We start from the raw sequence: 57,671 nt of genomic DNA, 5'->3' as shown, positions 1-57,671 counted from the left end.
GAACCAGTCTCCCACTACAGCCTCCTTCAAGGCTACACCGGAAGGGTTTGCTGCCATGACCGAGCGCTCAGGCTTTGCCCCGGCACCCTACCTGGCGAGGAACCATTGGGTATTAGCAGAAAACATACACCACCTGACGAAGCAGGAATGGATACAGCATGCCCGGGAGGCATATAAGTTGGTAGCGGCTAAGCTACCTAAAAAGATGCAGCAGGCACTACAGCAGCTGTAAAGCTCAGCAGCATTGGCTGATAAAAAAAGCCGGAGCAGCTTTACAGGCTACTCCGGCTTTTGTCTTTCTTTCAGCTTTGCTTATTGCTGCTTAAGTTGATAATTGTATACCTCCATGGCCTGTGTCAGTTTGTCTTTCTGGAAGAGGTTGATGACGAACTGGGCACCCAGCACACCGGCTCCCGCATACATCAGCGGGGAAATGCTCACATTGCCACCGTTGGTAATATCCTGCGAGTTGCTGAAAGAGGATATAGCCCCGGCCGCCAGCAAACCTCCGCCAAGTATGCTAATTCCTGTGTTGATGAGCTTGTCCTTTTTGTGTTTGCGAAGCAGTGCCATACTGGACGCATTATCAGCAAGCACCTGCTCCAGATTCTCATAGTTTACCAGGTAAAGCGGCCCGTTGTCTTTTGAAAAGAAGTAGATACGCCTGCGGCTGCTGCGTGGTCCTCCCATGCCGTAAGGAGAATAGCCATAGCCGTAAGGAGAGTAGCCATAGTTATAGGTCGTGCGGCTGGTGTAAAACCGATCAATTCGAGGGCCATCCAGTATGCGCTTGGCAAAACTGTCTTGGCTGTTGCCAGCCTCAACACGGGCAAAAAAGCCTTCGTTGTTCTGAAAAGCATTTACCATGCTGGGGTTGTACTTCAGCGAATCATCTACCAGAAAATGGCTTGATTTGAAGATGGGGGATTTATACTGAATTTTGTTACCATATACAACGTCTCCACTTTGGAGCTGTATAAACTGTCTGCCCGGGCGGTCACTTTCCGTCTGTGCTACGCTGGCATAGCCGGTCAGAAGGCAGAGTATCAGGATTAAATAGCTATGTTTCATCATTTTAATAACACAAAAAAGTTAAAAATATTGTGCTCTTTTAGTAGTGGCTTTGCCTCAAAAGAGTACAAATAACATCACAACCATACCTAATAGTGCCAGGTACACCCAAAACATTAAATTCCTGCGGTGCTTGCTGGGCACCATGTTGCTTATCAGCATCACCATAAACAAAAGACAAAGCAGGTATAATAGTATAAACGTTACTGCCTTAACCCAGTTGGGTACAATTGTATTTTCGGCCTGGTACTGGTTGCTAAGCCCCATGCCGGACAAGAGCCACTGAAGCCCGAAGAAAACGACTGTCTCAAATATAAGGAAGTAAAATAACCAGAGTACCCAGCTGTATTTGCCAGTATTCATGTTTAAAGGCTTTTGAAAAAATGGAAACTCTTTACGTGAAAACCCTCCCGGAAGTAGAAACGGTGAGCGGCACTGTTTGTAACGTAAGCATCCAACATTAAGGTATCGCAATGGTGGCGCTGCGCCTCCTCCAGCATCCAGTCAGACAGCAGTTTGCCCACTCCTCCTGAGCGGTGTGCTGCATCCACCACAAAGTTATCCGCCTCCAGGTATTTGCCGCTATACAACTTGGCACTGATCCAGAACCCCGAAAGGCCTACGCAGTTGCCTGCTTCATCAAAAGCGCCCACCATGCGATAGCCATTTTGAAGCATCTGCCGCAGAAGTTGCTCGTAGCGGGGCAGGCCCATATGTGGGTTTAGCTGCAGGATGAGAGGATGCTGCGCCAGCATTTCAGGCAAACCCTTTACCTCGCGTACAATATAAGTTGCCATAGTACCTGTGGGCAAAATCGAAAAAATAAAAGAGTCACCTCGAGCTGTGCCTAGCCCAGTCTTTTTGCACTGTATCTACTTGTATACAAGGGAACAAATATAAGACTCAGAAACTAAAAAGCAGTCCTCATTCTTATAAGTACACTTATAGACATTGGTGGGATAGTACAGAATTACTGATTCTCCCGCTAAATTTTAAGCTTTTTTGTAACCAAAGCAGGGGCATATACCGTTAAAATACCAGGAGACTGCTGGGACATGAAGTTAATACGCAACATAAGATTAGATAATTATAAATTGTATAGCGAGGGGGAGGCCAGAAAGATATTTAGTGTAGGCTATGAAAACCTCACTGCTTTTATCTATTACCAGGATGGCAAGAACATTTATAAACTGGTAGTGGCCAAAGACGACAACCCTCCTGTTGTTATAGAAAAGGACATTACAAGAGCACAGGCTTTTCGTTTAATGAATACCCGCCCATAAAGAAATGGGTGGGTATTTGTGATCCATCTGCTTTCCTATTACCGCATTGTGTTTCTAAAAAGTCGTAATCACTTTTTCAGAACTCACATGGTTTACTCCCCGAGCACCTTTTCTGCCTTGCGCTATTTTAAAAACCGTCTGACATTTTACCTTAAGAAGCCAACATCCTGCCCTCCTACACGAGCAGGAGCTATTCGCACAGAGCTTTTAATTTCAGAAATGAAGTGTGGTAGCTTGAGGCAGGAGCTGCTGCGGGAGAAATACCTTCAGCTTTTTAGAGGCGGTGGCGTATACCTGAGCATGAAAATTGAAAATCGCTATTATAGAATCGCCGCAATTGGATTAGTCCTGAACCTATTGCTGCAGGTGATTTTGTTTTTTGCCGTAGACCCGTATTTTGCTTCTATTTTGTCTCCGCTGTATTCTATCTGGTTTATACTGTTTATAGTGGGGTGGCGGAACGAACACCCACGTCGCTAAAGTCACAGCTTCACCCCGACAGGCCGCAAACAATTATGGTCAGGTTCTGTTATACCGCCAAAGCTTTGCGTAATGCTCCACTTGCCTTCTGAAAGGCTGCAGGTATTGTGCCTATACTAGATTGAAACCTACTTTATTAAAGAGTTTACACCGGGAACTTAGTAACCTGATTGACCTGGCACTTTTTGTGTATAGAATTTGCTTGAGTGATAAAGCCCGCGCAACTATAATATAGTACCTATGTCTGAAGAAAGTATAATGGCCGATGAAAGCCAGGTGCAGCACATGTTCCTTCATGTAGAAAGTAGCGATGCGGTGTGTATGCTAAACATAGCTGGTCACCCGTACCGCCTTCGTGAGCTCATCTTTATGATGATAGAGAATGGCTGCCGTGTAGTAAAGTCATCTGCCGAAGCTTATAAAACCTTTGACTTTGATAAAGAAACAGTGGAGGTATATGATTTCCTGACTTCCATTATCAAAGCTAAATTTTTATCGTAGCTGTAGCTATCGGCTAAAACAAAGAAGGCTGCCTGTTACGGCAGCCTTCTTTGTTTTAATGTCTCTTATAGTTGTTTGATATCAATCTCTCTTGGTTGGCCTGTGCTTTCATGGTAAGGTAGCTTTACCATCAGTTGACCTTTCTGGTATACCGCTTCAACGCGTCTTAAATCTACCTGCGGAGGCAGCATAAACATGCGGTTAAACAAAGGGGCGGCCATTTCCGAGTTCTCCCTGCTTTGCAGCACAGAAAAAACAGTCAGGTTATTGTCATGAAGCACTACTTTGAATGCCTCTGGGTCTACACCGGCTGCCCAAACATTGATAACAGCTCCTTTTTTGTATTTCTTTATATCAATATACGTCTCGCTCACGCCGCCTCCCAAAGTGTTCAGCAAATCGATTTGCAGCGCTATGTTCTTGAGTAGTTCTTTATCTTTTATCAATTTCATCTCTTTCTCCTCTTTTCGTTTACAAAGAGAATATTGCAAATGCAATGCCAATTACCTTATGAAGTCAATCCAATTTATATTGTGCCAAAATGGCCTTGGAATTAAGAAAGGGCAACAAAACCAAGGTCAAATTGTCATACTATTTAAATAATATTAAAGGGTATAGTACAATATGCATGCAGCAGCGTATAAAAACTATAATCAAAGATTGTCTAATCATAGGGTTGCTTTAGGGAGCATTCTGCATGAGCGTAGTAGCTACAGCCAACAGATTTCTGGAGCTACCACCCTGGCCCTGGAAGGCTGCCAGCAGAATAGCTGTACAGAAATTGTGGCGGTAGACAAAAATTCGCATTAACAAAACATACCCCCTGTTTCTCCCCCACTTCAGTCAGTCCCTGAGCAGCATAAAACTATTAAAGAAAAAGCTCAGAATGAAGGTAGAAATCTGCTTCTGGCAGCTGCCTGCAGTGTAAGCACAGAACCAGAACACAGAACAACATCTTAAAACCACCCGTACATCCACCCAATACAATTAGGCAACTAAAACAAATAAAACTATGCGTACAAGAATAATGACACTGTTACTGGCAGCGGGCCTTCTGGCTAGCTGCAGTGAAACAAACCAGGAAGTAGAAGACACCGGAGATGTGCAAGAAATTGCCTCCGAAGACACCGCATTAATGTATGAAGACATGGCAGCACGGGAAAGACTTACTGCCGATGGCCTTGAGGTAAAGGATATGGGTGAACCCTTCTGGACTGGTATTGATGTGAATGCACCTGTTGTAACCAGCCCTCTCATTACGGACACTGACGTAGAGATACGCCGTGGCCAGGGTTATGACCTTTACACCATGGACGAGCGCGTGCTCTTTGACCTTGATAAGGCACAGTTACGCGCAGGTGCCGATGATAAGCTGCGCAGTGTAGCGGAGTCTATTAACGAGGTAAGCCCAAGCGGCCCGATCAGAATTTATGGGCACACTGACTCCCTTGCCAGTGCTGCTTACAATGAGCAACTTGCGGCGGAGCGCGCCAACACCGTGAAGGACTGGTTAGCGAACAACACCGACATAGACCCTGCCCGCATGACCATACATGCCGTAGGAGAGGAGCAACCAAGAGCCACAAACGAGACAGCCCGTGGCCGTCAGCTTAACCGGCGGGTGGCAATAGCTGTGGCTACAGGAGATGAAGCACAGGCCACTCCTGCGCAGCAGCCTTAACCGAATTCGGCTATGACCGCTACTACTTTTCTTACCTGATGCGTAAGAAGAGTAGTAGCAGCAAAACTTGAAGTAAATTTTGGCACATGAAGAATTGTCCAAACAAAAACTATTTATAAAAGCAAAGGGGAGGCGCGTGCGCCTCCCCTTTGCTTTTATATAGCATCTCATGACTCGTGTATTTGTATTTGTTAAAATGAATATTTTATTTGCTATACTCCTGTTTTTATATGGCCTATAAGCATAGTATTACCTATGGAACAAATCTACTTCAGGAACAACTTTGTAAACATCTACTACGACAAGGATCTTTGTCTGGGCAAAGCTGAATGGAAAGGTGATTTAATAGGAGCTGAATACAGGGAAGCAGTTCTGCTGTGCCTGGACCTGATAGACAGGCATGAGCTGATTGGCTGGCTTGGTGATAACCGCAGGATGAACTCTATACGCCCTGACGACCTGGAGTGGAGCGTAAGGGTGTTTTTGCCGAAACTGCTGGAGAGCTCCTTGCTGCGGCTGGCTAACCTTCCCTCTGAGAATGAGCAAAACCGGGAGGCAGTGGAAACCATCTACGACAAAACCAACATCCCAGACAAGGAGCTAACAGTACGCAGTTTTATAAGCGAAGAAGAGGCAGAGGCATGGCTGAGGGAGATGCCTGAAGCACAAAGAGCCAGGGACTCTGATTAGCGCCCCTGGCTCTTAACTTGTTTATACTTCTTTTCCCCTTCTTTGCATCATCTGGCTTTGCCAGGTTGTGGTAAGCAGGGCCTTCCAGCACCTCTACCGAGAAACGGCTACCGTGGCAGGGACAGTCTCAAATCTTCTCAGCATTATTAAATACACAACGCATTCTATGTGCGTGCAGATAGAAGACAATACGTGCAGTTGCCCGGTATCATCCATGTATGCCGGCAACTTTTCGTCATTTATCTCAACAGTTTTGCCTTCCCCGGCCTTTATCTCCTTTGACCTCACATCCTTCAGTGCCCTCGCTTCGCTTACAAAACACACTACACCTAAGGCCATAAAAGCTTTATTATGACGCATAAAAGTAGATTTATACGTACTTCACGTATAAACACTTAAGCCCATACTACCTTTACAGTAACGTGAAGACACTAGCCTTGATGACATGTTAAAAGTATACTTCGAGAACGAACACATATGCCTGCGCTATGATGAGGAACTGCAGCTGGGTATAGGCCAATGGAAGGGCTTTGTGAGCAGTAATGAACTCCGGGCTATGGCACTCCACACCCTGGAATTCGCCAATACGCATGGAATTACCCGCTGGCTCTCCGACCGCAGAAAAATGAGAGCCATCCGGCAGCAGGACCAGCAATGGACAGTGGAAGAGTTTATACCTAAAGTACTGGCGAGTCCGCTCCGCCGCGTGGCCACTATTGTTTCTGAAGACATCTTCAACAACATGGCAGTGGAGCAGATGCTGAAGCGCAGTGGCGGCCTCGGCGACATTTCCCTCCGCGACTTCAATAATGAAGCGGAGGCTATGGAGTGGTTAAAGCAACCCTTGGAACAGGAAAGTTCGATGGAGACGGGTGCCTCCTCTGCAGACTAGATTACACTGTCTTCTGGTGCAGGGGCACACAGGAGCTCCCCACAATACTTCAGGCCAGGGCAGCTTATGCAGCTCATGATTTTGTATATCCTGTTAATTATAGTTATACTAGAATAAATTTTAACTATGGTGGCACATATAGCAAATTAAAGCATGAAAAAATCAACAGGTATTAGTTTAGTTTTGGCGGTATTCTCTGCCATTGTATTTCTTTCAGGATTTCAAAGTTCAGAAAAAGAACCAATGCGACACATCGTTGTTTTTAAGTACAAGCCAAGTGCAACCCCTGCACAAATAGAGCAAGTGACACAGGCCTTTGGTGAGTTAAAAGACAAAATTCCAGGAATTACAGCCTATGAACATGGCGTTAACGACAGCCCGGAAAACAAAAACCTTGGCTTTACCCACGTATACCAGTTGACGTTTGAAGATGCAGCAGCGCGGGACAGGTACCTGCCGCACCCTGAGCATAAGAAGTTCGGTGCACTGCTGGGCCAGCTAAATGTGCTGGAAGATGCCTTTGTTGTAGATTATGCCCCGGCTAAAGCTGAGAAATAAAGCTCTTCTTTCTGGTTTAAAATACAAAGATTGAACTTTCTTTAATCTACGGCAGGAATGTCTGTGGCAGTAACTTTATGCCTTGCAAAACGCTCACAGGTCCGGGAGGCACTGTGAGCGTTTTTTATACCACCTGCTTCACTTTTGCCGCAAAGGAATCAATGAGTTGGATGAGGTCCGGGATGCACTCCAGATTTAAGGTGTGGCCTACGTGTGGCAATATCTCCAGTTCGGCATTTGGCAGCGCCTGGTACATGGCCTGCCCCATTTCCACTGTGCATAGAAGGTCTTCTTCGCCGTGCACTACCAACACCGGCACCTGCACCTTTTTCAGTTCCTCCAGGTAATTGCCGCTCTCTTTGGTGGCCTGCGTCAGCTTCAGAATGTTTTCGGAGGTAGGGCTTTGGCTGGCTTTGCTGTTTTTGAGGTTCTCAATGCTGATGATAGGATTCAGGAAATAACTGCGGCCCAGCACCGTTGGCAGCATTACGTCCAGCATCAGCGGGTATCCTCCCACTTTCAAAGCGGCTTCCCAACTATACCCGATGGCATCAAAATAGGCGTCTTTGTACGGGAATGCAGACAGTAGCATACATGCCTGCACCAGCTCCGGGTGGTTTACCAGGAAGCGTTGCGCCACCGCACCACCGTAGGAAATGCCTACAAGTATAGTTTCAGGCAGCTGTAGCGCCTGCAGCAGGTGGGCGAGGTCAGCTGCGTGCCCTTCAAAACTCCTGTGCGCCGGCGCTGCATCTGATTTCCCCTGGAACAACAAATCGACCAGCACCAGTTTATACTTTCTTCCCAGCGTATGCACCAGCCCCGCCCACGCCGCCGTTGACTGTGAAAGGCCGTTCAGAAAAACAATGGTCTGCGAGGCGTTGGTGTCGCCGTGTATTTCATAGTGTAGCTCCAATCCGTCGGGCAAGCGGTGTCTCATAGTTTTTTTTGTTAGGATGAGGTGTAAGACAAATCTAGAAGATAGAAAGAGAAAGCAATAGGTATAAACATACCATAAAAGCCGGGTTTAGCATATTTCTTCCTGCATCAGCCTATCTTCGTTTTGGGGTTGATTTTGTTGCGCCAGTGGTAAGATAAACCAGAAGCGGGTGCCTTTCCCCTCCTCGCTTTGCACGTTTATGGCACCGCCGCAGCGCTCCACAAACAAGCGGCACAGCAGCAGCCCTAAGCCTGTTCCCTTTTCATTATCGGTTCCTTTGGTTGTGATGGCGGGGTGCTCGGCATGAAAGAGAGAATCCAGTACTTCTGCTACCATACCTATCCCTTCATCTGTTACCGCTATCTCGGCCGTTCCCTCCGCATTTATCTGCGCCTGCAACTTCACAATATCACCATCCTTCGAAAACTTGATAGCGTTGTGCAGCAGGTTCCGGATGATGAAGTCGAGCATGTTGGCGTCGGCGAAAACCAACAGCTGAGGTGATACCGTCACCTGCCAGCTAACACCTTTGGCGTCGGCCGTGTCCTGCAACAGGTCGAGGTTGCGCTGCACCAGTTCCTGCACCTGCAGCAGCTGCGGTTCAAAGCGCATGCTGTGGTCAGAGCTGGTTTGGGAGGCAGCCCACTGCAGCAGGTTCTCCAGCAGTGCCTGCAGGTTGTGCACCGACAGCTGTGTGTGGTTCGCCAGCTTCTGCATCTGCTCCGGCTGCATTTTATGAGAGAAGTTAAGCAGGATGTTCAGAAACGAATCCAGCGTGGCCAGCGGCGTGCGCAGGTCGTGGGATATGATAGAGAAGAAGCGGTCTTTGAGCTGGTTAAGGCGTAGCAGCTTGTGCTCTGATTCCTTCAGTTGCTCCACCGTTTGGTTAAGCTCCTGTGTTTTGTGCTCAAGTGCGGCGGTACGTTTCGCAACCGTCACCTCCAGCTTTTTCTTCTGCTTTTCTGCCAGGCGCTTGCGCTCTGTTTCCTTCTCGCGTGCCAGCCGCTCTTTCTCCAGCACCTCGGCAGCCAGCTCATTAGTGACCGTATTCAACCTGTAAGCCAAACCTAGCGAAAACAGAACTACCTGCGCCACCATGCCTACCTGGGCAGAGTATACTGTGAGCGGCGTGTTAGGCAGCACGTGCGTTTCCTTCAAAATAAAAAGTAAAGCACCCACTACAAAAAAGACATTTGCAACAAGAAAGTACAGCGCCGGGCGGTACCCTTGCCGCAACGCCGCCACCCCTACCAGCAGCATCACCACCAGCACACCTCCTCCTATCAGCCCTATTAAATCCACGCAGGGTTGCAGTAAATCAAGTGGCGTAAAGTAGGAGAGCAGGGCCATGGCCACCGGAAGTGCATATAAAAGCGCCAGCAGCGTCAGGGCTTTGTCCCAGTGCGGCATGGTTTGGCGGGTGTTAAGGTAACTGCGGGTAAAGAGCAGCCGGAACAGGCCGTTAAAGGTAACAATGAAGGCGAAGCTATGGGCATTCCAATACGGTTTCTGTGGCCATAGCAGCTCCATCGCAAAGCCGTGGTAAAACATGAAGTATAAGCCAGTGCCTGTCAGCGCCAGAACATAGTACAGGTAGCTGCGGTCGCGCACGGATATGTACAGGGCGAGGTTGTAAAGCGCCATCACGATAATAATCCCGATAAAGATGCCCTGAATCAGGAGGCGGTTGCTATTTGCCTGCACCACCTCCTCCGGTGTTTTCAGCTGCAGGCTCAGGCGCTGCGGCTTGTACAGGTTGATGTCGCCCTGCAAGCGGAGGTATAAGAGGGTATTGCTGTGTGGCAGGACCTGCACCCGCACAAAAGGCTTGTTCAGCTTCACATCACGCTCCTGCATCTCTACCAGTTGCCCCGTCTGTCGTTCCTCAAAATGTCCGTCTGGCTGCTGCGCAAACAGTTGCATTCTGCTCCAGTCGCCAGCATAGAGATAGCGCGTCTGCTCGTGTTCTGTTTGGTTGTGGAGGACCACGCGCACCCAATGCACTGTTTTACCGGCCTGCATGGTGGCAGCAGTATCAAGGCGGGAAAAAACCTTTTGTTGCACCTCCGGTAGTTTCAGTTTACCCTCGCTGTCGTGGTATACCTGCAAAGGTAGCAGCACCTCCTGCCCCGTATCCTGTAGCCGAACCGTATCAGCCGCCTGTGTACTGCCCATGGCTGCTTTGCCTGCTGCTATCAACAGCAGCAGGCAAAGCAGCCATGGTTTTACGCGGCGCATCAAATAAGGAACAGAGGAAAGCATATATCAAGTTATAAAATCTTCTTCAGATAATCATAAAGTGAAGACTCTCTTCTTTCGCTTTTATCTTATTTTATCTATATTGAAAAGCTGTTAGGGACTATCGGCCTCACAGGATTAGACAAACTAAACAAAATCATAAACAGTGATATGGCCAAGGTGAAGCTACTGATTGCGGAAGATGATGTGGTGATTGCACACAACTTATCCTTTTCTTTGGAGGATATGGGATATGCCGTATGCCAGGTGGTAAGTTCGGGAGAGGAACTGCTGCTGGAGGTGCATAAGCACAACCCGGACCTGGTGATACTGGATATCACGCTGGAAGGAAAACTGGATGGGATCGACACGGCTGCCATACTTTCTAAATCAAGCAATATACCCTTCATCTTCATGACAGCCCTCTCTGACAAAGAGACAATTGACAGGGCCAAGCTCACCAAGCCGCATGCTTACCTCGTAAAACCCTTTGATGTGCGCACGCTACAAAGCAGCATTGAGGTGGCCATACATAATGCCAGTTCCCGGTTGCAACAGCCTGCCACAGCAGTACAACCGGCAGTAGGTGCTGCTAATCCAGACGGGGCAACCCCGGAGGAGACAGGCAATTACCTGCTGCACGACGCGCTGTTTGTGAAGGTGCGCAACCGCCTGGAAAAGGTGGCACTCGGGGATATTGTATGGGCTGAGGCGCAGGATATTTACAGTAACATCAAAACCTCGCAGCACGTTTACCTTGTCAGCCAAAGCCTGAAGAACCTGGAGCAGCGCCTCCCGTCCAAGGATTTCATGCGGGTGCACCGCTCTTATATCGTGCGGCTCACGGCTATTGAGGCCATTGAAGACAACAACATCTTGGTGGGCGGCAAGCACATTCCAATCGGTAACACGCACAAGGATGCGCTTCTGAAGCGGCTTCAGATTATATAACCCTTCAGCTTTCTTCTACAGAAGATATAAAATCAATACTTTTATTCAAGTGAATGATTACTCACTTCAAGCAAATAAGCTTCACCTAACCCTCTCCTGATTTCACCTCAAAAGATACTGCGTTCGCAAGTATAGGCTTAGAGCAATGTTAATTATTTCCTACTTTAATTGCACAATGCTTTAATTAACACTGCTGCCTATGAACAGCTTGGCCTCTTCTGAACTTGTAACGGCTGGTTGGATACTTGTTACCGCTTACGCTGCCCTCATTCTTTTTTTTGTGGTGCGGGGAGCTTTGCGCATCCGTTCCATTGCGGATTACGCCTTAGGTAGTGTGGCTTTCTCTCCGGTGGCTGTTGGCTTGGCACTGGCTGCTTCCATGACAAGTGCTGCTACCTTCATCATCAATCCGGGCTTTGTGGCGCTGTATGGCGTGAGCGGTTTTATTTCCATGGCCATTGCCTTGCCTGCCGCTGCGCTGCTGTCGCTGGTGGTGCTGACAAAAGGATTCAGGGCGATGGGCACCGCGGTAAAGGCGCAGACAATGGCGCAGTGGATGGGAGCGGTGTACAAAAGCCGCGGCTACGCCATCTTCTTCGCGTTTCTGTCGCTGCTGCTGATTACGTTCATTGTTTTGATTTGCGTAGGGCTGACGAAAGTGTTGGCTAGTGTACTGAATCTGAATGAGCTGCATGTATGTGTCGGCATCGTGGTGTTCGTGTTTGGTTACATGATGTTCGGGGGCGCCAATTCCATGGTATATACTAACATGGTCCAGGCTATCCTGATGGTGGTGGTGGCCTTCATATTACTAGGTTCTGGCTACGAAAATTTCAGCAACGGCATACAGGGCTTCCTAGACAAATTGGCTGCCATTGACCCGCTGCTGGTGCAACCGACAAATCCGGCCAGCTTCCTGTTCCGGGATTACTTTGAGATCATCGTCTGCCAAATCATCATCGGTGTGGCCATTGTTTGCCAGCCGCACATCATCACTAAATCGCTGCTGCTCAAAAACGAGAAAGACGTGAACCTGTACCTGCTGGTAGGGGTGTTGACGGAGGCGCTTTTCTTCCTGGTGGTTATAGCCGGCCTCTACGCCCGCCTCACTTTCCCTAACCTGCAGATAAATGGGCAGCCTATTCCGCTGGACGGCATTATGTCGGCTTATGTGGTGAGCGAATTTACGGTATACATAGGGCTGCTGGTGGTGCTGGGGCTGATATCGGCAGGACTCTCTACTTTGGAAGGGCTGATTCAGTCGCTGTCCATTACCATTACCTCTGATATTCTTGCTCCTGCTTTTGGACCACGGGTGGAGGCACATAGCGTTCTCATCAACAGACTGGTGATTGTGGCCCTGGCCATTGTTTCAGTGCTCCTGACATGGGACCAGCTCCTGAACCCGAACCTGAGTGTGGGCATCTTTGCGCAGAATGGGGTATACGCCTATTTCTCGGCAGCTTTTGTGCCGGTGCTTTTTGGTATGTTCCTGAAGCGTGTGCCGCTGGTAGCGCCGGTGGCGGCCTCTATCACCTCAGTGGTGGTGCATTTTGCAGTGTACTACGGTGGCCTTACCTCTTACATGGATGCCCCAGTGCGCAACCCCGGCATTGCCGCCGCCCTGGCCATTATTGCTTCGGTTATTGTGGGCCTGGCCTTATACTACACTTTCCGGGAACCTGCCCCGGTACAGCATCAAGCACCTGCTCCTGCTCCAGCTAAACCCTTGATCAAACCAGCTTATGAAAAAAAACTATAAACAGCTCCTGCTCCTGTTGTTGGTTTGCCTGCTTCCCCTCTTCGGACAGTCCCAGGCCCCTGTGGCTCAATCAACCAGTGCTGCTACGGCCACTGCAGACCCTGTTTTTGAGAGCCTCAGCTATAAGTATCCGGTGAAAAAAGCGATGCTGCTGAATGGTGAAACGGTGGCTTATGTGGACGAAGGAAAAGGCCCGGAAACTATCATTTTTATATTTTATACATGGACTAGGCAGTTACCTCCCTGCCTGGGAAAAGAACATCGCAGAACTGAGCAGGAACTATAGGACGATTGCCCTGGACCTGCCGGGATACGGGAAGTCAACCAAAGAAGGCGTGCAGGTAAGTATGGCGCATTACGCTAATACGGTGTTGGTCCTGATGGACAAGCTGAAAATAAAGCAGGCGGTGCTGGCGGGGCATTCCATGGGAGGACAGGTGGCCATTACGGCAGCGTTGCAGGCTCCTGAACGGGTGAAGAAACTAATATTAGCGGCCCCTGCCGGCCTGGAGACTTTTACTAACCAGCAGAAGCAGCAGTTCAAAGAAACCGTGACACCGGAAAGCATACAGAACACCAAACCAGAGCAGGTATTAGCTAGCTACAAAGTCAACTTCTATCAGATGCCCGCCGATGTGCAGCCGATGATAGATGACCGCCTGAAGATGGCAACATCCGCAGATTTCGGCAACTACAGCAAAGCGGTGGCGGGTAGCGTGGCTGCGATGGTAGACGAACCGGTGTATGACAAGTTGCCGCAACTACAGATGCCAACGCTGCTGGTTTTTGGAGAAAACGATGCCCTGATCCCAAACAAATATTTTAACCCCAACCTCACATCTAAAGCAGTGGCTGACATTGGGAAAGAGCGCATCAGAAATAGCCAGGTGGTGATGGTGCCCGATGCGGGACATTTTCTGCAGTTTGAGAAACCAGAGGCTTTTAATGAAGCAGTGCGGGACTTCCTAAAATGAATACGCTTTAAAATCGACTTAAACTAAAATAACATATACCTAACCTATTTCATCTAACCTTAATGCCATGAAAAAAATTTACCTAATCCTGCTGTCGCTGCTCTGTATAGTACAGGCAACGATGGCGCAAAGTGGTGGTATCATCACAGGTAGAGTGGTCGGGACCGATACAAAAGAGGCACTGATAGGTGCCACGGTTCTGGTAAAAGGCTCTACCAAAGGCTCCACCACCGACTCTAACGGGGAATTCCTGATTCGGGAGGTGCCTGCAGGAACCCATAGCCTGCGCATCTCCTACGTAGGATACTCCTATCCAGACATTCCGGTAACTGTAAGCGCCGGCGGCACGACTGATCTCGGAACGGTTGAGATGAATTCTTCTGCTATGCTAGGCCAGGAAGTGGTAGTGTCGGCTTCGCGCAGGCCAGAAAAGCTGACCGAGGCTCCTGCCACTATCAGTGTCATTACCTCACGCGAACTTGAAGAACTACCTTCCTTTAACGTAGGAGAGCTGCTTGCCAGGCAAAAAGGGGTGGAGTTTATTCGTACGGGGGTATTAGGTATCAACGTGAGGGGTATGAGCAGTGCTTTTAACCCTAAAAACCTGCAGATGAACGACGGCCGTCTATCTACACTTATTGCCACAGGTCTGCCTTTAGGAGCACTGTCTACGGTTGTGAAAGAAGATATTGAGCGGGTAGAGGTAGTGCTTGGCCCGGTTGCAGCGCTTTATGGCCCTAATGCACATAACGGCCTGGTGAACACCCTTACAAAAGATCCTCGTCGTTCAGAGGGCACCACCTTGGCACTCACGGCAGGTAACCAGCAGGTGTTTTCAGGCAGGTTCAGGCATGCCATGGTGCTAAGCCCGAAGTTTGCCTTTAAAGTAACCGGGGAGTATACCAAAGGTCTGGAATTTGCCTATGACGATACCGTGTATTTCGGTGCCACGCAACGGGCAACAGAAATTGACCTGGACAGGAAGTTTAATACATTGCGGGGTGAAGCCGCCGTGTACTACAGCTTAAACAACAAATCTGATATCATCGTGTCGTATGGTGGCAACAACTCTAACTTCCTGGCGCAGACAAATGCCGGGCGAAACCAGATCAAAGACTGGCAGGTGCATTACCTCCAGACACGTTATGTTTCTCCAAGGGTATTCGCGCAGTTATACCATACATGGAGTAACACAGATGATACCTATGCCATTAACCAGCGTACGCAGAACTACCTGAGTTTTAAAAATGCAGGCTTTAGTGAGGAAGAAGCACGGAGTAGATCCTATACCGAGCAGTGGTTTGGCGCTACGCCAGCTGCGGGAGTAGCACTAGCCCGCGGATCTGTATTTAAAGACGCCTCCCGCCGTTTAAATGGAGAGGTGCAGTATAATAACCGCTTGGTGGGGGTCGACTATATTGTGGGTGCGCAGTACCAGCGTGACATAGCAAACAGCCGTAACACGTATCTTTTTGATCTGGGTGGACCGATAGTGATAGATCAGGTTGGTTTCTACGGACAGCTGGAGAGGCAACTTGGCGGGGGCTTTAAGGTAGTGGCAGCAGGCCGTGCCGACAACCATGAGCTTTACGGCTTCAACTTTATACCAAAGGCTGCCTTAGTGTGGTCGCAGAACGACCATTCTGTACGCTTAACGTATGGCAGGGGCATCGCAGCGCCTACCATACTTAACCTGGAAGGCTACCTGTTTGGTGGTTTGCTGATTGGTAACGGCGAAGGCTATACCTTAAGTGATGGCACCAAAATAGAAAAGCTGCAGGTAGAGTCCATCAACACAATAGAAACAGGTTATAAAGGCAAGCTTTCAGAACACTTTTACCTTGATGCCAATGCTTACTATAGCATGTCCAAGAACTTTCTGAGCCCGGCCATTAACATTGCCACACAAGGCCGTACTGTTACCCACAGAGGCAGCACACCTATGTCTGAGGTAATACCTGGAACTCCTGAAGCGGGCGCAGGCTTTCTACTTACCTATGTTAACTTCGGAGAGGTAGACACTTATGGCGCAGATTTAGGATTAACATTTGCTCCTACCCAGGCGCTGAACTTCGTGGCGAACTACTCCTACTTCGGCTATAAAATTGATAAAGACGACCTGACGAACGATGGTAATAAAGACGGAAAAGTAAACCAGCTGGATTTATCTATAAACGCTCCTGCCAATCGCTTTAGCCTTGCGGCCAATTATAGCCAGGGCAGATTTTTCGGTTCGGTATTTACTCGTTGGGTGCAGGAGTTCGATTTCTTCTCAGGCATTAACGTAGCTGCGGAGGCAGACGAGGAACTGGGGCTGAAAGAAAATGCCCGCTTTGGCAGAACCTGGAATTATGGTCCTTTAGGTGGTTTTACTAATGTGGATGTGAGCGCAGGCTTTAGAATAAGCAACTATTTCACTGCCGCAGCACAGGTAACGAACGTATTCGATGCGCAGGTAAGAGAATTTGTGGCGTCACCTTTTATCGGCCGGCTGTACTCGGTTGAGATGAAGGTTAATATACCAAGCTTCACAAAAAAGAGAACAGAATAATTTAGATTGAAAATAGGTTGATTGCCAGAGCGCCCCAAAAGGGGCGCTTTAGGTTTTGTAATGAAATCAGGCGATATAAAAAACTTAACATGAAGAACGTACTCATCACAGGTGGCACCAGCGGCATCGGTTTGGGCCTTGCCCGCTCATTTGCCGCTCAGGGATACAATTTGCTTATAAACGGACTGGAGAAAGACGGTGAACGGATAGCGCAGAAACTGGCGCAGGAGCACGGGGTGAAGGTGGTTTTCTCCGGAGCCAACCTGATGCACCCGGCACAGATACGGGAGATGGTGCAGCAGGCAGAACAGGAGCTTGGGCAGGTGGATGTGTTAATTAATAATGCAGGTATTCAGTTTGTAGCACCTATAGACGAATTCCCAAAGGAGAAATGGGATGCTATTCTGTCCGTGAACCTCTCTTCTTCTTTTCACGCTTCCAAAGCTGTGTGGCAAGGGATGAAGGAACGTAGGTTCGGTCGCATTATCAACATCGCATCGGCCCACGCGCTGCGGGCGTCGGAGTATAAAGCTGCTTATGTAGCTGCCAAGCACGGCATTGTTGGTCTTACAAAGGTGCTGGCGCTGGAGGGAGCGTCCTATAATGTTACCTGCAACGCTATCTGCCCCGGGTATGTGAGAACGCCACTCGTAGAGGCGCAGATTGCTGACCAGGCCAGGGCACACGGCATGTCAGAGGAAGAGGTAGTAGAGAACGTAATGCTGAAGAAGCAGGCAGTAAAGCAGTTTGTGGATATAGATGGCATCGCAAAGCTGGCGCTCTTTCTTGCCTCCGACGCCGCCGCCCAGATGACGGGCGCTTCCCTACCCATTGACGGCGGCTGGTCTGCACAGTAATGGTTCTTAAAAGACCTCGCAGCGTGCGCACAGCTCCTGCGAGTGTTTGGCTTGCATCGATTGAAAAAAGGAGGGGCTGCAGGTATATTTCCTGCAGCCCCTCCTTTTTTAATGGTAAAATCAAGTTACTTCAGAATCTTGAATTCTGTACGCCGGTTCTCCTGGTGCTGTACCTCAGAGCAAACCACGCCGTCAGTACACCTGTTAATCAGTTTTGTTTCGCCGTAGCCTTTTGCCTTGAGCCGATCCCTGTTGATGCCCCTGGAGATGATATAATCTACGGCGGCCTGTGCCCTTAGCTGTGACAGCATATCGTTGTAGCGGTTGGTCTGGCGGCTGTCGGTATGTGAACTCAGTTCTATGCGGATGTCCGGGTTGTCGTTCAGTGTCTGCACCAGCTTATCCAGTTCCTTGGCGGCATCCGGCCGAATCTCGTGCCTGTCCAGGTCGTAGAAGATGTTGTCCAGCACAATAGGCTTATCTGGTATGCTGCGGTTAAATATCATCTCCACCTTCACTGAATCGGTATTGTAGCGGCAGTCCGGGGTAATGCTCAGCGTCTGCGTCAGGTATCCGGGCTTGGTGCCTTTGATGGTATAGTTTATCCCTGCCTTTACCGGGAACACAAAGCCGCCCTTATTATCGGAGTATACCTCCAGTGGCGTGGTGCTTCCTTCTTCTGTCAGTTGCAACAGCACCTCTTCCACTGGTTCCTCTGCCTTTCTGGAGGTGCCGGCAATGGCAAAATGCTCGATGGTTCTGCCAATCAGGGTGCATGGCATCTTAAAGGATTCAAAGGTAAAAATGTCGTCGGAGCCGTTCTGCGCCAGGCGGCCGGAGGAAAGCATGCCTTTGCTGCCGGTGCTGTCCGTCAGTATCCCGAAATCATCATGCGCTGTGTTGAGCGGGTACTTCAGGTTCCTTATTATCGTCCAAGCCTTGTGTGTTCCAATGGCTTTAAACATATCCAAACCACCCATACCGAGATGTCCATCTGAAGAAAAATACAGACTACCATCTTCCCCTAAACTAACAAAGCTCTCGCGGCCGATGGTGTTAATGGTGCTGCCTGCGTTTACAGGTTTTCCCCAGGAGCCGTCGGCCTGGCGCTCGCTGTAATAGATGTCCGTCTCGCCCAAACCTCCCGGCATATCCGATACAAAGTACAGCACCTGCCCGTCAGGCGTTATGGCCGGGTGCCCGATGGAGAACTCATTTGTGTTGTTGTATTTAAAAGGCTTTACGTTTTCCCATTTTTCCCCTTTGCGCTCTGCCGTGTAAATGCCGTGGCGGTTGGTGTGGGTGCGGTTGTCGGTGCCCTTAAACCAACTGGTAGGATCAGGGTTGGTGTGACCGGCGCTGCGCTTAACCACATGCGTGCGGGTAAAGTACAGGGTGTTCTCTTTGGCCAGGTAAACAGCCGGGCCGTTGTGGTAAGCAGTGTTTACAGAGGCGGGCAGTGGCACAGGGGCGGCATAGGTGCTGTCGGAGGTGGCTTTAGCAAGGTACAGCTGTATGTAGCCGTTGCCTGTCCAGTTATTGCGCTCCGTCTGCTGCTTTTTGTCTACTACTAACCTATCGGAGGCGAACAGCAGGCCATCATTCGTTTTAGCAGGACTGAAATCTGCTCCTTCACTGTTTACTCCTCCGTGCTTCTGCACATCAAAGGATTCCGGCCGCTGCATCCATTGCAGGGCCGTGTCGCAGGAGGCCGCCATTCTCAAGGCTAAGGCAGCCTGTCCGGGTACTTTGCGGCCGTAGTCCAGGAAAAGCATTTTCGCTTTGGCATAATTGGCGTTGCGTTTCGCAGACTCGGCGTAAAGGTAGATGTTCGACGGATCAGACTCGGGAAAGGCAATGGCTTGTGCATACCAGAACTCCGCCTCCCGGCTGTTGTTCAGGATGCGGTAGCTGTCGGCAATGCGCTGCACCACCGTCAGGTTAGGTTCTCCTTTGTCCAGTATGCCTTTGTAAGCTTCAAGCGCAAGACTAAACTCGTAGTTATGGAAGAACTTGTCTGCTTGCTTCATATCCTGTGCCGTTAGCGCCACAGGCCCTCCAATTATCAGCCACAGCAAGAGCAGCAGGGTAAACTTTGTTCTCATAAGGATACGCTAAATATTATAAGTTTCGTGGCGTCAGGATGCGGCCATACTTCTTTTGCAGGAAGGTGTAGCCAAGCGATACCTCATGGCTACCGTAATTCCTTAATGCCGTCAGGCTCATGTCGTAAGAGTAACCCACCCGGAATTTTGGTGTGACATATACCTGCGCTATAACCGCGAGGGCATTTCGCTTGTCCAGCTGTTTCATCTCCTGTTTCGTGAACATAGGCAGGGCTGTACGGTAAGAAGCACCAAACCAAAGACGGTTGTACAGTAGCAGGAACGTGTTCAGATCAACACCTGTAGGACTTCGAAAATCTTCTTTTACCAGGATGCTTGGCTTCAGGCGCATGTTCCGGCTTAAGTCAAACATATAACCTGTCGACAGGAAGTAATGGCGGCGTGGGGTGGCTATCTCTGTTTCGCTATCCTTAAAAGGAATGAGGCTGGCCGCCGACAAACCCGCATAGTAGCGCTCGGTGTTAAAGAACAGTCCCACCTTCAGGTCCGGCAGTATCTGCGACACACGCCCCTGAGGTATGGCAACGTCTGGTATTTCACTTGTCATACCCGGGTCCAGTCTTGTGCCATCAAACGCGTACTGCGAGGCGCCTACCGCCACACCCAACGACAGCGTAGAGAAATGGTCCAGGTCGATGCGGGTGGAAGCGTTGGCATACACTGCTGTCTGGCGCTGAACCCCTATCTCATCGTTCAGTAGGTGCAGCCCCCAACCGAGGCTTTTGGTACCGGTGGGTCCGTCAATGCTCAAGGTTTGGGTAGTTGGTGCGCCTTCAAAGCCTGTCCACTGGTTGCGGTAGGTGGTGTTGATGTTCAGGATTTGCTTGCTGCCGGCGTAGGCCGGGTTAATCACCAGCTCGTTAAAGATGTACTGGGTATACTGCGGCGCCTGCTGCGCCATGGCAGCCGGAGCAGCCGCTATGGCCGTTAATACCAGTAGTAGCCTGAGTAATTTCATGTGCTTTGCCATCTCCTTATCTTACTATCGTCACAAATCCCTTAAAAGCTTTGTCGCTGCCATCGCACATTCTCAGGCGCGCCACATAAAAGTAGGTGCCCTCACTCAGGTTGTCGCCGTTCCAGTTATTTTTGTATGATTTGGACTTATATACTTCATTGCCCCAGCGGTTCAGAATAACCAGCTCATGCTGCGGGTAGTTCTGCAGGTTCTGGATAATCCAGGTGTCGTTGTTGCCATCGTTGTTCGGTGAGAACACGTTTGGAAAAGACACATCCGGTTTTGCCAAGTCGTTGTTGGGCACAATGCTGATTGGGTCACTGCTGCAGCTTCCGTTGCTGGCTGTCACGGAGATAACCCCTGTGCTTTCGCCGGGTGTAACGGTGATTCTGGGAGTGCCCTGACCTGACATGATTGTCCAGCCCGTCGGCACTCCCCAGGTATAGGTGGTGGCACCGGCAACGGCTTCTACCTCTACTTCATACACCAGTCCTTCGCAAGGGGTGCTGCGGTCAAAGATAGTGGACGGAGCCGCTATAGGCACGCTATTCACCTGCAGCGAAGTTTCCTGGCTGCTGCCGCACCCGCTGATGGCCACGACTGCTACCGCGCCTGCGCCCTCTCCTGTAACGACTGTGATCTCCTCTGTTCCCTGACCAGTGGTAATGGTCCAGCCTGCTGGCACACTCCATTTATAAGCAGCTCCCCCACTCCCTGAAGCTACCCTGTAAACGATCGAACGGCCTATACAAACATTCGCGGGACCTTCAACAGCTGCTGGTGCGGCAGGCACCCCCTCTGATGGCGTTATTTCCAGTTCTGCAGCACCGCTGCCGCCGCAGCTGTTTCTTGCTGTTACCTTCACTTTACCTGCAGCAGAGGTTGCCTCCACCTGAATAGTGGCAGTACCCTGCCCCGACACTATTACCCAGTCTGCCGGCACCTCCCACACGTATGAATCGATGCCTGCTGAGGCCGTTACACTATAAGTAGTTGTAACGCCTACACAAGGGCTTTGAGAGCCCGTAGTTATCTGTGGGGTAAGCGGCATTTCCTGTGGCGCTACTGCTATAGTTTTGGTACTACCGGTGCCGCAGGCATTAGCCGCGGTTACTGATAGCTGGCCTCCCTCTGTGCCTGCTGTTACTACAATGCTGCTAGTGCCTTGCCCCGAGGTAATTATCCAGCCTGCCGGCACCTCCCAGGTATAAGAAGATGCGTCTGGCAGAGCGTTAATACTGTAGGTGAGATTCGCTGTGCCCTGGCAAAAGCTGCCTTGTGGGGTATAGATGGCAGCTATGGCTGCCGGTACGGCTGCAGCTGGCACTACTGCCAGCGTAGCATTTTGATTGCTGTCCCCGCATCCGTTTACTGCTGTCACGGTAATGTCGCCTGCTGCAGTGCCGGCCTTTACCTCGATGGCAGTAGTGCCCTGTCCATTCAGGATAACCCAGCCAGCAGGCACAGTCCAGGCATAAGAAGTTGCGCCGCTCACAGCAGCTATACTATAGTTTTGAGTGCTGCTTCCACAAACAGCCTGCGTGCCAGTGATAGCACCTGGCACATCTGGAGGCAGCGTAGAGACAGTTACACTCTTCTCCACCCTCGATTCTCCGCAACCGTTGCCGGCAGTAAGGCTTATAATACCCTCAGTACTTCCTGCTTTCACCTTTACCTGCGGTGTGCCCTGGCCGGATACTATTTCCCATCCAGCAGGCACTTCCCACACAAATGTGCCAATGTTTACAGCATTCAGCACCTCAAAACCCACGGTAGCTCCCGCGCAAACATCGTTGTTTCCCTCTGATAACTGAACATTTATAGGAGCAGTAGCGACAGGGGCTACAGACAAGGCACTTTCAGGACTTGTGCCACAGGCACTTACCGCTTTAACTGTAATCCTGCCGCGGCCTGTGCCCACAGTAACCTGAATGCTCGTGCCGCCCTGGCCTGCAGTGATGCTCCACCCGCCGGGCACTGTCCATACATAAGAAGTGGCACTGCTCACAGCGGCAATGCTGTAGGTATTATTTGTGCTGCTCATACAGCCGTGCGATGTTCCGGTAATTGGACCTGGAGTAGCGGGTGCACCCTGTGTGGACGCTACTGTGATAGCACTTCTGGCACCGGTGCCGCAATCATTCACAGCCGCTACTGAAATCTCTCCGCCATTACTGCTGGCATTTACCGTAATCTGACGTGTGCCCTGACCTGCTGTAATCACCCAGCCTTCCGGCAACTTCCAGTCGTAGTTTAAAGCCGTGGCAACTGCATCAACTGAATAAATAAGCCCTACTTCAACGGCACAGGTATGTAGTGCGCCCATAATAGGCCCCAGAGCGATTGGAGCAGCTGTTACAGGCGCCACGGGTAAAGCGGTAGCAGGACTGGTGTCGCAGGCATTCTCTACCTGCACCGAAACGTTTCCTGCACTGCTCCCCACTCTTACGCTGATCCTGTTCGTGCCCTGCCCTGAGAGTATGGCCCATCCCTCCGGCACCTCCCAGCTATAGCTTTCTGCACCTGCCACAGGGCTTACTTCATAAGCGGCTGTACCGCCCACACAACCTTGTGTGGTACCGCGTATGGCGGCTGGCGCTGCGGGTGCTTCGTCGTATATCAGCACATCCAGCGCCTGCACCTCACCAGTACCGCAAGGGTTTACAGGCTGCACACGCACCTGGCCCCCGCTCCCGGTGGGGGTCACGGTAATCGCTGTCGTGCCCTGCCCGGTTACAATCGTCCAGCCACCAGGTACTGCCCAGCTGTAGCTGGTGGCACTTGCTACCGGTGCAATGCTGTAGGAAAGTGTTTCTGCGTTGCGGCATAAACTGCCGGGCCCCTCTATAAGACCAGGTTTTGCAGGCGGGCCACTTAGAGGAATTACTTCAAAGAGCCTGGCCGGGCCTTCTCCGCAGGTGTTACTGGCTGTAACTTTTATAAAGCCAGTATTTGTGCCTGCTTTTACCTGAATGCTGGTAGGGCTGAGTAAGGTATAGCTCCAACCTGAGGGCACACTCCAGGTATAGCGCGTAGCACCCGCTACCGGTGCAATGCTGTAGACATAGCTTTCATCCACGCATACCTCGCTTGGGCCTGTTACCTCCCCTGTTTCTGACAGCAGCACGCAGAAACTGAGGTTGGCGTTGTTGTTGCTCCGTATCTCATCAATCCCGTAGCCAGACACATCTGCCATCAGGAAACCGGAGCCTGCCATGTTTAGTCTAACGGTGATAGTGAGCGTGGCTTCCTCTTTGTAGTTCAGGTTTCCTGCCGTCCAGGTGTTGCCGTCAAAAGAAGTGCCCGCCTTAGAGGAGGTGTAGCTCAACAGGTTGCCACTATACTGTACCGGCACCATAACACCGTTTTCGTTTACAGGGCCATTGTTCTTAATCCGGATGGTGTAAGTCACGGTTTCACCGAATTCATACGTGTTCACACCTTTAGAGCCAGGTGTCTTGCTTACCGTTACTCCTAAATCCGCAGGAAAATGAAGCACGTTGTTCGTCAGCCTGATTTCTCCTTGTGTGGCTATCAGGCGCCCCTGCAGTTGTGCCCCTTCATTTAGGGTAATATTACTTTTGGAGAAAATGTTTCCGATGGCAGAAGCACCTCTTCTCACTGTCACCTCTTCTTCTACTACCCAGTAAATATTGATGCTGCCCGCACCGTTCAGCATTTCATATTCTGCCCTTTGAATTTGAAGCTTATTCGCAACCTGAATGATGAACACAGCATTTTCCTGACCCTGTCCGTTAAAGGTCAGCTTTCCGTTGAGACTGGCATCTCCGTTAACGCGGTACACGCCTGGAGTTAACGTCCTGCCTCCGAGGTTTCCATCGTTCAGTGTAGCAGTCGGGAGCTGGCTGGCCAGGAAAGCTTGTGCCAGGAGCGCCTCTGCCAAGGCCAGTTCTGCATACAGATTCTGCTCATGTTTTTCTCTTTTAATTTCTCCCGGCGGAAAACCCTCTATAGGCCCGTCAGAAGTACCAACACTTGCATTCACGACAGTACCACCCTCATTCACTATTTTTTGCGATGCAAGTGCATTAAATTCATAAACGGCGCCAAGCGAAGGAGCAGTTTGAGCAAAGGCAGCAAGTGAGAACATGCAAAAGCCAAGCAGCAGGAATATGACTTTTCTTAAAAAGCTTCTCATTAAGTCCTATCGTAAATATTATTCAATCTAATATCCTCTTCACAAATGTTTAACGATTTTATTTCTTTGGCATATTGTATAATATCAATCACTTACACCTATTTATTTTTATAAGCACACGTAAGCAACACAATCAGCAAATGAAATATTTATACAAAAAAGTGGTTTAAATACTTTATTGGATGTTATATCTTTTAGTCTTGCTAAATATCTAAAAACAAGAGTACAATACAAACAGGATCCTAAAATTTTACTTTTCTAGGCATCAAATCACTATGCAATTATAGCGATAAATAAATATACTTGCTTGATATTATTTTATATAACCAGAAATTAAATTGCAAACGGGAGTTTAAAAATAGAACTTAGCCAATACAGTGCTGCGTATAAGCAGGAAAGAAAGCTTTTGATTACCAGACATTGTTTAACCACAGACAGAATAAACATAAAAAAACGGCAGCGGCACCTCCTAGAGAAGTGCCGCTGCCGTTTTTTTATGTTTACTTGCTATGCCTTGTTTACCACACCCACTGTGGGCAGATAATACGGCGGTCGTTCAGTAGTTTAAATCCAATAACAACTTCGTGCGTGCCGGCGCTTACTCTGTTCAGGCTGGAGGTGGTGGCATCGTAAGAGTAGGAGACATCAAGCAAGGGACTTATATAAACACCCAGCATGCCTACCAATGCATCATTATGGCGGTAAGAAGCTCCCACCCAGAAACGCTCATCGTACAAAACGCGCACACTGGCGTCAACAGAAAGAGGGCTTGGGTCAGCCAGTTTTACCATCACCGAAGGAATCACATCGATACGCTCCAGTGGCTCAAAACGATAGCTACCCGTTAAAAAGTAATGCCGCTGCAATTCCAGGGCAGGATTTTGGCTTCCCTCCGGCTGAAAGCTGCCCGAGTTTTCCAATAACTGAGCCCCTGACACGCCTACAGAAAAGTTTCTGGAATATACCCAAAGGCCCAGGTTTAAATCAAATACATTGTTGTTGATATCTCCCCCGCCAATCAAAGGATCATTTGGGTTCGTAAACTGCAGTTCCGCGGAGTTTATGGAATTCCGGATTAAGCCTGCCGCTGCTCCCGCTGAAACGTTAATAGACGTCGTGATCGGCAAATGGTAGGCATAGGAGAAATTGACACCCGTCCTGCGGAGTGGCCCTGTCTTATCGGTATGCATCGAAACTCCTACACCATGGTGTGCCAGGGCCCGGTGGTACCTATTGCCGGATGCTCCTTTGTTCAGTGGCGTATGCGCTGTAACATAGTAGGTGGTAGGCGCGCCGTCTATGCCAACCCACTGCCGCCTGTTGCTGACCCTGATGTCTGCATAATCCTCGATGCCTGTAATAGCAGGGTTAAGCAGGAAATTGTTAAGCATATATTGGCTGTACTGCGGGCGCTGCTGTGCCATGCCCTGCATGGCCAGTGCCATAAAAACAAGTATAAATAGAAGCTGCTTCTTCATGTTTAGCGGATAATGGTCACATTTCCGGAAATAGGCTTTTCGGAAATGTTGAGGTAAATGATGTAGTAGTAGGTAGCCACTGGTAAGGCCTCGCCGTTATGGGTGCCATCCCACGGCTCGTTGTAGCCGCCGGAAGTGCTGAATATGATATTGCCCCAACGGTTGAAAACCTCCACCCGCATGTCCGGATAGGCCTCGTGGTTCTCGATCTCCCAGATTTCGTTTACGTTGTCGTTATTCGGCGTGAAGGCGTTTGGTATAGTAATGGCCGGTATAACCGTCACAGTCACTTCGTCGGTAGCGGTGCAGCCTTCGGCCGTTGTGATGGTCAGAATATAGGTGGTGGTTTCGTTTGGCGTGGCAATCGGACGAGCTATATCCGGGTTGTTTAGGCTCTCGGCTGGCTCCCATCTATATAACACGCCTCCACTACCCCGCAACTCAGCTGTTCTGCCTTGTATAATGGTTACATCCGGGCCAGCATCGGCCACAGGCGGCACAATGGTTACCGTCACCTCCGTGCGGGCGGCGCTGGTACAGTTGGTCGCATTAACGGCCTGCACATAATAAGTCGTGTTCTGCTGCAGGTTTGGTGTTTCAAATATTAGCCCTACAAATACCGGCGACCCTCCTGTAGGAGCAGTATACCACTCAATGGTGTTGCCGTTTGCGTTGGCTACCTCTAACGTAGCAGAACCGTTCGGGCAGGCAGTGGCGTTCTGCACCGTCAGCACCGGGTTTGCTGGTAGCGGCGTAACGCTGATCTCGATTGGCTCTGAGGATCGTGTACAGCCTTCAGAACTGACGGTGCGCCTGAACCAGGTGGTCTGGCTAAGTGTAGGCGAAGTGTAGTTAATTGCAGCATTGTCGCCTGGGGCTGGATTGAAGCCAACATCCGGGCCGCTTGTGCTGCTTTCCCACAGGTAAGTGTAGGTGCCTGTGCCGCCTGTTGGCGTGCTGCCTCTAAACTCAACCGTAGTCTGCTCTGCGCATACTGTAGACTCCGTAGCGGTAATGGTATTGTTCAGGATACCTTCATTTACCTCAATGGTGACCACATCACTTGTATTGGGAGTACAGTCTCCCGCTGATACCACTCGTCTATAGTAAGTGGTTGTAGAAATGTTGCCCGGTGTATAGCTCTGGCCCGTGTTGGTGCCGGCTGCAGGTGTAAATCCGCTGTTTGACCCAGTGGTGCTGCTTTCCCACAGGTAAGTATAGTTGCCGTTACCACCTGTCGGAGCAGAGCCTGTCAGTACTTGTGGTGGAGTGCCTGTACATACCTCCTGGTCTTCGCTGATGGTATTGTTCGCGAGGGCAGGGAAAACGGTGATACTAATTGGCTCTGAGTAAGCGGTACAGCCACCTGAGGTAACAGCACGCCTGATCCACGTCTCCTGCTGATTTAAAGCACCAGCCGGAATAGTATAGTTTTCCCCGTTATTTGTGCCCGGAGCGCTTACGAACCCTTCAGCAGGTCCGTCGGTGCTGATTTCCCACATGTAAGTATAAGGAGCACCTCCTCCGCCTGTAGGACGCGACCCGATAAGTGGTGCCGGTGTATCGCCTTCGCAAATCTCCTGGGCAGGACCTATGGTATTGGCACTGGCTGGCACTGGGTCAACGGCAATAACGACTACCACATTACTGGTGTCGGCTGTACAGTTTCCGGAGAATACAAGACGCCTGAACCAGGTATCGGTGGTTACCGGCACAGTTGGGGTATAGTTAATGTTGTTGTTTACACCAGGCGCCGCTGTGAAGCCTGAAGAAGGACCTGTGGTGCTTAGTTGCCAGGTATAGCTGTATGGCACACTGGTATCGCCGCCTGACGGCGTGCTGCCAGTGAGTTCAGCGGGTGTTTCCCCCACACACACATTCTGAATTTCTTCTTCGTCAACAGCAATGGTATTATTAGTTACAGCTGGCTCTACACTAATAGCGACAGGTGCTCTTGGGCCGACACACTGTATCCCATTCGCCGTGTCTAACGCAGCCACATAGTAAGTGATATCCGCAGTAAGCGGAGGGGTTGTGAAAGATGGCCCCACCTCAATAGGAATAGCTGCCGGTGCGTCAGAGTTAAACCATACATAAAAAGGTCCTCCGCCTGATGGTGTTAGCGTTACCGTATCGCCGACACAGGCAGTGCTCGGTGCCTGTATCGTTGGTCTTGCCGGCTGCTGTAGCACAACCACTTCCTGTGTTGGAGGCTCCTGTCCCTGGTAAATGTCATTTGAGCTACCACACTCGTTTACAGCCTCCACAGAGACAGTATAAGTACCGGGCGTGGTAAAGTCGTATTCAAAATCAAAGGTGTCTGAGTTGAACGTGCGCGTGGTGCTTGTAGGGCCGGAAATGGTAATGGTGACCGTAACTTCCTCGCCCAGGTTCTTGTCTATCATCAGACCTCCGCCACCTGAGCCGCCTGCTCCCGGAATAGCGCCTCCGCCTCCGCCAGGACCACTGCTACTGTAATCGATGGTGGTAGGGCCGCAAGTGGTAACACTGGAAGGAATTTGCACCTGTGGCCAGCCCACTACAATACTTTGCGAGGTGGTGTCCGTGCCGCAGCCGTTCTCCACTATCAGCTCAATCTGGTAAACGCCTGATACGTCGAATATAAATACAGGATCTGGAGAGGTGAGTGTGCCTGACTCTAAGGTATAGCCCTGGTCCGGCTGCACCGCCCAGGTATAGGACAGGTTGCCGCCCGAAGAACTATCGGTTGGCGTTACGCGCACAGGTACGCAGGGGGGTATCTGATCTTCCTCCACCCGCTCCTTGTTATCCAGCGTGAAGTCTGCTTTAGGCTCCTGACTTAGATTAAACTCCTGCGTGAATACAGTTTCACAGCCGTTGCTGTTTACAGCCCGAATGCTGATGGGGTAACTTCCTATGGTGTCGTACGGTTCCGGAGTTTCGATTGGAAATTGGTTGGGCAGGTATTCTACCTCGCCCTCTCCTTTTCCCCAATCTACATAGTAGCGGGAAATGTCGTCTAGAAAAGGGGCTTGTGTGGTGTTTGTGATAGTAGCAACAATAGAGGTGTCTCCGGGTTCAACGGAATCAGGCAAACACACTTGGAAATCATTGGCTTCTGTGAAGGAGATCTCAGGCGCCTGCCTTATACTGATGGACTGGGAGAGCGTATCAGAGGAGCACCCTTGCGGATTTACACCATACACCTGCACATCAACGGATTCTGTACCTGTTCCTATAGACTCAAACGTTCTTGTGACAGGCGTAGATCCTCTTGTAGATTCTGTATCGCCATCCCCAAAGCTCCAGACATAGATAACGTCTTCAGTTGGGTTTGTTATATTGAATTCAAGTTCAGTACCGGAGCAGATAGTGCCTGTTGGGGAGATATTAAAAGTAGGACGTGCGGGCTGTGGATCAACAGTTACAGCAAAATTTCCGGAAGAGATAACCCCTGTACAACTTGCCCCCGTTGCCTCTACTCTATATGTACCACCTTCGTTCGTTTCGTACGAAGATCCTGTGGCTCCATCTATGGCCTCTCCATCCAGGTACCATTGATAGCCATTAGCATCAGGCGTGAAGTTATTTCCTGGTCTTGCTCTTAGTTCAATGTTCTCGCCCTGGCATATATTTGAAGATTGGTCTGTTACGATGGATACAGTACATGCAACAGTGGTTTGGGCCTTAGATTGCCCCACAAACAGAAAGCACAGCAGCAGCCAGCAGATGTAAAAGTGCTTTTGTATAAGAAAATGCATTAGATCGAAGTTAAGGGTGAACTATGGGCTTAGTTTGTTTCAGAGTATGCATCACAATTATAATATACTATCAAGTTAGTAATTAGTAGCCTGGCTCCAGCTATGAACCAAGTGAAAAGGGCCAGGTTAAAGGGATCAGCATCCCGGCTTACAGAAAGAGAACCGACGGTTGAGGGCAAATGTACCCAATACCTCTATTGTCAAAAGCTACAAAAGGTTACATAGCGGCTTATATTTTATCAGAACAAATATCTAACGTTCTAAATGCTTGCAAATTGCATTAAAACCTTACATAAAAAAGGCGTGCTGTACCGCCAGAATTGCAGCACGCGCCTTCAGGTCTAAGGTTTGCTTTCTCCGCTACAAACAGCTTTTGCACTGTCTGAAATTCAGCCGCACCAAAATATCGCCAAAGCTGATTCTGTAAGCTTTTCGCAGCACTGCTAAAGTAGTCAGTTCCTGTGAAGAAGATTTTTCCTGAATTGCCCTCTAAAGTTAATGATTTTAATTGAGAGGCTTTTGATCTGTATTCGGTACTCTGTGGGAGAGCATGGAGAATGGGCTATGTGGCCCTTCCTGCAAAGTAATTCAGGGGCTTGAAGTCAATGCTGGTTGCCCTTCCACCATATTTAGCTTATCAAGGGGGGAGAAGAATACTTCATACAGAAGTATAAAGCCGTAGCGGGGAAACTACAAAGGAGATTAATTAAGCAGCTGTACAGGCTCGCTTCTTGTCTGAAGCAAGACTTAAAAGGTAGCTCACATGGTCCTGGGTTAGAGGCTTTGTCAGGAAGCCCTTTACTATGGGGCAGTGCAGCGCTTTGTCGCTGTCTAGGTAGCTTTCCGACGTCGTCAGCAGCACGACAATAGGAGCATTGAATTCAGGCGTTTTCTGAAGCTGCTGCAAGGCCTCCAGAAATACAAAACCGTCCATCACGGGCATGTTCACATCCAGCAGGATGAAGTCCAGCGGTTCCTTTCTTATCAGTTCCAGCGCCTCATTCCCGTTCCGGGCCTCAAACAACTGCACGGCCGCATTAGCCTGGCGAAGCGTGCGTGCGCTTAAGAAATTGCTCGTCGAATCATCATCCACAAGCAACACTTTCCCTAACTCTTGCATGGATCCACTCTGTTTAAACTAGTTGACACCTGAGCATTATACTACAATTTTTGGAATTTAGTTCTAAATTATGAAAGTATAATACTAATACGCAGAATTTGTAGAATATATTGTGTATGTGCAGAAAATAGAGAAGTTATTTTCAGAAGGAGATTGGCAGCTAATTACATTTAGGCGGTTAGCTACAACAGATTAAAGCTCTCAAATATCTAATAATTTCGTCGGGGATTTAACTGCCATTGCTGATTTTTACCGTATCGGCAGCTTCTAGTTTATTCTAAAGTCAACTTTATTGGAAACAGAGAGGCAATGTTCATACAATGCAGGCTGACAGTTACTTTCCTCCTCTAAAAGAAAACCGCTACCTTTTCTCCTGTGCAAGTGCTGGCCAGTCGGACGGAGAGTATTACGCCCCACAGGGTCTCAACTTAGTAGGCATCGAGCGGAAGGGTGCGCAGGACCACCTCTTCCAGTAAGCACAACAGTAAGGAGAAGCAAAGTGAACTCGGGTCAGGATGTTGACGCGCTGGCAGGCATTAAGTTTATACCTTGCACCTTACCCTGCTATTCATTTAACAGTGTTGAGCTAGAGAAGTGGAGGCCTTAACGCTACTTTACCTTGATTGGATTTGTGTCAGCTTGTTACAGGACGAGGAACTTATGCGAGTCTAAGCATAGAGCTATGACTCAACATTTCCCATCACAGTAAGCTGCTCCAGTGTGGGCACTTCGCTTCCGCCCGCCGGCTCAAGAGTCACGGCGAAAGCCTGAGCGGAACTGACGCTCTTCATCTGCTGCAGGCTCATCCTGCCTCCCGGAGCCTGAATCAGACCAGCATCGACAGGTTCGCCATCTTTTAGCGCCCACAACTGGTACTGCTTGCCCGCAGGCGGTGCCGGCAGGGTAACCGCATCCACATACACCTGTTGCCGGCTTGGGTTCCAATATACCAGCATGCTGGCCTCCGGGTGCGCCTCCACTCCCTGCAGCCTCACAGGCTTGAATTCAGGGTTCCGCAGAATCGAGAGCGTCTCCGCCTGTTTCTGCAACTGAAGCGATGTGTTCCTGATATTTTGGGCAAGTAACTGCTCAGAGGCAATGACACCCGCCAATCTTTCCTCTGCATGCTGCCATTTTGTATAGAAATGAAAGCTAAGCGCGCCGGAAAGCAACAGTAAAACGATGCTTGCAGCAAACATCCACCTGTAAGCAGAGGATGCTTCGCTATCTACAGGATACAGTGGCTGTACAATCGGTTCCTCGGCTGGCAGGGCACGCTCTTCAAACCCATGGTTTTCAATTTCCTGCATAACCCTCCCTTTTAGCTCAGGCCTCGGTTGAGCAGCGTAGAGCGCTGCATAAGCTTCCATGGCCGCACAGGCCTCGTCCAGGGCAAGCCTTATGTCGGGAGAAGCGGCGGCACGGCGTTCCACCTCCTCCCGTTCTGCCTGGGTCAGCCCCCCGGCAGCATACAGTTCCAGGACCCCGGACGCTATATAGTCTTGGTTATGCACGGCCTTTAAAGAATTTTGCTAAAAACTTCACTGCGCTGCGGGCTCTGGTCTTCACTGTTCCCAATGGGATGTTGTATTCCTCCGCAATCTCGCTTTGTGTCAGCCCCTCGAAGTACATCAGGTCAATGACTTGCCTCTGCTCAGGATTCAGGCGCTCCAGCATCTCACGAACACCGACATGCTCCGGCTTAAATTCATCTGAGTAAAGCCCGGAGCGCACGCTTCCCGCTATATCCTCCGTCATGTTGTTCACGCGGTGCTGCTTCGAGCGGATTACATCAATGGCTTGGTTCCTGCAGATGTTTATCATCCAGGTAAACAGCCGCCCCTTTGAAGCATCGTAGCTGCCGAATGAGTTCCATATCTTCACGAACGCTTCCTGCAGCACATCCTCGGCTATCGCTTCTACCTTGACGATCTGCAAAACAACCCCATATAAAGTGGCACTGTACATGTCGTACAGCACCGACATGGCTGAAGTATCCCGGGCACGCAAGCGTGACACCAGGTCCTCCTCAGTTAGTTTAGGTATGGGTTGTTGATCAGCCAATGAGTCTACCTATATAAGTATGCCATGATGAGGGTACACGTAAGGTAACAAGTATATCGTAAAGTATACACAGTGTGTGTTCTTATTTTGGATAATCCCTAAACTGAATGGAGGTAAAAAAGTTTTAAAATGTATATGTGAGAGTATCGTACCATTTGAAGGATTAAAATTGGGTTGAACATTTGTGTAGCTATAAACTCATGGAAAAGGGCCACTCTAGGCAGCCCTCTTTTACATCGGTTGGTAAACAGCTAATTGATTAGTTGTTTCAGATTTTGATTATTCGAACAGTGAGACAATTTCAACAACCTGCTCTTTGGTCAGCGGCTCATCAAACGCTGCGGTGGCAATTTCTGCAGAATAGCCGCCGCCAAGTGTTGTAATGTCATTTACACTGCCTTGTGAAAGGTTGTCTTCGCCGGCATAAACTGGTTGGGCACCGGCAGGTACGTTGCTGCTCTCCCCGGCACTAATAATCCAGGCTGGGTTACTGCGCATGCGACGGATATGGGCCGCATGGCGTGCCTCTACCGAATGAATCTGTAGAGCAGCCGTGAGCACTGCGTCGTTGCTGATCAAGTTAGCTGCCTGGCCCTTGTAAGCACGCACACCCGTGTCCTCAAAAGCCTGTGCCAAAGTCAGGAAAGTCTGATAGTTAGTGTTCCAGTCCGGAAAGTTCTTGCCGAAATTAAAAGTAGGCTCGCTTATAGGAGTAGCATTCAGGCTCTGGATGGTCGCTATCAGCAGGTCTACATGCGCCGCCTCGTGCATCTGGATTGTTTGTATAGCGGTTCTCGCCGCGCCGTCCGCTATTAACCCATCAGCCGCTAAAGCCTGTGTATAGAAATTTCGCTCCAGGTACTCTAACTTGAGGGCGAAATTAAGCACCTCCAGGATCATGCCGTTGCTTTGACCATAAGCCTTCTGGAAAATAGAACCGAGCGCCAGAGGAATTGCAGCCAGTGTGGCCTTTTTACCAAAGGTGCCAAGGTTTTTAAAAGCATTCCGGCGTGAGTCAAGTCTGTTATATACCTCAGAGTCTACCTTTTCTATGTCTTCTATAATTCTGAAAATGTTCATGGCTGTTATTTTGGTAAGTTGTTAGCAGAAATTTTTGTGGTTATAAAGGCGGAAGCTGCTGCCAGTACATCGGCAGGCATCATTGCAGGGTCAAGGCCGTTGTCATCGGCCGAATCGGAGAAGGTGCCGTTTGAGATAAGATCGCGGATAACGGCAGCATGGCGTGCCTCCACCGACACGATTTTACCAGCCAGTGTAAGGAAGCCTGCATTTTCCAAAAACTTTCCCGCACCGTTGTAGGCGGCCACCCCCAAGTCTTCGAAAGTCCGGGCGGTAGTTAAGATGCTGTTTTTGTCATTGAAGTTGACGGAGCTGAAATCTACCTCCAGGTCTGGTATGGCGGAGGAGCCCAAGGCCGCCTGTAGGAAATCCCGGTGAATGGCCTCATGGCCTTTCAGGTCCTGCATAATCTGCTGTTCCGATTGGTTGAACATGCTTAAAGATTTTGCAACAACCTCGTTATAAAAAGCCGCCTCCAGCTGCTCCAGGGCATAAGCGTAGTTTAGAATACCTGTATCGCCAGAACCAAGATCAACTGCCATTGGGTCGGTTGGCGGCATCACGTCATCATCTTCATCGCAGGACGTAGCAAAAAGAAGGGTGGTAGCTGCAGCGGTTGCGCCTGCATAACGGAAGAACATCCTGCGTTGCATGGGTACCACAAGGGAGTTTTTCAGGCTGCCGTCTTTTCCAGCAGGACTGTCGTGTAGTTCTTTCATAATTTTGTACTTATCAGTAAAACAAGAATTAAAGAGGCTACAGGTAAAGCGCTTATCCTGTAGCGTTGCAAGACCTACGAGGGAGAGTAAAGGACTGGATTTAGGTAAGTAGAGAAATATTTTGCCCTAAAAACCCTGTAGAGATGGCAAAGCCCGCTCGATAGTGTGGGCTTTGCTGCTGTTGAGCGCTATGCCACAATATAAGCTCTCATGTCTCGGGTTAGTCTTTAGGAATGGTATTATCGTACTTTTTAGGATTGCGTAAATTCACTTGACTAGTAGGTAAACTATTATAAAAGCAAAAGCCGTCCATTCAGACGGCTTTTGCTTTTATAAATACTGGAATATCTTGGTTGATTATTTCCCGGGGACAATATCAATTATAACTGTTCTGTTATAAAAACGCTCTTCCGGAAACTTGTTATTGAATGGTGACAGATTTTTATCTTCGCCAAATCCCTGCACTTCAAACTTCACATCTTTTCTACCTGCTTTCGCCAAGCTGTTTTCGATGATCCTTTTCACATCATTGGCTCTAGCTAAAGACAGGTTCCTGTTCTTCCCTTCATCTCCGATGACGTCTGTGTGGCCATGGATGATAACCTTGCCACCCTGGGGTATTTTAGGCGTCACAATCTCGGTCAGGTATTTTTCATAGGTGGTTATAGCCTTTGAATCGTTGAACTCATAAAGCACGCTGTAACGCTGGCCTTCTTCGTCTTTTGCCGGGGTCCATAGCACCATGTTTACAGTAGCCACTTTCTTTTCGATGGTGCCATCTTCTTTCGTGCCCAGCATGGTTACAAGGTAAGTTCCTTTCGGGCGGTTTCCTAAAATGGATTTGCCGGGTATGCTTACAGTTTCCTGCATGTAAGGTCCTAAATTCTGAACGACGCCTTTGTCATCTGTTATCTCCATAGACCATGAAGTATATGCTTTGGCTGAACCTGCTGTAGTAAAAGTAACATAGGAATCAAGTGGGGCTTCCTGTATAGCCATTATCTCCACTGGTTTCAGGGCAGCTTCCGGGCCACTCTGGAACTCCATCAATAAGGCGGGTGAGTTACTTTCAATAGACACACGACGGTCACCTTCACGGAGCAGTTCCAGTTCTTTTGTACCACCTGGTTGCTCAGAAGGCAGTTTAGGTTTGTTACGTCCTTCAATGCTGATGCGCGAAGCGTCGATACTGAATGTGTTCACAAGGTAGCTTTTCACCGTTTCAGCCATTACCTTGCCTTCCTGCGGGCCATTTTCAGACGAGCCGACCAACGTTATAGTGGATGCTGGGTTTTTGCCCATACGGTCACCTAAAATGTTGAGTACATTGTAGTATACCGCCATTTCGCGCTCTGAACGGCCAGACAGTGTTTTAGGAGTAAATACTTCCAGTTGATCTTCCTTAAAATCTTTTACCTGGTCTTTCTCTAATAGCACATACCGGTCTGGAATGGCAGTAGAACCTTGGTTAAAGAACACATAGTTACGAAGCGGGAATGTTTCTCTTACTCTTCGGTCTGCCGTGATGTTGGTAGGAGAATCAACAGAGAACTGTACATTGTTTACAACTGTAGGCGTGTTCGCTTTTCCACGTCCGAATTTAAGGGCGGCACCTACCCGTAAGGTATTTACCGTCATGGTCTCAATACTGCGTGGCGACTGGCCAAAGTATGGCTGGTACGTCACGAAAGGAGAAAGTATAAGCTGGTTACGATTATCCTGTGAGTTAAGCGGAATGTCGTATCCGGCCCCAACCTGCATCGAAAGAAGCGTTTGTTTTACATCACTCAGGTCACCATTAACAACAGGGTTCTTTTCCTGATCCGGGTAAGCTGGGTTAATGCCTAGTTCGTACCTAAACTCCTTTTTCACATTGAAGGCTAATCTTGGGCCGCCCATTAAATAGAAACCTGATGCTTTAAAAGGGGCGAAGCGAAGACTTGGCTCCACTGTGATATAGCTAAGCTTAGTGCTTAGATCCACAGGGCAATCACATGGGGTAATTTGCTGATCGAAGGTGCCTCTGCGGCTGTCGTAGCCTGTTTGCAGCATAAGCCCCCATCTTGATTCCGGACGACGGTACTCTATAAGTGGTGCCGCGAAAAGACCAACGCCATTGCCGTTATGGAATGCTACTGGCGGAGTCAACTGCGCGTTCAGCTTCTGGGTAGAACCGCGGTAGAAGTTAAAGTTTGCACCGGCTGCTGCGCCAAACCACCACGATGGTTTGGTGAACGGAGCATCCTGCGCCTGTGTTTGTACCTGTATTCCGGTGATGAGTAAGGTACTTAGCGCTATACTTGTAAGCGTAAGCTTAGAGGCAGACCACGCTTGGCGCGATCCGGTATTGTTATTTTTGATGGTCATTTTCGTGTTGATTAAGGCTTCTCAATGATGTTGGTATTGGTCATGACTACCGCGCCGTTCAGCGCCAGCATTCTACCTACTGCTCTGGCACCTGAGTTCATGGTGATAGAGGTAAGGGCAAGCACGTTTCCTTTAAAGGATGTGCCGTCGCCGATGGTGGCGGAGCTGCCTGTTTGCCAGAAGATGTTTTTAGCCTGTGCGCCGCCAGTAAGTATAATGTTACCGCCTGCACCACCAACAGTGGTAAAGTCTGAAGCTATTTGGAAGATCCATACTGCATTCGGGTCGCCTTGTGCATCCAGTGTTAAATCACCGGCCTGTACTAATAAAGTAGAAGTAGATTTGTAAATACCCGGGGCAAGTGTTTTGCCACCCTGGTCGCCAGCTACTGTGGCTGGTGCCGGAGAAGATGCGCCTTCAGCAAAGAGGTAAGCTTCCAGCAGATCCTGCTTCGCCTCTAACAGCATGGCGGCAGTGCCCGGAGGTGCAATGTCATCGGATGCGTAAATGGCGCCGTTCACAACAATTGCCGGCGGAAAACCAGTTACGGATGAGCGAACACCCGGTGTTATACCCACATCCAAGTTTCTGATTTCACTAAATCCTGCATTGTTACTGATGCCTACACCAGCAAAGATGCCGAAGCGGCCCGCAGTTTTCAAATCGACTCCCATTTGTGGTGTTGCCGGTGTACCTGGTTGAGAGGTATTATTGGCTACCGTCGTAAATGTCCACTCATAGTTGTCGGCTAAGGCTATATCATTTGTGCTCTTGGCTGCAGTAGTGATGGTAGCAGTATAGGTAGTGTTAGCAGCCAGGTTATTGGCAGGAGTGAAACTGGCCGTTGTGCCGGTGTAGATAATGTCGCCAGCCACTGTTGTTGTTCCTGTTTTCAAAGTAAAGGACGTTGCCGTGAGTGTTGAAGGATTCATACCTTCGCTGAAATTGGCAGTAATCACTTTGTTAAGAGTAACACCAGTAGCCTGGTTAGTAGGGTCGGTAGCGGTAACAGTGGGTACGGTGTTAGGTTTAGTGGTAAAAGTCCATACATAGTTACTTACCAGAGGGGTGCCTTCTGTGTTTTTGGCACCAGTTGTTATGGTTCCGGTATACACTGTATTTGCTTCCAGGTTACTGGCAGGCGTAAAGACAGCTGTTGTGTTGGAATAGGTAACTGTTCCTGCAACTGCGGTTGCACCTTGCTTTACGGTGAATGTAGTCGTGTTCAGCGTCGAAGGGTCCATGGGAACACTAAAGGAAGCGGCTATTGCTTTATTTAGCATAATGCCCGTTGCCGTATTCGCCGGGTCAGTAGAAACTACAACAGGCGATACAAGTGCACCGGTACTGAATGTCCATACATGATCTCTTTGCAGGGCATTGCCCATCAAATCTTTCACTGATGTTGTTACCCTACCTGTGTAGGTAGTAGCGGGTTCAAGGCGGTTGGTTGGGTCGAAAGAGAGCGTGTTGTTTTCAGTGTTGTAGGTGATGGTGCCGGGAACATTCTCTGAGCCTACTAACGAGAAGGATGTTTGGTTGATTGTTTCAGGATTGATTTTCTCGTTGAAAGTAACCGTTACTGTCTTTTCCCGGGATACCTCCGTGGCGCCATCTTCAGGGCTGGTGGATAAAACAACAGGGCAGACGCCAAAACTTTCAATGAATGTATCTTCCTTACATCCGGCAATTACAACAACCGATGCCATAGCAAGGGATGTCAATAGTCTTTTTAAATTCAATGTGGTAAATTATTAATGTTCCGTTACTGGCGGGTGTGTGCATCTTATACTACGCACAGCTTTATGATATTACAAAGATGGGGCTGATCAGATTGTGATGTGTTACATATTGATACGTATATATTACATAAATCACATGTTTTGAAAATAACTTAAATTGATAGTCGATTTGGCTTCAAGGTTTAGGTTGGAAACAGAAAATGCGTGGTGCAGCATAGGAAACGCTGCGTCTTAGATGAATATATAAGCAGGGGAATTCTGGAGAATAGAGTTGACCTCGCCTTTAGGTACAAGTTATTTGAGCATGCTGCTGCACCAGAACTTCACTATAAGGGTTGAGTGAAAGGAAAGTTTATTAGTGTGCAAGCCATTGTCTATTGGTACAAATAAATAGTCTGAAACTAGTTGGCAAGTATCGTTAGCAGGTGTTCCTCCGTCAATGGCTTTGAAAAGTAGACAACATGGGGACTTTCCACTGACCAGTCCAGCACTTTGTACTGAGAATTGCTGCTGTTGAGTACTACCCTTGTGACTGCATAGTCAATCAGCTTGAGCCTTGCTATTTCCTTGTAAAACGTGATGCCACTCATAAGCGGCATCTCAATGTCCGAGATAATGACCTGTGGCAGTTCACCACTTTCAAGGCCTCTTTTGATGATCTCTAACGCCTCTGAGCCATTACATGCGGTGACAATCTCCCCGACTATTCGATGCTTTCTCAGCTGGTACTTCAGGAGATAAATGTAGGTGGCATCATCATCTATCAGCAATATATTTTTTTTCATCTTTTTACTATTGCGTCAAAACAGTGACCTTTGCCAATGCAATGAAGGGTTACTAAAGATTGAATGTTCGGTGGCAGGCAATTCTGAAACGACTATAGGTTCAACGATTATTCATGTATCAACCGCACCACGCCTGCTTTACCTTAAAATTGAAACAAAATGTTTCTCAAACTGGAATCACTAATTAAATAAGAGTGTAAAAAATTCTCAAAACCCATTTTAAAACGACATTGCTGAAAATATAAGCTAAGAAGATGAAATCTTTGGTGATTGAGAAAAAATTGGAAAAGCTATATGTATACTTACAGGCAATGTTAAATTTTCAACTTGTAGTTACATTGCACATAAGCTTGAACTTTATTTGTGCATACTAGAAATCCCTAATCCGGCTAGTACGCGGCTTCTTACGTTAAGGGCTCCTATAATACGGTTAACTGGTGTTGGCATCATTCTAATCAGGGTAGGAATAGCTATAATACCTGCTTCTTCTGCCTTATCAGGGTCTTTCTGTATATCAATTATTTCAAGCTGATAATTACCATCTAAATTTTCCTTGCAGATTTTAAGAAGTGTGTCGACTGCCTCAATTGAACTGGGACTGTGTCCGTTAATAAAGAGCTGAAAAACATGCATGCTCATAAATTGAATAGATTGGCTAAAAGTGCCGGTAAATGCCGGCAAACATGGGTGTGATTCAAAATTGCTACTCAACTTGAATAAGCATCGGGTTACCTGTAAGAATGCCGCTTAAACCTTCGAAGTGTTTTCCTATGTTAGCCCCTTCATCTGTAATAGAAAACTTCCGGATAGAAGAATCGTGCTTGGAGCCGCGCATTTTAAGGACAGCTATACTTCGTTGCATTTCGCCGGACATTTCAACATAGCGCAACAGAATAATAGAGTCTGTTATAGGAGAGATGTTACCTTCCGTATCTGATGTGCCACCTGCCAGCAAGGGCGTATTGGACGTAAACATGCCTGTTATTTCCTGGTGCTTGAGGTATGATGTGAAGGCAATAATGAACTCCCGGAAACCTTTGTCAGTAGATGTGCGCGATAAAGCAGATAAACTGTCGATCGCAATTCTGTTTGGCTTAAAGCTCTCTACAACTTCCTGGATATTAATGAAATGATCTTCCAGGGAAGAGATCTCCGGATAAACGCATATTACTTTCAGGAGCCCTTCTTCTTCCAGTTGCTTAAAGTCGATGCCCCAGCCGGCTGCGTTACGGTAAAGCTGCTCGCTGCTTTCTTCGAAAGCCATGAGCAGGCAGCGCTCTTTTTTCTCCCGGATTCCCTTCACAAAGTTGGCTACCAGCAATGTTTTACCAGCCCCGATTGCCCCGGAAACAAGGTTAATAGAGCCTTTGTAAAAACCTCCGTTTATCATGTCGTCCAGTGCAGGTATGCCAGAAGTAACCCGTTCATCAGAAGAGGTGTGCTTCAGGTTCATGGCCGACAGCGGGATAATAACGATAGCTTTTTCAGGGTTTATAGTGAAAGGGTTTTCGCCTTTTTCATGGTTGCTCCCCCTGAACTTCAGGATCTCTATAGTTCTTCTGCGCTTCTCTTTTTGTAACACATTTCGTAAAATAATCACGTTATCTGTCAAAAACTCTTCTACTCCGAAGCGGGTGATTTTACCATATTCTTCCAGGCGTTCGGCCGTAATAATAGACGTTGCACCTAAACGCGACAAGGTAAGGGCTACCTGTATCAGTTCCCGCCGGATGGTATGTACCTCCTCGTGAAATTGCGTAAAAATGCTGCCTATAGAATCGATAACTACCCGTTGGGCTTTGCATCTTTGAACAGCCCTTTCTAACCTGACTCTGAAAGCGCTCAGGTCAAAATCGCCAACAGCTACGACATTCTCTTCTTTCGGGGCGGCATCCACAAATATCCATTTCCCTTCTTTCTCCCAGGTATCAATATCCCAGTTAAAGCTTTTCAGGTTGTTCCGGATATCGTCTATCTGTTCTTCGAACGTGACAAAAACTCCCGGTTGATCGAACAACTGAATACCCATTGCCAGGAATTGTGCACCAAATAGCGTTTTTGCGCTACCGGAGGAACCAGCCACGAGTGTGGTTCGGCCTAGTGGCAACCCGCCATGAGAAATATGATCGAAAGAAGTGTTTCCGGTTTCTAGTTTTTGAAGGTTCATAGGCAAGCGTAAGCGGTTTTGGAAGTTGAGGTATTGTTCTGGATTAACAGGTCGATGTGTTACCCTAACAGGTTCTGTAAACAAGCTTTATGAAATGTTCAGGCAGACGATTGTGAATCTATTCAAGCCTGAGAATCTCAATGCTTTTCGTAAGGCTAATGGGTAAATACCTGAAAATGAAGCCATAGCAAAAGCACCCTATTATATGAATACACATACTATAGGAGGCACAAAGGTGAGAGAGATACAAGGGAATATCTTACATACTTATTCAAGTATGTATCAAATTTTACAGGTTCTCGAGCACGCCCTCGCGTTTGTTTTTTATGTGCCTGTAAAATGAAGGAGAAAGGCCAGTCACTTTTTTAAACTGGCTGGATAAATGAGCGACACTGCTGTAATGCAGGCGATGGGCAATTTCTGTAAGGGTGAGCTCATCATAAAACAGCAGTTCTTTTGCTTTCTCTATTTTATGGATAATGATGAATTGCTGAATGGTAATGCCTTTCACTTCGGAGAAGATGTTGGCCAGGTAGTTATAGTTATACCCCAGTTGTTCACTGATGTAAACGGAGTAATTTACCTTTGGCTGTTCTTTTGAAGAATGAATCAAGTCTGTGATCAGCGACTTTATCTTGTCGATGAGTTTACTTTTGCTGTCATCGAGTATCTCCAGGCCTTCTTTACTCAGGTTTTCTTTTAACTGCTCAAGCTGTATGTCGGTAATATCTTTGTGTATCTCAACCATGCCCAGGTCAACTACCACGTACTCTGACTGTACGCCCAGCTTTAGGAGCTCTTCCTGCACCAGCACTTTGCAGCGCTTACTCACCATGTACTTAATATATATTTTCATTCGTATTCGTAAAGTGCATACTCAGATCCGGGAGTATAGTACGGTGTTGCTACTGGGAAAGTGATTAGAACCTGGAGCGAAATGGTAAGCAATGGTAACAGGACTTTACAAACATGTAAAGCAGGTTGGTTCTGTTATCTGTACTTATGACGTTTGTGCCTCAACATTAATTCATTAACCTCTAAAGTATAAATTTAGAAAGATGCCGTTGCCGCGTCAAAAGAAACCCTATGAATTAGTTAGAATAAAAATAACCTTTCCTGAAACCAACAACCGGAGTTTTAAACCGGCACATTAGTAACAGGATAGGCTTATTCTAATTGGATAAAGTTGATTAATGAATGGCAATACCTATGGTAGATACACCTGTAGAGAGGTCGAGGAAGGCTCCAACCCTGTTGTTAAAGTGGTATTCTGTGCCAACGTGCAGATCCAGGAACAAGGGGTTGCCTCTGCGGTAATAATTTCTGTCTCCATCGTAACGATCATCCCAACGTGCGTTAACAATGGCAAATCCCAATGATCCGGCCAGGTAAAAATCCCATTTGGAATTAGCACGCAGTATATCATCAAAATAATAAGAGCCTTTCACACCGACAGGAATCACTGATTCGCGGTAAGTATAGTAGTTGTTGTTATCGCGGTAGTCGTTCGAGAAAGTGGAGAAGCTTATAAAAGGTGCCAGCGTAAAGCGCTTCGCCACATCAAACTCATAGTTAACATTGATGACTGGTAAGGTACGATTAGTATATTTATAATAGCCGCCGTAGCCGCCTATGCCTACACCTAAGTTTAATGTGCTGCCGTGTTTTTCCTGGGCAGTTGCATCAGGTTGGAAAAAGCTGATAAACAGGATGGCTAATGCGATGGTAAATAATCTTTTCATGTAGTATGTTATTAATTTCTGTTAAGGGTGGTTTTATATTATGTGGGTAGGTTATAGCAAGGCTTGTCAAGTAGTGTGTTTATATTTCAGCGCGCAGCACTATAGAACCTGCTTTTTATTTTGAGTTGAAATGCAGCGTGACCTGTATGAATTAACTGTATGGGTATGGTGGTATGCGTTGGTGATCAGGAACCTGATCCTAGATGTTTGACCTTAGGAAAGGAGAAGCTGCATTAACGCTGAACATCTTTTTTGATGCCTTGCTGGCGTGCTGTTGTTGATGCTTCTGGTAATGCGGGTGTTTTAAGATTTGATAACAATCAGTGGGGCTTTAATATCCGTTACTGGCGGAAGATGTGCCTGTTGTAGCACTCCTGTTTTGATGTTACAAAGGTGGGGCGGTTTGGATAGAAATTTGTTACATATAAAGAAATGTATGTTACATATATCACATGTTTTCCAAATTGGCCATTCGCTTTTGCTTTAGCTGCTTATAAAAGGAAGGGGAGAGGCCCGTGACTTTCTTAAACTGATTAGATAAATGGGCGACACTACTGTAGTGTAGCCTGTGGGCTATCTCTGTAAGATTAAGCTCTTTGTATAACAGCAACTCTTTTACTTTTTCAATTTTATGGAAGATGATAAAATGCTGTATGGTGATGCCTTTCACCTCGGAGAAAATGTTGGCCAGGTACGTATAGTCGTGGCCCAGTTTCTCGCTGATAAAGTCTGAATAATTTGCTTTAGGAAATTCATCAGAGTAATGGATCATCTCGATGATGACGTTCTTAATCTTTTCTATCAGGATACTTTTCTTATCATCCAGCAGTTCAAGACCAGAAAGAAGAAGATTGCTTTTCAGAAGTGAGCGCTGTTCCGGTGTTATGTCTTCGAGTATCTCAACAGTGCCTAAGTCAACCACCACATACTGCAGGCCCAGTTTGCTCAGTTCTTCCTTCACCATCATTTTACAACGCAAACTCACCATGTATTTAATGTACAGTATCATAAAAACCTTTTATGCCCTCTGTTTTCGTTTAAAATACCCTATAAAACAAACCGATCTCTAAATAATAGGAGTTTATTATTTAAGTATAGTTCGTAAATATACTGACTAGTCTTTCATCATCAGGCTATATTTTCAGATACTTACCCTTTCGTTGCTTTGCTGTTACGCTTACACCTTGAAGGAGCCTAAAGTAGTTTTAGTGCTTCCAAAATTATGAAACCCGAAGAAAAGTATCATTGCGCTTTGTTTATCAGAATGCCTTTGTTGTGCGATACAGTTCATCCAAGTGGCGGTGCAACAGTGTTCCCTGTTTCTACAGCGCTTGCCTTAGTTAAATTAGTACTCATCAAGCGGGTACGATAAAGGCGAAATTATAATCATAGTGTATGAGACAGGCAGGCTACTGAAGAAGGTTATCATAATTAGAATAGACAACACCTGCCGAATGTGGAGTAAACATAATAGGACTGAGGCTTAGAAGCAACGCCTATCCAGAATCTTTAAGAACCCTTAACCGCAGAATTATTGTCCACAGCGTACTAACAGACTTGTACAGGAAAAATAGAAGAAAGCGGTCAATGAAAAAGTGTTCCTGCAGGCAAACAAGGTCCTGCAAAATAATCACTATGGCTATATCGAACCGAAAAAATAGAGTCTGTATCAAAAAAGCCTGAATCGTTTCCGATTCAGGCTTTTTTATGTGGTAGACCAAGACACTCAATTATCGAACAATCTCTTCGCTGATTTGACTGCCATCGCTGATTTTTATCGCGCTTGTTAGCTATATAAATAACAGGTTAAGAGAACTATTAGTTTATCCAGCTATAGCTACTTTCTAAGAGCCCGTCACCTAATATATTATGACCGCTAATCCTAACCTTAGTAAAAGCGAGCTAGTTAATAGCTAAGTGCTTTCTAGAATACAAGATAGATGACTCTTGGATTCCTTTACCTCATGATATGTATTAAGCTTTTATGGTAGTAGTCGGTATATTAATTTACCTTCTATCTTGCTACTTCAACCCAACCTTTGTATCTCTTTCCCAAGTTAGGCACTTGAAGGCTATAAAAGTAAACCCCTGATGTTAGGCCTTTCCCGCTCCAGTCGTTCCGGTAGTTAGTATTTTTATACATTTCTTGTCCATGATGATTGTAGATGGTTAACTGTTTGCTGCCTTCCACCTTGTTTAATCCTCTGATATGGAAGGTGTCGTTTAGGCCATCGCTATTGGGAGTGAATATATTAGGAATAAAAAGTTCAAGGTTAATAATCACTAAACTGGCAGATTGCTGGCCGCACCCATTAGAAGCTGTTACCGAATACGTGCCGGCTTCTGCAAAGTACCTGATGGTATCTGTGTTACCATCACTCCAAGTAAAGTGATTTCCATAACTATTTACAGTTACCTTTTCCGAATTGTTGTTAATCACATAGAGCGTATCTTGAGACAGAGAGACAGCAGGAGGATTAGCTCCCAGTAAACAAGGATCTTCATATAAATACGATTGAATAAAATTTGGAAGACCTTGCCACGTCATGTTACCCCCAAGGCTAAGGCCATCCTGTTCAAAATTACAAGCTTTGCCCAGTAGTGTTGGCGCATGAATAACATCAAGGTATTCATTCTCCCTGCATCTGCCGGTTCTGCCGCCCATGTAGATCTTGCCATCTGGGGCTAACTGAAGCATGCCAAAATTGTCCGCATCCTGGGCAATGATCTTTTCTGAACTTGTTATTGCAGTTATATTCCATTTTGTTAGATCATATTGTTTCAGAACACTGGCTCCTGGGGAGCAGGAACCTAATCTGGAAGATATGTATAATAGTTGGCTGTTTGGTGAAAACTCTAAACCTTCAGTATTGCCCTCATACTTTAGCTGAATACCATTATCAAGTTGCCCTGTTTTATTGTTGAAATGAAATAACTTCACTGTTTGGCTCTCCAGGCCATTGGCAATAGCTACTTTAGTTCCGTCTGGGCTGAACTTTGCCTGACCATAGTCCAAACCTCCTGTAGCTGTACCCGCTTTAGAAATGACTGGTTCCGGCTTGATGCCTCTTTCATCTATTAGATAAGTGTAAATCTCATTAGTTAAAGAACCTTGAACGAGCACCCATACACGCTTTTTGTCTGCATGCAACACAGCGGTTATTTTTACTAATAGTTTATGACTGCCTAGGTTATTATTTTTTGAACTTACCTCACCAGAAGGGTTAGAGGTGAAGTCAACTTCATGATAAAGTACTTTGTGATCCCAAAAATCATCGCTGATTGTGAAGATGTAGTACTGTGTGCTTGAGCCTGGTTTTGGTACAATGATGACCTGCTGGCTAATGTTTCCATCATGAGCATCTAATCCGGTTCCGTTTACCATTATTTCATGCTGGGCAGTCCATACCCGCCTTCCGTCAGTGTAAAAGAGCAAGTTACCTTCTTCATCACAGATAGTAGCAGTAGCATTTACCTGTATAGCAGATGTATGTATGGGAACCGGGGGAGTTTGATTAAAATCTATACCAGCATTATACCCGAAAGCCCATACATTTGCTTTTTTTGATTGTGCAAAACATACGTGTTGAATGCCTAAAAAGAGTACAAAGAATAAAAATGGATAGTATCCTGATATTCGCGTCTTCACTTACAAATTGATAAAAGAGAAAATTTTGTTTAAATATGCTACGAAGCATATAAATCTACAAATTTTCTCTTTCCCTAAAAGTCTTCTATTGTCATTATTTTATGGAGTAACCAAACCCAGAAGTCGGACTAGTGTAGCGTAAAATTGATATTTGCTTTGATGTTCTCAGCATTCAGATGCAAATTAGTTTGGGAATGGCCATCACTATCTGTCCAAGATTTATTTTCTCATTTCTGCTGTCAACGTTCTCAAAGTGCAAGCTTTCTTCTCTAGTTGCCGCAAGTGTTCATGAGTTGATGGGCGAACAGAAAAAGCTCATTTTAGGCATCATAAAGAGCTAAAAACAAAAGGCCGAACAGCAATTCTGCTAATCGGCCTTTTCTGAGGTCGACCAAAGCTCTCAATTCTGGAACAATCTTTTCGATGATTTAACTGCCATCGCTGATTTTTACTGTGTTAACAAGTGACTGAGGAATTAGCAAAAGAGGAGCTATAGTTTTATTGACTATAGCTCCTCTTTTGCTAATTTAGCTTTGGCTGATAAGTATCATTATGTTCAGTAGAGCTGCTGTACGTCTACACTACGCGCAAAGGCGGCTCAGCTTGTTAAAGCGCAGCTATAGAAAAAGTTGTTTAAAGAAAGCGGGTAGACGCTCCTGAACTATCTGCCGTGGCCACTACCGAAGTACCCTCTTCCACTCTATTCATGGCTGATATTTTCTTCCCTTTTGTAAGTATGAGTTGCGAATACTTAGCCCTAGGCCAGAGGCACTGGCAAGTTGTGTTTTTGTGCCACAAAAACACAACTTGCAATCAAATTCCCGGAGGGGTGAATGTTTGGAAGTGAAACAGGTTGCAGCATGTTATATACGAGCTGCATAGACTAATTGGGCTTACTAGTGAGTTTATTCTAACGGCTCTGCTATGGCCATTTGGGTACATCGTGGGTATGAAGCCTCTGTTCTGCAGAGGCTTCTTTTTTTATAGAACTCTACAAAGTATAGGGAGGCAATTTCAGTATTTGAATACACCGTTTCGAAATAGACTTTTAAGGGGTAGAATATGCAATGACTGATTGGTATAATTGTTATTTTTGTACATAACTCATTTTTTACCCTAACCCATAAAAAAATGACAGATTTTGAAGTGTTGCAAGAGATTGCAAAAGCGCCGGCAGAAAGAATAGACCATCAAAGGTTTGCCGAGTTGACAAAAGGAGAGAACGCGGAGAGCGTGTACCACAGATTAAATTTGCAAGGCCACGTTGAAGCAGCAGGGCCTCCCGGTGTAGAAGAAATGAATATGCCTCCCATGGTTCGTATCACGATGAAAGGTAAAAGTCACATCGCCAGCTCATCGTAACGACAAAAAAAACATCCGGTGAGGAGTGGCTTTTTTGCCCTTCATATCACAGATTATCAGGATTTTTTATTTTTATAGCTCTTTCATTTAGTATTGATTAGTTGAACACAGAAAAGCTCCTGCAGTGATGCACGGGCTTTTCTGGTTTAGGGTGGAATTGTTGGAGATTGTTGGAAGCGAATCCCGGTTTTGCCTGAAAAGTGTTACCCCTTGTGCGTCCGGAATTGTACGTTGTTTAGAAGCGGCTTCTAATTAACATAACAGTAGTTATAAGCGAAACAGCCCTGAATGGCTGGAATCGCACCCGCTGATTTTGGTACTTTCGCGGGAGCGGAGACTCTAGGCAGGTGTATGTTATATTGACCGGAATATATAGTATATTAGGCAGTCCGGTTCCGGTTATTTGTCGATTTCGACAGATAAGCCGAATAGAATTCCATACATACTAAACGTTGCTTGTAAGCTGAAACATTCACCTTGAGAAAGAATGAGATCAGATTGGGTTAAGATAATATTATTTAAAAAAGTATAGTATGAAAATAAGCAAATTACATCCCCACATCTTACTCCCGATCTATTCTCTTGTTTTTCTTGCTATGCTGCTAGCAACTGCTTGTAAAAAGGATGAGAAAATGCCAAGCATTGCGGGCTATTACAGGATGGAATCGCTGGAGGCGGACAGGCAGGTAGATCTGAACAATGACGGCAATGTCTCTACCAATGCAATGGAACAGATCAGCCAATCTACTATCAATACTCAATATAACTTTAATCATCCTCATAGTTATTTGGAGATAAGGCCTATGAGACACAATACACAGCGCCTATCTGTACCTTTCCCAGATCCACGTATGACCTGGGACAATGGGGCAGTAACTTATCTCAGAAACGGTCTTAATGGCATTGGTTATGGGTATAGCTATGATGAAAAGAATAAAGTTGTTCACCTTGACCGCACTAACGTGGAGCAGCAGAATGAGGAGTTGTGGGGCAAGCTTGAAGATATTAAGGTAGTTGAAAAGGATACACTTGAGCTATTGGTAAGTAAGAACTACTATGATTTTAGGACCGCAAGTTGGATAAAACTTCAGTTGGTTGGCATCTATGCCAGAGTTAAAAACTAAAGTTTGTACGGTAATCTAGTAGCAGCATTTATAGAAAGTCTCCTGCCAGACAAGTTTTATCTCAATTGCAAAAGAAGTAAGCAAAGTCAGAATTAAGGTAATATTTGCCGAAAATAAATGAAGAAGTGCCTGCAAGCAACACTATGCACAAGACATGCGTCGACCGATGGCCTTGCCCGTCTCATGCACGAAACCGTTCGTCTTGCTTAACATAAATGGGCTTATAAGAAAGTACAGTGGGCATAGCTGCTCACATGAAGGGGCACCTATCAGCTGAGGATTATAAGCAGTGTCACCAGGACTGATTATGCCCTGCCGTGACTTTCCCTCCTTCTCAGGTCCCGAAGCATTAAGTGTTTCGTCGTGATTAAATTCATTTTGTGTTTCTTGACCATATCAAGCAACTCTATAACCAGTGCATCGGAATAAACATCCTTCAGGATGGCAAGGGCGTCCTGAATTAAAAGTTCGATTTCCTTTACACTATAGCCGTATTTAGCGGCCAATTCCTCTTTTGATACTATCTCCCCCACACGATGAGACACATCAGTAGCCCCTGCTACTGCTTCAGCCCCTAACAAAGGGATGAACTCCTTTATCTTCTCATTGGCTTCTGCTATAATGCTCTCAGAGCCTGGTATCTCCCTGTTCACCTTTACTACTTCTGCTAATGCCGCCATGGCATCTATTACATCTCGCTGTGTCATAGTATTTTTATCTTTGATGTTTACACCCATTTCTGCAAGCTTTTGTGATACCAAGTCATCTATCGCCTGATACATCGGCACACTCAAGGCAGCGGCCAACATAGTCACCTTCTGCCTGGTGGAGTGGGGAACCTTGAGAGTGGCTCTGTCATCCTTCCTGTTCTCGTTTTCTTTCATGTACGTAATGTAGTAAATGTAGTACAATATGGCGAGCAAATTTTTTAAAGGCTTTGCCAAGAAGTTTACAAGAAAGGCTCCTCATAATGGGGAGCCTTCACTGTTCTATAACGCCGATTATGTTCCCCAGGAACGAATGTTTTTCTCCTGTTGCCGGTCAGAGCATGTGACCCAGGAAAGCGGGGAATTATGATCGTAAAATAATAAAATAACCTGCTCTACGCATCATATACCCTGTCATTGATCCGAAGGGTTACAGGCAAAGTCAAAAAGCGTTGAACGTTTCTGATTCTTTGTTCCGATAATCAAAGCATCAAAATAGCCTATGGTATTATCAAACAGTTCCCGTGGGTTGCCTCCTATAGTAAAGCGCACACCCTCTCCATTATGTCCCATAGGCGGCGTATCAATAATACGTGCATCGGCATATGCCGGTATGCTGATTAATTCCTTTATGGTAACTATGTTATCCGAAAACTCCGGTAGCTCCATAAGCTCAATATGCCATATCCCCTTCAGCGCATCCCATTGCTGCCAGGTGTTGTACACGACAGGGATGTAGGCATTGCCCTGGAAATACTCTAAGGGGTTATAGAATATATTTCCATCCCTGTCCCCATCGTTGTCCAAATCCACCTGTAAAACCATGATGGTTGGCGATTGCTTGATGACGTAGGTACTGTACTTTAGCTCTGTTAAATCCGCTAAGCGTGTTCCGTTGTATCCGACCCTGCGAAGGCGAACCCTTCTCAGTGTCGGGTCATCAGAGGTGGGGAGGTTCATCTTGACACTCCCTTCAAGCAAGCGCGGGTTACTGTTGTTTTCAGGCCCGCAAACAATCTCCACGTGTTCAGACTCATCTGAAAAGAGTTGATTGCCAGAGACATTGTTGACCTGCTGTTCTCTCCATCCCTTGGAATGGAAGTTGTTTTCATTGATCCTTTCAATTGTATACCGTCCCTTGTGTGGCTTTAGCTCATCATCTAACAGCTCACATGAATGAAAAACGATAGCTGCCGAAAGAATAGTTGCTGCGGTTAAGAATTGTTTTCTCATAGGAGTTTGGATGTTGTTCAGATTTTTTACCGTCTTCAGATCATTGCTTCTTGTGCCTGGCCGTTGAGAACGATTGCTCTGACCTTGTTGACGTTCTTTGTCAGGCGTCAGAGGTGCGTTTGATGCTCTTCTCACTGTGTTTTCAATTCCCGGAACTGGTGTAGTAGTCCATTTCCTTATCCTACAGCTTTACCTTGGGTGGCCTCATGGATACACCAAGGTAAAGTATGTCTTCTAACAGGCAGATGAAAGAATCAAGTACATACAAGCCTCAGGTTTAACATTGTAAACCTGAGGCTTGTATATCCGGATGAGTTAGTGGGGAGTCAAATCAATGTTAGCTATATAATTACCTAATTCTCTGCCTATTTCCCGCGTAGTGTCCATCGTGAATTTGTAGTGTATGCCGCCATAAACCCTGGACATAGCCACCTCCTGGTTCAATTCTGAAATGGAAGCATAATGCCGCGGTTCATCGCCTCTCCAGGCATACGCGTTGTCAGTTACCGGAATATCACCAAACTCTTGTATTAGCACCTGCATCACAGGACTATAATATCCGGATTTTCCGGAAGGATACTCAGGATAAGGAGGGGAAGGCAAATAAGATAGCCAGGTTGGATCAATGTGCCGGCGAATGTAGATCACTGGTTGAAGCAGGTTATAATGATATTTATCCCGAAATACAATAAAATGACCGTCTCTCATCGCTATACCGGTTTTGGCATAAATTTCGGCAGCTCTCCCAAGCTTCGCATTCCTGCTTTCCAGTATTCCTGTTATAATAGAAAGAATATGCCCGGGTAGAGGAACTCCTACACCTGTTCCTCCCCCATCAGCCCACCATCTGGCGATTGCCTTTTGCTCATCAGTCAACGTTTTTGAGATATCATATACTTCTTTTGCTGCTTCATAGAACTGAGATGACTCATCTTCTGAATAAGGAAAAGGTAATGGAGGCGTTGTAGCGGTTAGGCTATAGGCCAGGAAAGGTCTTGAATCCTTTAAAAAAGGACCTACCGGATTGGCAAAGCCTGGAGGATTGGGTACCCAGGCACCAGGACCCTGGGGTAATTCATAGCCTTGGCTAGAAAGGTTAAAATCATCTGTGGTAGACCAGTTGTAGATGGCTGTGGCAACCGCACGGCCATAGGCTTGAGAACGGCTAATCACGGCATCGGAGGTGCTTAGCCTGAAACGGTTGTTATAGGCATTCTCCATTGAATCTATACGGGCTATATTAGCTTCGGACAGCCCCACTAAAAGCTGCTTGAACATACTGGCCAAGGCAGCATTGGCAGCGGCGCCCCACAAATACTCCCGATGTGAATCCGGCTTGGGCATGGCTGGCATTAGGTAGAGTTTGGTAGATAAACTCACAGCGCCTTTTATGCCGGGGCGTACTGCTTCATAGAGGCCTACTCCTATATAGGCAAAATTTCTGATATTCAGCAATGTGACGGGTTGCGGGTTTGCACGCAGTTGAGTCCGGGCTATTAGTTTGTACCAGTCATAGACCACAGTGGCACTCTCCTGAGTTGCATTCCCCTGGCTGTCTTTTGGCGGCTCGTCAAAGATGTCTTCTATTTGCTCACAACTGTACAAAAAACTGAAGAGGAAAAGCACGAACAGACAAGATGCTTTCCGGCGGTTGCGCATGGATAACAAAGACTTGAATAGTGGTTTCATAGCGAATTATTTGTTTGGTGAAATGATAAAGGAATATGGAAGAGGTAAAATTGCTGCGGATACTAGTTGCTTTCTCCTACAGTTTTTTAGATGTGATGCAGGATTTTTTACTGTCTTCAGAACATGGCATAAGTATTTGCCCATGTGGCCGGGATGGCGTCGCATTTGGAAGGCTGAGTAGAATTTGTGGGAAATTATTGTTCCTGATGACGAATCAGCAGATTTCCCTCGCCTACAATAGGAGCTTGTTTCTCGACGAGCTGCCCGAATTTAAGCACATGGGGTATAGCTCAACTTAGAGTTATCACGAATACCAATTGCAGGGGTGCGCTATCGGTATAGGAGGTGTATTCAAGTAAAAGTAAGAGCCTCGCTCTTAGATGATAGAAGTATGGGTTCCGGAAAATAGCTGCTACTGTAGCAGGCATGGCCACTATTACATACGTGTTTATTATATGACTATATTGCCGTTATATTGGATTGTAAGTTAATCGCCATAAATTTAAGGCAAAGGTGGCATAATTGCTGGTATAGGCGCTGTTTAGACTTTGCTCAAAAAAGAGGTCATGGTATAATCCTGAAATAGTTTACAAATAGTTCTACCGTATTTACCTGTTACTGCAATTTAATCAATAAAAATTTTAATTACAGCTCTACCGATTTTCTTGTGAGACGTATAACTTGAATAGGTTTTTCCTTCTAACGTAGCAGCCACATTTTTGACAGCTGTGTTTCCACTTGCAGAAGAATAGGCTCATGCCGCCTTGTCGGCATGCCTGCAGTGCCGCTAGCACGACACTGCTTTTGGTGCCCTTGCTGACTCCGCACTGCGTTCCCCGTTTTGACACCTCCTGCTTATTGACTCCACCCTCGCTCTATAGCTGGCCCTTTCAGCAGTACCTGAAGCAGCCAAGTGCTTTTCGTTTTCCTGCTACTCATCGCCTGTCCCTAAAGCATCTGTTATGAAACCACACCTCAGATTAACTTTCATCCTGCTGTTAGCGCAGCTGCCACTCCTCTCCTGCCAAGAGGACTTAGACGCTGACTTACAAACAACAGTGGAAGCCAAAGCCGGCCCTGACCAGTCCATCACCTTGCCACAGGACAATGCGCTTTTAGATGGCAGCCAGTCTTCTGCTACGAAAGGGAATATAACCAATTACGGCTGGTCCAAAATTGCCGGCCCACTCTCTTTCCATATAGCGGATGCGTCAGCTGCCCAAACACAGGTAAGCGAGTTGACAGAGGGAGAGTACCTGTTTGTGTTGAAAGTGACGGCTGAGGGGGGTGTTTCGGCAACAGACACAATGGTGCTGGTGGTGGTTGATACCGCTGACGATGCCTCCGCCCATTGGACCCTGCTCACAGACATGCCGCAATATGAGCCCATCGTTGACCCTGAGCCCTGGTTTAATGGCTCAAATTTCCTGCTGGGTATCGCCAACCAGGTGTTTGCCGTCAGCAACAGGGGGGCGTGTGGCGGTTGTCTGGGTACAATAGCTGGGACAAAAGGGGGAATTTTCCCGAGAAGATGCTCATGCCGCCCCTTGTCTTTAGCCTCGGTGACAAAGGGTACTTCCTAGGAGGAAAGCGCCTCTGGCAGTACGATGCCGGGCAGAACACCTGGGAGCAGAAAAACGACGTTCCCGACGCCCTTCTGCATGTCCAGGTCCCTTTGGTTATAGAGGATGAGATTTACCTCGTCGGCTTCACCGGGCAAGTCATGCGCTATGTCCCGGCGACAGACACCTATTCAGCCTTGGCTGCTTATCCGGGCACAGATGTTGCCGCGGGGTTCGTGGTGAATGGGAAGGGCATGTGCATGGAGGCAGACGGCACAAGCTGGGAGTATGACCCAGTCAAGGATAGCTGGCAGCAGAAAGCCAGCCTGCCGCCCTCTATCATCAGCATGAGGGGCTTCTCATTAAACGGCTACGGCTATGTGCTTGGTGATTTGAACAATGCCGCCTACAACTTTAACCAGCCCATCAAAGTGTGGCGATATAACCCCGCGGCAGACCAGTGGCATGGGCTTGAGGAGGGTTATCCCGGAAACGGAGTATACGAAATAAATGCTATCTCCCTGGAGGGCCGGGCAATTATAGGGTTAGGCTATAACAATGGTGATTACTTGGCAACTGATATATGGCGGCTTGATTAATGTACAGCAGGGGTAGTGAGAACACCAGGTATTGCTAGCGCCTATAAGTGCTTATCTTTGTCATTTTCAACTGGTTAGCTCCTGCTGTTAAGTATTGGCAATACATACTCCCCGAGGCTCGTCCTGAAAATCACCAATTTACTGAAATGAAAATAGAAGCCTTTGCGCTGACGCAATTAGGCTGTGCACTGCACTAGGCCTATGGCCTCTATTTGTCTTGTATCAAACAATGTATGGTTTTGAGATGAAAGATAGCTGTGGAGGAGGTCCTACTGAAAATAGCTTATCGGCACCTCATAACGCTGATTATGTTTAGTAATGAACTGCATGTCGAGTGGGCTCTTGGGCTACAGGAACATAAGGAAGCGTGATAGTAAACTCCGTCCACTCTCCTTGCACAGTATCCATGCTCAGTTCTCCTCCGTGCCCTTTTGTGATGATGTCGTAAGAGAGCGAAAGCCCTAAGCCAGTACCCTGCCCGGTGGGTTTGGTTGTGAAGAAAGGCTGGAAGATTTTGCCTTTAATGCTCTCGGCAATTCCAGTACCATTGTCCCACACCTGTAGCTCCACTTTTCCCTTCCGGGTTGCAGTGCTGACCGCCACCTTCGGCTCATACCCCACCAGCCCCAGCTTCTGTTTTTGCTGCACGGCGTAGAAGGCATTGTTGAAGAGGTTGAGCAGCACCCGCCCCAGCTCCTGCGGCACCACCTCCACATCATCCAAGCTCTGGTCATAGGAGGTGTCGAGGGTACATTGAAAGTTCTTTTCTTTAGCCCGAATGCCGGAGTAGGAGAGGCGCAGGTACTCCTCTGCCAGGGCGCTGAGGTTAGTCAGCTGCTTTTCGCCTGCGCTTGTGCGGGAGTGCTGCAGCATGTTCTTGACAATAGCGTCGGCCCGTTTCCCATGGTGGTGAATTTTCTGTAGGTTCTGCTTTAGATCAGCTGTGATGGAAAGAACCATTTCAGGGTCACCTGCCTTTGCTTCATCCTCGATTTCAGAGCACAGTTCAACGGACACCTCAGAGAAATTGGTTACAAAGTTCAAAGGGTTCTGTATCTCATGGGCTACCCCGGCTGTCAACTCACCCAGGAAGGCCATTTTCTCCTTCTGTATAAGTTGGGTCTGCGTGGCCTTGAGCTCCTTTAAGGACAGGCTCAGCTCATACGTGCGTTCGGCTACCTGCTTTTCAAGCGTTTCGTTTTGTGAAGCTAAAAGTTCCTGCTTCTCTTTTTCCTGAGTGATGGCTTTCTGTGATAGTTCCTCAACTTCCGCCAGCTTTCTATTGAGGGTGCTGTTGATAAAGGCGAAATCAAGTCCCAGATATACAGAGGTGGCTATGGGAATGCTTAAAACAGATATTATATAGAGTATGGACCTGAAGGGAGACAAGCCTAGGAGGAATTCTCTTGAAAACACACCCATTGAAAGAAAAAAAACGAAGAACAGAAGACAGCATATTGCTCCCCAGGCAATAAACCAGGCACCTCTTTTCCCCTTTTTTGCAGACTGTAGTGCAATGCGTAGCATATTTAATTTGATGACTACTTCCAGTAAAGCTCCTCCTACTATCCAGCCCCAACCATACTGCGGTATGACAAAAATTACGCTGAGCACCACCAGAACAAGCAGCGCAAAATAGATGGTGTCCTTCTTCCGATCAGATAGCTGGTACACGGCAGTCAGCAGGAACATATCAGCTAGCAGTATGAACGTAAAACAGACATTGTAAAGAAGAAACCGGGAGGCGACGTCGGTCTTCTCCTGAAATAGGTTGACAGTTTTTAAACAAACTATCCCTATGGAAGACCACATCAAAGAACTACTTAACCGCTATCAGTATAGCGAGGAAGTCAAGAAGGCAGCAGCCTTTCGCGTGCTTTTTGGAGGCGAAGATGCCAAGCAAGTGATGCAGGAGCTTGGCGTACACAATGTCAAAACTATTCATCATTGGGTTACGGACGACCAGCGTAAGATTGAGCAAGGACTTATATCTTTACCACCCATGAATGAGAAGCAAAAGCAAAACCTGGAAGCACTCAAGCAGCGAAACAAGCAGCTGGAGAAAGC

Annotated in this window: 49 protein-coding genes (1 of these 49 running past the window's edge); 19 read left to right on the top strand and 30 right to left on the bottom strand. The window is 47.4% G+C overall.

Annotation, left to right across the window (positions count from 1 at the left end):
• Positions 1-232: the 3' portion of an MmcQ/YjbR family DNA-binding protein gene (locus E1919_RS16110; RefSeq protein WP_162054436.1), read on the top strand. Its footprint begins 119 nt before the window's first position; only the last 232 of its 351 coding nucleotides appear in the window; its start codon lies off the left edge, out of view; the stop codon is at positions 230-232.
• A gap of 80 nt (positions 233-312) precedes the next feature.
• Here the strand turns inward: E1919_RS16110 and E1919_RS16105 are convergent, their stop codons facing one another.
• The 3 genes from E1919_RS16105 to E1919_RS16095 are packed head-to-tail and all read right to left on the bottom strand — an operon-like array spanning position 313 to position 1,868.
• Positions 313-1,074: a hypothetical protein gene (locus E1919_RS16105; RefSeq protein ID WP_162054435.1), complete on the bottom strand. Its 762-nt coding sequence runs from the start codon at positions 1,072-1,074 to the stop codon at positions 313-315.
• A 54-nt stretch (positions 1,075-1,128) separates the two neighbouring features.
• Positions 1,129-1,434 carry a hypothetical protein gene (locus E1919_RS16100; RefSeq protein ID WP_162054434.1) on the bottom strand — a complete coding sequence of 102 codons (306 nt, stop codon included), beginning with the start codon at positions 1,432-1,434 and terminating at the stop codon, positions 1,129-1,131.
• A 2-nt stretch (positions 1,435-1,436) separates the two neighbouring features.
• Positions 1,437-1,868: a GNAT family N-acetyltransferase gene (locus tag E1919_RS16095; protein ID WP_162054433.1), complete on the bottom strand. Its 432-nt coding sequence runs from the start codon at positions 1,866-1,868 to the stop codon at positions 1,437-1,439.
• Positions 1,869-2,126: 258 nt separating this feature from the next.
• On the opposite strand from E1919_RS16095, the gene E1919_RS16090 reads away from it, so the two are divergent.
• From E1919_RS16090 to E1919_RS16080, 3 genes are all read left to right on the top strand, one after another.
• Positions 2,127-2,354 carry a PH domain-containing protein gene (locus tag E1919_RS16090; protein WP_162054432.1) on the top strand — a complete coding sequence of 76 codons (228 nt, stop codon included), beginning with the start codon at positions 2,127-2,129 and terminating at the stop codon, positions 2,352-2,354.
• A gap of 219 nt (positions 2,355-2,573) precedes the next feature.
• A complete protein-coding gene (locus E1919_RS16085; protein WP_162054431.1) occupies positions 2,574-2,834 on the top strand; it encodes a hypothetical protein in 261 nt (86 codons plus the stop codon).
• Positions 2,835-3,074: 240 nt separating this feature from the next.
• Positions 3,075-3,335: a hypothetical protein gene (locus tag E1919_RS16080; protein WP_162054430.1), complete on the top strand. Its 261-nt coding sequence runs from the start codon at positions 3,075-3,077 to the stop codon at positions 3,333-3,335.
• A 65-nt stretch (positions 3,336-3,400) separates the two neighbouring features.
• Here the strand turns inward: E1919_RS16080 and E1919_RS16075 are convergent, their stop codons facing one another.
• On the bottom strand, positions 3,401-3,787 hold the full coding sequence (locus E1919_RS16075; protein ID WP_162054429.1) for an Hsp20/alpha crystallin family protein: 387 nt from the start codon (positions 3,785-3,787) through the stop codon (positions 3,401-3,403).
• A gap of 560 nt (positions 3,788-4,347) precedes the next feature.
• On the opposite strand from E1919_RS16075, the gene E1919_RS16070 reads away from it, so the two are divergent.
• Positions 4,348-5,016: an OmpA family protein gene (locus tag E1919_RS16070; protein WP_162054428.1), complete on the top strand. Its 669-nt coding sequence runs from the start codon at positions 4,348-4,350 to the stop codon at positions 5,014-5,016.
• A gap of 255 nt (positions 5,017-5,271) precedes the next feature.
• On the top strand, positions 5,272-5,706 hold the full coding sequence (locus E1919_RS16065; RefSeq protein WP_162054427.1) for a hypothetical protein: 435 nt from the start codon (positions 5,272-5,274) through the stop codon (positions 5,704-5,706).
• A 93-nt stretch (positions 5,707-5,799) separates the two neighbouring features.
• Here E1919_RS16065 and E1919_RS16060 read toward each other — a convergent pair whose 3' ends face one another.
• On the bottom strand, positions 5,800-6,066 hold the full coding sequence (locus E1919_RS16060) for a Rieske 2Fe-2S domain-containing protein (RefSeq protein ID WP_162054426.1): 267 nt from the start codon (positions 6,064-6,066) through the stop codon (positions 5,800-5,802).
• A gap of 85 nt (positions 6,067-6,151) precedes the next feature.
• On the opposite strand from E1919_RS16060, the gene E1919_RS16055 reads away from it, so the two are divergent.
• Positions 6,152-6,598, top strand: coding sequence for an STAS/SEC14 domain-containing protein (locus E1919_RS16055; RefSeq protein ID WP_162054425.1), 447 nt, complete (start codon positions 6,152-6,154; stop codon positions 6,596-6,598).
• Between the two features lie 153 nt (positions 6,599-6,751).
• A complete protein-coding gene (locus E1919_RS16050) occupies positions 6,752-7,156 on the top strand; it encodes a Dabb family protein (RefSeq protein WP_162054424.1) in 405 nt (134 codons plus the stop codon).
• Positions 7,157-7,280: 124 nt separating this feature from the next.
• Here the strand turns inward: E1919_RS16050 and E1919_RS16045 are convergent, their stop codons facing one another.
• Positions 7,281-8,096: an alpha/beta fold hydrolase gene (locus E1919_RS16045; protein WP_162054423.1), complete on the bottom strand. Its 816-nt coding sequence runs from the start codon at positions 8,094-8,096 to the stop codon at positions 7,281-7,283.
• An 87-nt stretch (positions 8,097-8,183) separates the two neighbouring features.
• The gene (locus E1919_RS16040; protein ID WP_237144482.1) at positions 8,184-10,358 is read right to left on the bottom strand and encodes a sensor histidine kinase; all 2,175 of its coding nucleotides are present in this window, start codon (positions 10,356-10,358) and stop codon (positions 8,184-8,186) included.
• Between the two features lie 147 nt (positions 10,359-10,505).
• On the opposite strand from E1919_RS16040, the gene E1919_RS16035 reads away from it, so the two are divergent.
• From E1919_RS16035 to E1919_RS16015, 5 genes are all read left to right on the top strand, one after another.
• A complete protein-coding gene (locus E1919_RS16035; protein ID WP_162054422.1) occupies positions 10,506-11,285 on the top strand; it encodes a response regulator in 780 nt (259 codons plus the stop codon).
• A 199-nt stretch (positions 11,286-11,484) separates the two neighbouring features.
• Positions 11,485-13,047, top strand: coding sequence for a sodium:solute symporter family transporter (locus E1919_RS16030; RefSeq protein WP_162054421.1), 1,563 nt, complete (start codon positions 11,485-11,487; stop codon positions 13,045-13,047).
• Positions 13,048-13,220: 173 nt separating this feature from the next.
• Entirely contained in the window at positions 13,221-14,021 is an 801-nt protein-coding gene (locus E1919_RS16025) for an alpha/beta fold hydrolase (protein WP_237144480.1), read from the top strand.
• 67 nt (positions 14,022-14,088) lie between these two features.
• Positions 14,089-16,572: a TonB-dependent receptor gene (locus tag E1919_RS16020; protein WP_162054420.1), complete on the top strand. Its 2,484-nt coding sequence runs from the start codon at positions 14,089-14,091 to the stop codon at positions 16,570-16,572.
• Positions 16,573-16,661: 89 nt separating this feature from the next.
• Positions 16,662-17,429 carry a 3-hydroxybutyrate dehydrogenase gene (locus E1919_RS16015; RefSeq protein ID WP_162054419.1) on the top strand — a complete coding sequence of 256 codons (768 nt, stop codon included), beginning with the start codon at positions 16,662-16,664 and terminating at the stop codon, positions 17,427-17,429.
• A gap of 125 nt (positions 17,430-17,554) precedes the next feature.
• On the opposite strand, the gene E1919_RS16010 is transcribed toward E1919_RS16015, so the two are convergent.
• From E1919_RS16010 to E1919_RS15985, 6 genes are all read right to left on the bottom strand, one after another.
• Positions 17,555-19,534 carry an OmpA family protein gene (locus tag E1919_RS16010; RefSeq protein ID WP_162054418.1) on the bottom strand — a complete coding sequence of 660 codons (1,980 nt, stop codon included), beginning with the start codon at positions 19,532-19,534 and terminating at the stop codon, positions 17,555-17,557.
• A gap of 16 nt (positions 19,535-19,550) precedes the next feature.
• Entirely contained in the window at positions 19,551-20,513 is a 963-nt protein-coding gene (locus E1919_RS16005; protein WP_162054417.1) for a PorP/SprF family type IX secretion system membrane protein, read from the bottom strand.
• A gap of 16 nt (positions 20,514-20,529) precedes the next feature.
• Entirely contained in the window at positions 20,530-24,672 is a 4,143-nt protein-coding gene (locus E1919_RS16000) for an ice-binding family protein (RefSeq protein ID WP_162054416.1), read from the bottom strand.
• A gap of 518 nt (positions 24,673-25,190) precedes the next feature.
• The gene (locus E1919_RS15995; RefSeq protein ID WP_162054415.1) at positions 25,191-26,150 is read right to left on the bottom strand and encodes a PorP/SprF family type IX secretion system membrane protein; all 960 of its coding nucleotides are present in this window, start codon (positions 26,148-26,150) and stop codon (positions 25,191-25,193) included.
• 2 nt (positions 26,151-26,152) lie between these two features.
• Entirely contained in the window at positions 26,153-29,893 is a 3,741-nt protein-coding gene (locus E1919_RS15990; protein WP_162054414.1) for an Ig-like domain-containing protein, read from the bottom strand.
• A gap of 706 nt (positions 29,894-30,599) precedes the next feature.
• A complete protein-coding gene (locus E1919_RS15985) occupies positions 30,600-31,013 on the bottom strand; it encodes a response regulator (RefSeq protein ID WP_162054413.1) in 414 nt (137 codons plus the stop codon).
• Positions 31,014-31,333: 320 nt separating this feature from the next.
• Here E1919_RS15985 and E1919_RS15980 point away from each other — a divergent pair, with 320 nt between their 5' ends.
• Positions 31,334-31,489 (top strand): hypothetical protein, encoded by a 156-nt coding sequence (locus tag E1919_RS15980; protein WP_162054412.1) that lies wholly within the window; start codon positions 31,334-31,336, stop codon positions 31,487-31,489.
• 204 nt (positions 31,490-31,693) lie between these two features.
• On the opposite strand, the gene E1919_RS15975 is transcribed toward E1919_RS15980, so the two are convergent.
• The 13 genes from E1919_RS15975 to E1919_RS15915 all read right to left on the bottom strand — a co-directional run bounded on the left by E1919_RS15975 (position 31,694) and on the right by E1919_RS15915 (position 47,328).
• Positions 31,694-32,527, bottom strand: coding sequence for an anti-sigma factor (locus E1919_RS15975; protein WP_162054411.1), 834 nt, complete (start codon positions 32,525-32,527; stop codon positions 31,694-31,696).
• Positions 32,520-33,077, bottom strand: a complete 558-nt coding sequence (locus E1919_RS15970) for an RNA polymerase sigma factor (RefSeq protein WP_237144478.1) — start codon at positions 33,075-33,077, stop codon at positions 32,520-32,522. The genes E1919_RS15975 and E1919_RS15970 overlap by 8 nt, the downstream gene beginning before the upstream one ends.
• A 279-nt stretch (positions 33,078-33,356) precedes the next feature.
• Positions 33,357-34,157, bottom strand: coding sequence for a ferritin-like domain-containing protein (locus tag E1919_RS15965; protein WP_162054410.1), 801 nt, complete (start codon positions 34,155-34,157; stop codon positions 33,357-33,359).
• Positions 34,158-34,162: 5 nt separating this feature from the next.
• Complete coding sequence (locus E1919_RS15960) at positions 34,163-34,876, bottom strand: ferritin-like domain-containing protein (RefSeq protein WP_317168235.1); 714 nt, start codon at positions 34,874-34,876, stop codon at positions 34,163-34,165.
• A 357-nt stretch (positions 34,877-35,233) separates the two neighbouring features.
• Positions 35,234-37,243 carry an OmpA family protein gene (locus tag E1919_RS15955; RefSeq protein WP_162054409.1) on the bottom strand — a complete coding sequence of 670 codons (2,010 nt, stop codon included), beginning with the start codon at positions 37,241-37,243 and terminating at the stop codon, positions 35,234-35,236.
• A gap of 11 nt (positions 37,244-37,254) precedes the next feature.
• Positions 37,255-38,952 (bottom strand): Ig-like domain-containing protein, encoded by a 1,698-nt coding sequence (locus E1919_RS15950; RefSeq protein WP_162054408.1) that lies wholly within the window; start codon positions 38,950-38,952, stop codon positions 37,255-37,257.
• Positions 38,953-39,386: 434 nt separating this feature from the next.
• Positions 39,387-39,770, bottom strand: a complete 384-nt coding sequence (locus E1919_RS15945) for a response regulator (RefSeq protein ID WP_162054407.1) — start codon at positions 39,768-39,770, stop codon at positions 39,387-39,389.
• Between the two features lie 357 nt (positions 39,771-40,127).
• Entirely contained in the window at positions 40,128-40,451 is a 324-nt protein-coding gene (locus E1919_RS15940; protein ID WP_162054406.1) for a circadian clock KaiB family protein, read from the bottom strand.
• 22 nt (positions 40,452-40,473) lie between these two features.
• Positions 40,474-41,937: a circadian clock protein KaiC gene (kaiC, locus tag E1919_RS15935; protein WP_162054405.1), complete on the bottom strand. Its 1,464-nt coding sequence runs from the start codon at positions 41,935-41,937 to the stop codon at positions 40,474-40,476.
• Positions 41,938-42,226: 289 nt separating this feature from the next.
• The gene (locus E1919_RS15930; protein ID WP_162054404.1) at positions 42,227-42,793 is read right to left on the bottom strand and encodes a helix-turn-helix domain-containing protein; all 567 of its coding nucleotides are present in this window, start codon (positions 42,791-42,793) and stop codon (positions 42,227-42,229) included.
• Between the two features lie 334 nt (positions 42,794-43,127).
• Positions 43,128-43,679, bottom strand: coding sequence for a hypothetical protein (locus E1919_RS15925; protein ID WP_162054403.1), 552 nt, complete (start codon positions 43,677-43,679; stop codon positions 43,128-43,130).
• A gap of 448 nt (positions 43,680-44,127) precedes the next feature.
• Positions 44,128-44,688 (bottom strand): helix-turn-helix domain-containing protein, encoded by a 561-nt coding sequence (locus E1919_RS15920; RefSeq protein WP_162054402.1) that lies wholly within the window; start codon positions 44,686-44,688, stop codon positions 44,128-44,130.
• A gap of 1,005 nt (positions 44,689-45,693) precedes the next feature.
• Positions 45,694-47,328, bottom strand: coding sequence for a gliding motility-associated C-terminal domain-containing protein (locus E1919_RS15915; protein ID WP_162054401.1), 1,635 nt, complete (start codon positions 47,326-47,328; stop codon positions 45,694-45,696).
• A gap of 1,131 nt (positions 47,329-48,459) precedes the next feature.
• Between E1919_RS15915 and E1919_RS15910 the strand changes: the two genes are divergently transcribed.
• Both E1919_RS15910 and E1919_RS15905 read left to right on the top strand, forming a co-directional pair.
• A complete protein-coding gene (locus E1919_RS15910) occupies positions 48,460-48,690 on the top strand; it encodes a hypothetical protein (RefSeq protein WP_162054400.1) in 231 nt (76 codons plus the stop codon).
• Between the two features lie 533 nt (positions 48,691-49,223).
• Complete coding sequence (locus tag E1919_RS15905) at positions 49,224-49,814, top strand: hypothetical protein (protein ID WP_162054399.1); 591 nt, start codon at positions 49,224-49,226, stop codon at positions 49,812-49,814.
• 305 nt (positions 49,815-50,119) lie between these two features.
• Here the strand turns inward: E1919_RS15905 and E1919_RS15900 are convergent, their stop codons facing one another.
• From E1919_RS15900 to E1919_RS15890, 3 genes are all read right to left on the bottom strand, one after another.
• Positions 50,120-50,698: a hypothetical protein gene (locus E1919_RS15900; RefSeq protein ID WP_162054398.1), complete on the bottom strand. Its 579-nt coding sequence runs from the start codon at positions 50,696-50,698 to the stop codon at positions 50,120-50,122.
• 237 nt (positions 50,699-50,935) lie between these two features.
• A complete protein-coding gene (locus E1919_RS15895; protein WP_162054397.1) occupies positions 50,936-51,754 on the bottom strand; it encodes a hypothetical protein in 819 nt (272 codons plus the stop codon).
• Positions 51,755-52,069: 315 nt separating this feature from the next.
• Positions 52,070-53,443 carry a vanadium-dependent haloperoxidase gene (locus E1919_RS15890; protein ID WP_162054396.1) on the bottom strand — a complete coding sequence of 458 codons (1,374 nt, stop codon included), beginning with the start codon at positions 53,441-53,443 and terminating at the stop codon, positions 52,070-52,072.
• A 962-nt stretch (positions 53,444-54,405) separates the two neighbouring features.
• Here E1919_RS15890 and E1919_RS15885 point away from each other — a divergent pair.
• The gene (locus tag E1919_RS15885; RefSeq protein WP_162054395.1) at positions 54,406-55,026 is read left to right on the top strand and encodes a PKD domain-containing protein; all 621 of its coding nucleotides are present in this window, start codon (positions 54,406-54,408) and stop codon (positions 55,024-55,026) included.
• Entirely contained in the window at positions 54,981-55,604 is a 624-nt protein-coding gene (locus tag E1919_RS15880) for a Kelch repeat-containing protein (RefSeq protein ID WP_162054394.1), read from the top strand. The genes E1919_RS15885 and E1919_RS15880 overlap by 46 nt, the downstream gene beginning before the upstream one ends.
• A 312-nt stretch (positions 55,605-55,916) precedes the next feature.
• Here E1919_RS15880 and E1919_RS15875 read toward each other — a convergent pair whose 3' ends face one another.
• Positions 55,917-57,296, bottom strand: a complete 1,380-nt coding sequence (locus E1919_RS15875; protein ID WP_237144476.1) for a sensor histidine kinase — start codon at positions 57,294-57,296, stop codon at positions 55,917-55,919.
• Positions 57,297-57,402: 106 nt separating this feature from the next.
• Here E1919_RS15875 and E1919_RS15870 point away from each other — a divergent pair.
• Positions 57,403-57,671, top strand: a 269-nt coding sequence (locus E1919_RS15870) for a hypothetical protein (RefSeq protein WP_162054393.1), incomplete at its 3' end; no start/stop codon positions are given.

This window comes from Pontibacter pamirensis, from assembly GCF_010015475.1.
GTDB classification, from domain to species: Bacteria; Bacteroidota; Bacteroidia; order Cytophagales; family Hymenobacteraceae; genus Pontibacter; species Pontibacter pamirensis.
Note: the sequence above shows the minus strand (reverse complement) of the source record. Positions and strands in the feature narration are given on the sequence as shown.

Coding starts and splice junctions, on each gene's coding strand:
- E1919_RS16085 (WP_162054431.1), top strand. CDS start 2,574: ATGAAGTGTGGTAGCTTGAGGCAGGAGCTGCTGCGGGAGAAATACCTT.
- E1919_RS15950 (WP_162054408.1), bottom strand. CDS start 38,952: ATGGCATCGGTTGTTGTAATTGCCGGATGTAAGGAAGATACATTCATT.
- E1919_RS15880 (WP_162054394.1), top strand. CDS start 54,981: ATGCCGCCCCTTGTCTTTAGCCTCGGTGACAAAGGGTACTTCCTAGGA.
- E1919_RS16020 (WP_162054420.1), top strand. CDS start 14,089: ATGAAAAAAATTTACCTAATCCTGCTGTCGCTGCTCTGTATAGTACAG.
- E1919_RS16080 (WP_162054430.1), top strand. CDS start 3,075: ATGTCTGAAGAAAGTATAATGGCCGATGAAAGCCAGGTGCAGCACATG.
- E1919_RS15930 (WP_162054404.1), bottom strand. CDS start 42,793: ATGAAAATATATATTAAGTACATGGTGAGTAAGCGCTGCAAAGTGCTG.
- E1919_RS16015 (WP_162054419.1), top strand. CDS start 16,662: ATGAAGAACGTACTCATCACAGGTGGCACCAGCGGCATCGGTTTGGGC.
- E1919_RS15985 (WP_162054413.1), bottom strand. CDS start 31,013: ATGCAAGAGTTAGGGAAAGTGTTGCTTGTGGATGATGATTCGACGAGC.
- E1919_RS15885 (WP_162054395.1), top strand. CDS start 54,406: ATGAAACCACACCTCAGATTAACTTTCATCCTGCTGTTAGCGCAGCTG.
- E1919_RS15900 (WP_162054398.1), bottom strand. CDS start 50,698: ATGAAAGAAAACGAGAACAGGAAGGATGACAGAGCCACTCTCAAGGTT.
- E1919_RS16050 (WP_162054424.1), top strand. CDS start 6,752: ATGAAAAAATCAACAGGTATTAGTTTAGTTTTGGCGGTATTCTCTGCC.
- E1919_RS15980 (WP_162054412.1), top strand. CDS start 31,334: ATGCAGGCTGACAGTTACTTTCCTCCTCTAAAAGAAAACCGCTACCTT.
- E1919_RS15875 (WP_237144476.1), bottom strand. CDS start 57,296: ATGTTCCTGCTGACTGCCGTGTACCAGCTATCTGATCGGAAGAAGGAC.
- E1919_RS15910 (WP_162054400.1), top strand. CDS start 48,460: ATGACAGATTTTGAAGTGTTGCAAGAGATTGCAAAAGCGCCGGCAGAA.
- E1919_RS15945 (WP_162054407.1), bottom strand. CDS start 39,770: ATGAAAAAAAATATATTGCTGATAGATGATGATGCCACCTACATTTAT.
- E1919_RS16035 (WP_162054422.1), top strand. CDS start 10,506: ATGGCCAAGGTGAAGCTACTGATTGCGGAAGATGATGTGGTGATTGCA.
- E1919_RS15905 (WP_162054399.1), top strand. CDS start 49,224: ATGAAAATAAGCAAATTACATCCCCACATCTTACTCCCGATCTATTCT.
- E1919_RS16105 (WP_162054435.1), bottom strand. CDS start 1,074: ATGATGAAACATAGCTATTTAATCCTGATACTCTGCCTTCTGACCGGC.
- E1919_RS15995 (WP_162054415.1), bottom strand. CDS start 26,150: ATGAAGAAGCAGCTTCTATTTATACTTGTTTTTATGGCACTGGCCATG.
- kaiC (WP_162054405.1), bottom strand. CDS start 41,937: ATGAACCTTCAAAAACTAGAAACCGGAAACACTTCTTTCGATCATATT.
- E1919_RS15955 (WP_162054409.1), bottom strand. CDS start 37,243: ATGACCATCAAAAATAACAATACCGGATCGCGCCAAGCGTGGTCTGCC.
- E1919_RS15960 (WP_317168235.1), bottom strand. CDS start 34,876: ATGAAAGAACTACACGACAGTCCTGCTGGAAAAGACGGCAGCCTGAAA.
- E1919_RS16025 (WP_237144480.1), top strand. CDS start 13,221: ATGTGGACGAAGGAAAAGGCCCGGAAACTATCATTTTTATATTTTATA.
- E1919_RS16100 (WP_162054434.1), bottom strand. CDS start 1,434: ATGAATACTGGCAAATACAGCTGGGTACTCTGGTTATTTTACTTCCTT.
- E1919_RS15965 (WP_162054410.1), bottom strand. CDS start 34,157: ATGAACATTTTCAGAATTATAGAAGACATAGAAAAGGTAGACTCTGAG.
- E1919_RS15990 (WP_162054414.1), bottom strand. CDS start 29,893: ATGCATTTTCTTATACAAAAGCACTTTTACATCTGCTGGCTGCTGCTG.
- E1919_RS16010 (WP_162054418.1), bottom strand. CDS start 19,534: ATGAGAACAAAGTTTACCCTGCTGCTCTTGCTGTGGCTGATAATTGGA.
- E1919_RS15920 (WP_162054402.1), bottom strand. CDS start 44,688: ATGATACTGTACATTAAATACATGGTGAGTTTGCGTTGTAAAATGATG.
- E1919_RS16045 (WP_162054423.1), bottom strand. CDS start 8,096: ATGAGACACCGCTTGCCCGACGGATTGGAGCTACACTATGAAATACAC.
- E1919_RS16090 (WP_162054432.1), top strand. CDS start 2,127: ATGAAGTTAATACGCAACATAAGATTAGATAATTATAAATTGTATAGC.
- E1919_RS16000 (WP_162054416.1), bottom strand. CDS start 24,672: ATGAGAAGCTTTTTAAGAAAAGTCATATTCCTGCTGCTTGGCTTTTGC.
- E1919_RS15925 (WP_162054403.1), bottom strand. CDS start 43,679: ATGAAAAGATTATTTACCATCGCATTAGCCATCCTGTTTATCAGCTTT.
- E1919_RS16095 (WP_162054433.1), bottom strand. CDS start 1,868: ATGGCAACTTATATTGTACGCGAGGTAAAGGGTTTGCCTGAAATGCTG.
- E1919_RS16070 (WP_162054428.1), top strand. CDS start 4,348: ATGCGTACAAGAATAATGACACTGTTACTGGCAGCGGGCCTTCTGGCT.
- E1919_RS16060 (WP_162054426.1), bottom strand. CDS start 6,066: ATGCGTCATAATAAAGCTTTTATGGCCTTAGGTGTAGTGTGTTTTGTA.
- E1919_RS15890 (WP_162054396.1), bottom strand. CDS start 53,443: ATGAAACCACTATTCAAGTCTTTGTTATCCATGCGCAACCGCCGGAAA.
- E1919_RS16005 (WP_162054417.1), bottom strand. CDS start 20,513: ATGAAATTACTCAGGCTACTACTGGTATTAACGGCCATAGCGGCTGCT.
- E1919_RS16040 (WP_237144482.1), bottom strand. CDS start 10,358: ATGCTTTCCTCTGTTCCTTATTTGATGCGCCGCGTAAAACCATGGCTG.
- E1919_RS16030 (WP_162054421.1), top strand. CDS start 11,485: ATGAACAGCTTGGCCTCTTCTGAACTTGTAACGGCTGGTTGGATACTT.
- E1919_RS15895 (WP_162054397.1), bottom strand. CDS start 51,754: ATGAGAAAACAATTCTTAACCGCAGCAACTATTCTTTCGGCAGCTATC.
- E1919_RS16075 (WP_162054429.1), bottom strand. CDS start 3,787: ATGAAATTGATAAAAGATAAAGAACTACTCAAGAACATAGCGCTGCAA.
- E1919_RS16065 (WP_162054427.1), top strand. CDS start 5,272: ATGGAACAAATCTACTTCAGGAACAACTTTGTAAACATCTACTACGAC.
- E1919_RS16055 (WP_162054425.1), top strand. CDS start 6,152: ATGTTAAAAGTATACTTCGAGAACGAACACATATGCCTGCGCTATGAT.